The sequence below is a fragment of the Sodalis sp. RH21 genome (assembly GCF_047324175.1).
Lineage (GTDB): Bacteria > Pseudomonadota > Gammaproteobacteria > Enterobacterales > Enterobacteriaceae > Acerihabitans.
Genome location: NZ_CP178732.1, coordinates 5,920,164 through 5,968,090 on the forward strand (window position 1 = coordinate 5,920,164; position 47,927 = coordinate 5,968,090).

The 47,927-nt window shown below is 55.8% G+C and carries 42 protein-coding genes and 1 riboswitch (1 of these 43 only partly in view); of the genes, 22 read left to right on the forward strand and 20 right to left on the reverse strand.

Annotated features, from left to right (window positions below; all coding sequences use genetic code 11):
- The 7 genes from ACL2XP_RS27365 to rbsR all read left to right on the forward strand — a co-directional run.
- Positions 1-249, forward strand: the end of a protein-coding gene (locus ACL2XP_RS27365; protein WP_413736557.1) for a sulfate ABC transporter substrate-binding protein. It extends 741 nt beyond the left edge of the window; only the last 249 of its 990 coding nucleotides appear in the window; the start codon falls outside the window, past its left edge; its stop codon occupies positions 247-249.
- 182 nt (positions 250-431) lie between these two features.
- Positions 432-851, forward strand: a complete 420-nt coding sequence (gene rbsD / locus ACL2XP_RS27370; protein ID WP_413736558.1) for a D-ribose pyranase — start codon at positions 432-434, stop codon at positions 849-851.
- Positions 852-858: 7 nt separating this feature from the next.
- Positions 859-2,370 (forward strand): ribose ABC transporter ATP-binding protein RbsA, encoded by a 1,512-nt coding sequence (rbsA, locus tag ACL2XP_RS27375; protein WP_413736559.1) that lies wholly within the window; start codon positions 859-861, stop codon positions 2,368-2,370.
- Entirely contained in the window at positions 2,370-3,338 is a 969-nt protein-coding gene (gene rbsC, locus ACL2XP_RS27380; RefSeq protein WP_413736560.1) for a ribose ABC transporter permease, read from the forward strand. Before rbsA ends, rbsC begins: the two co-directional genes overlap by 1 nt.
- A gap of 25 nt (positions 3,339-3,363) precedes the next feature.
- The gene (gene rbsB, locus ACL2XP_RS27385; protein ID WP_413736561.1) at positions 3,364-4,251 is read left to right on the forward strand and encodes a ribose ABC transporter substrate-binding protein RbsB; all 888 of its coding nucleotides are present in this window, start codon (positions 3,364-3,366) and stop codon (positions 4,249-4,251) included.
- Positions 4,252-4,334: 83 nt separating this feature from the next.
- Entirely contained in the window at positions 4,335-5,255 is a 921-nt protein-coding gene (gene rbsK / locus ACL2XP_RS27390; RefSeq protein WP_413736562.1) for a ribokinase, read from the forward strand.
- Between the two features lie 9 nt (positions 5,256-5,264).
- Positions 5,265-6,269, forward strand: a complete 1,005-nt coding sequence (gene rbsR / locus ACL2XP_RS27395; RefSeq protein WP_413736563.1) for a ribose operon transcriptional repressor RbsR — start codon at positions 5,265-5,267, stop codon at positions 6,267-6,269.
- Positions 6,270-6,383: 114 nt separating this feature from the next.
- On the opposite strand, the gene tpiA is transcribed toward rbsR, so the two are convergent.
- The 6 genes from tpiA to ACL2XP_RS27425 all read right to left on the reverse strand — a co-directional run bounded on the left by tpiA (position 6,384) and on the right by ACL2XP_RS27425 (position 12,364).
- Positions 6,384-7,151, reverse strand: coding sequence for a triose-phosphate isomerase (gene tpiA / locus ACL2XP_RS27400; RefSeq protein WP_413736564.1), 768 nt, complete (start codon positions 7,149-7,151; stop codon positions 6,384-6,386).
- Positions 7,152-7,276: 125 nt separating this feature from the next.
- Entirely contained in the window at positions 7,277-7,855 is a 579-nt protein-coding gene (locus ACL2XP_RS27405; RefSeq protein WP_413739310.1) for a DUF1454 family protein, read from the reverse strand.
- A 61-nt stretch (positions 7,856-7,916) separates the two neighbouring features.
- Positions 7,917-8,663, reverse strand: a complete 747-nt coding sequence (gene fpr / locus ACL2XP_RS27410) for a ferredoxin--NADP(+) reductase (RefSeq protein ID WP_413736565.1) — start codon at positions 8,661-8,663, stop codon at positions 7,917-7,919.
- A 164-nt stretch (positions 8,664-8,827) separates the two neighbouring features.
- Complete coding sequence (gene glpX / locus ACL2XP_RS27415) at positions 8,828-9,838, reverse strand: class II fructose-bisphosphatase (protein WP_413736566.1); 1,011 nt, start codon at positions 9,836-9,838, stop codon at positions 8,828-8,830.
- Positions 9,839-9,961: 123 nt separating this feature from the next.
- A complete protein-coding gene (gene glpK, locus ACL2XP_RS27420) occupies positions 9,962-11,476 on the reverse strand; it encodes a glycerol kinase GlpK (protein WP_413736567.1) in 1,515 nt (504 codons plus the stop codon).
- A 39-nt stretch (positions 11,477-11,515) separates the two neighbouring features.
- On the reverse strand, positions 11,516-12,364 hold the full coding sequence (locus ACL2XP_RS27425) for an MIP/aquaporin family protein (RefSeq protein WP_413736568.1): 849 nt from the start codon (positions 12,362-12,364) through the stop codon (positions 11,516-11,518).
- Between the two features lie 506 nt (positions 12,365-12,870).
- Here ACL2XP_RS27425 and zapB point away from each other — a divergent pair.
- A complete protein-coding gene (gene zapB, locus ACL2XP_RS27430; protein ID WP_413736569.1) occupies positions 12,871-13,110 on the forward strand; it encodes a cell division protein ZapB in 240 nt (79 codons plus the stop codon).
- Positions 13,111-13,172: 62 nt separating this feature from the next.
- Here the strand turns inward: zapB and rraA are convergent, their stop codons facing one another.
- From rraA to priA, 7 genes are all read right to left on the reverse strand, one after another.
- A complete protein-coding gene (rraA, locus tag ACL2XP_RS27435) occupies positions 13,173-13,658 on the reverse strand; it encodes a ribonuclease E activity regulator RraA (protein WP_413736570.1) in 486 nt (161 codons plus the stop codon).
- A 111-nt stretch (positions 13,659-13,769) separates the two neighbouring features.
- Positions 13,770-14,687, reverse strand: coding sequence for a 1,4-dihydroxy-2-naphthoate polyprenyltransferase (locus ACL2XP_RS27440; protein ID WP_413736571.1), 918 nt, complete (start codon positions 14,685-14,687; stop codon positions 13,770-13,772).
- Positions 14,688-14,781: 94 nt separating this feature from the next.
- Positions 14,782-16,113 (reverse strand): HslU--HslV peptidase ATPase subunit, encoded by a 1,332-nt coding sequence (hslU, locus tag ACL2XP_RS27445; RefSeq protein ID WP_413736572.1) that lies wholly within the window; start codon positions 16,111-16,113, stop codon positions 14,782-14,784.
- A 12-nt stretch (positions 16,114-16,125) separates the two neighbouring features.
- On the reverse strand, positions 16,126-16,656 hold the full coding sequence (gene hslV / locus ACL2XP_RS27450) for an ATP-dependent protease subunit HslV (RefSeq protein WP_413736573.1): 531 nt from the start codon (positions 16,654-16,656) through the stop codon (positions 16,126-16,128).
- 87 nt (positions 16,657-16,743) lie between these two features.
- Complete coding sequence (gene ftsN / locus ACL2XP_RS27455; protein WP_413736574.1) at positions 16,744-17,772, reverse strand: cell division protein FtsN; 1,029 nt, start codon at positions 17,770-17,772, stop codon at positions 16,744-16,746.
- An 89-nt stretch (positions 17,773-17,861) separates the two neighbouring features.
- Positions 17,862-18,896, reverse strand: a complete 1,035-nt coding sequence (gene cytR, locus ACL2XP_RS27460; RefSeq protein WP_413736575.1) for a DNA-binding transcriptional regulator CytR — start codon at positions 18,894-18,896, stop codon at positions 17,862-17,864.
- 271 nt (positions 18,897-19,167) lie between these two features.
- Positions 19,168-21,363: a primosomal protein N' gene (priA, locus tag ACL2XP_RS27465; protein ID WP_413736576.1), complete on the reverse strand. Its 2,196-nt coding sequence runs from the start codon at positions 21,361-21,363 to the stop codon at positions 19,168-19,170.
- A gap of 202 nt (positions 21,364-21,565) precedes the next feature.
- Between priA and rpmE the strand changes: the two genes are divergently transcribed.
- Together rpmE and ACL2XP_RS27475 are read left to right on the forward strand one after the other, a co-directional pair.
- Complete coding sequence (gene rpmE, locus ACL2XP_RS27470) at positions 21,566-21,781, forward strand: 50S ribosomal protein L31 (protein ID WP_413736577.1); 216 nt, start codon at positions 21,566-21,568, stop codon at positions 21,779-21,781.
- Positions 21,782-22,422: 641 nt separating this feature from the next.
- Positions 22,423-22,821 (forward strand): hypothetical protein, encoded by a 399-nt coding sequence (locus tag ACL2XP_RS27475; RefSeq protein WP_413736578.1) that lies wholly within the window; start codon positions 22,423-22,425, stop codon positions 22,819-22,821.
- 33 nt (positions 22,822-22,854) lie between these two features.
- Here the strand turns inward: ACL2XP_RS27475 and ACL2XP_RS27480 are convergent, their stop codons facing one another.
- Together ACL2XP_RS27480 and metJ are read right to left on the reverse strand one after the other, a co-directional pair.
- Positions 22,855-24,336, reverse strand: coding sequence for an ankyrin repeat domain-containing protein (locus ACL2XP_RS27480; RefSeq protein ID WP_413736579.1), 1,482 nt, complete (start codon positions 24,334-24,336; stop codon positions 22,855-22,857).
- A 413-nt stretch (positions 24,337-24,749) separates the two neighbouring features.
- A complete protein-coding gene (metJ, locus tag ACL2XP_RS27485; RefSeq protein WP_413736580.1) occupies positions 24,750-25,067 on the reverse strand; it encodes a met regulon transcriptional regulator MetJ in 318 nt (105 codons plus the stop codon).
- A gap of 324 nt (positions 25,068-25,391) precedes the next feature.
- Here metJ and metB point away from each other — a divergent pair, with 324 nt between their 5' ends.
- The 4 genes from metB to metF all read left to right on the forward strand — a co-directional run bounded on the left by metB (position 25,392) and on the right by metF (position 31,505).
- Positions 25,392-26,552 carry a cystathionine gamma-synthase gene (metB, locus tag ACL2XP_RS27490; RefSeq protein ID WP_413739311.1) on the forward strand — a complete coding sequence of 387 codons (1,161 nt, stop codon included), beginning with the start codon at positions 25,392-25,394 and terminating at the stop codon, positions 26,550-26,552.
- Positions 26,553-26,554: 2 nt separating this feature from the next.
- Positions 26,555-28,990, forward strand: coding sequence for a bifunctional aspartate kinase/homoserine dehydrogenase II (locus ACL2XP_RS27495; protein ID WP_413736581.1), 2,436 nt, complete (start codon positions 26,555-26,557; stop codon positions 28,988-28,990).
- A 156-nt stretch (positions 28,991-29,146) separates the two neighbouring features.
- On the forward strand, positions 29,147-30,367 hold the full coding sequence (locus tag ACL2XP_RS27500) for an ankyrin repeat domain-containing protein (protein ID WP_413736582.1): 1,221 nt from the start codon (positions 29,147-29,149) through the stop codon (positions 30,365-30,367).
- A gap of 214 nt (positions 30,368-30,581) precedes the next feature.
- Positions 30,582-31,505: a methylenetetrahydrofolate reductase gene (gene metF / locus ACL2XP_RS27505; RefSeq protein ID WP_413736583.1), complete on the forward strand. Its 924-nt coding sequence runs from the start codon at positions 30,582-30,584 to the stop codon at positions 31,503-31,505.
- Between the two features lie 74 nt (positions 31,506-31,579).
- Here metF and ppc read toward each other — a convergent pair whose 3' ends face one another.
- Together ppc and argE are read right to left on the reverse strand one after the other, a co-directional pair.
- The gene (gene ppc / locus ACL2XP_RS27510) at positions 31,580-34,219 is read right to left on the reverse strand and encodes a phosphoenolpyruvate carboxylase (protein ID WP_413736584.1); all 2,640 of its coding nucleotides are present in this window, start codon (positions 34,217-34,219) and stop codon (positions 31,580-31,582) included.
- 262 nt (positions 34,220-34,481) lie between these two features.
- On the reverse strand, positions 34,482-35,633 hold the full coding sequence (argE, locus tag ACL2XP_RS27515) for an acetylornithine deacetylase (RefSeq protein ID WP_413736585.1): 1,152 nt from the start codon (positions 35,631-35,633) through the stop codon (positions 34,482-34,484).
- A gap of 256 nt (positions 35,634-35,889) precedes the next feature.
- Here argE and argC point away from each other — a divergent pair, with 256 nt between their 5' ends.
- From argC to argH, 3 genes are all read left to right on the forward strand, one after another.
- Positions 35,890-36,894, forward strand: a complete 1,005-nt coding sequence (argC, locus tag ACL2XP_RS27520) for an N-acetyl-gamma-glutamyl-phosphate reductase (protein WP_413736586.1) — start codon at positions 35,890-35,892, stop codon at positions 36,892-36,894.
- A 25-nt stretch (positions 36,895-36,919) separates the two neighbouring features.
- Positions 36,920-37,696 (forward strand): acetylglutamate kinase, encoded by a 777-nt coding sequence (gene argB / locus ACL2XP_RS27525; protein ID WP_413739312.1) that lies wholly within the window; start codon positions 36,920-36,922, stop codon positions 37,694-37,696.
- 71 nt (positions 37,697-37,767) lie between these two features.
- Entirely contained in the window at positions 37,768-39,141 is a 1,374-nt protein-coding gene (gene argH, locus ACL2XP_RS27530) for an argininosuccinate lyase (RefSeq protein WP_413736587.1), read from the forward strand.
- A gap of 61 nt (positions 39,142-39,202) precedes the next feature.
- Here argH and ACL2XP_RS27535 read toward each other — a convergent pair whose 3' ends face one another.
- Complete coding sequence (locus ACL2XP_RS27535) at positions 39,203-39,940, reverse strand: glutathione peroxidase (protein WP_413736588.1); 738 nt, start codon at positions 39,938-39,940, stop codon at positions 39,203-39,205.
- Between the two features lie 149 nt (positions 39,941-40,089).
- Between ACL2XP_RS27535 and oxyR the strand changes: the two genes are divergently transcribed.
- Complete coding sequence (gene oxyR, locus ACL2XP_RS27540) at positions 40,090-41,007, forward strand: DNA-binding transcriptional regulator OxyR (RefSeq protein ID WP_413736589.1); 918 nt, start codon at positions 40,090-40,092, stop codon at positions 41,005-41,007.
- Here oxyR and sthA read toward each other — a convergent pair.
- Positions 40,990-42,390, reverse strand: a complete 1,401-nt coding sequence (sthA, locus tag ACL2XP_RS27545; protein WP_413736590.1) for a Si-specific NAD(P)(+) transhydrogenase — start codon at positions 42,388-42,390, stop codon at positions 40,990-40,992. The two genes, oxyR and sthA, sit on opposite strands and share 18 nt — an antisense overlap.
- 204 nt (positions 42,391-42,594) lie before the next feature.
- Between sthA and fabR the strand changes: the two genes are divergently transcribed.
- Both fabR and ACL2XP_RS27555 read left to right on the forward strand, forming a co-directional pair.
- Positions 42,595-43,239 carry an HTH-type transcriptional repressor FabR gene (fabR, locus tag ACL2XP_RS27550; RefSeq protein ID WP_413736591.1) on the forward strand — a complete coding sequence of 215 codons (645 nt, stop codon included), beginning with the start codon at positions 42,595-42,597 and terminating at the stop codon, positions 43,237-43,239.
- A 4-nt stretch (positions 43,240-43,243) separates the two neighbouring features.
- Positions 43,244-43,615: a YijD family membrane protein gene (locus ACL2XP_RS27555; RefSeq protein WP_413736592.1), complete on the forward strand. Its 372-nt coding sequence runs from the start codon at positions 43,244-43,246 to the stop codon at positions 43,613-43,615.
- Positions 43,616-43,660: 45 nt separating this feature from the next.
- On the opposite strand, the gene trmA is transcribed toward ACL2XP_RS27555, so the two are convergent.
- Positions 43,661-44,782, reverse strand: a complete 1,122-nt coding sequence (trmA, locus tag ACL2XP_RS27560; protein WP_413736593.1) for a tRNA (uridine(54)-C5)-methyltransferase TrmA — start codon at positions 44,780-44,782, stop codon at positions 43,661-43,663.
- Between the two features lie 141 nt (positions 44,783-44,923).
- Positions 44,924-45,114, forward strand: a riboswitch (cobalamin riboswitch).
- 69 nt (positions 45,115-45,183) lie between these two features.
- Here trmA and btuB point away from each other — a divergent pair.
- A complete protein-coding gene (gene btuB / locus ACL2XP_RS27565; protein ID WP_413736594.1) occupies positions 45,184-47,064 on the forward strand; it encodes a TonB-dependent vitamin B12 receptor BtuB in 1,881 nt (626 codons plus the stop codon).
- Positions 47,009-47,899, forward strand: a complete 891-nt coding sequence (gene murI, locus ACL2XP_RS27570; protein WP_413736595.1) for a glutamate racemase — start codon at positions 47,009-47,011, stop codon at positions 47,897-47,899. The genes btuB and murI overlap by 56 nt, the downstream gene beginning before the upstream one ends.
- Positions 47,900-47,927: the final 28 nt, after the last annotated feature.

The window sequence follows — 47,927 nt, forward strand, 5'->3', positions numbered from 1 at the left end:
ATCGTCGACAAACGGGGCACGCGCGATGTTGCCACGGAATACCTGAAGTACCTCTATTCAACGGAAGGGCAGCGCATCGCCGCGAAAAATTATTATCGTCCCCGCGACGCCGCAGTGGCCAAAGAGTTTGCCAAGGAATTCCCGCAGTTGAAATTGTTTACCCTGGCCGAAACGTTCGGCGATTGGCAGCAGGCGCAGAAAGTACATTTCTCCAACGGCGGCAGCTTCGATCAAATTAACCAGCGTTAATTACGGATAAGCGCCGTACTTCATACCGTCGGTGGGTTCCTTAAACAGGGACCCGCCGGTTTTTTTATCTTGCCAGCGAAACGTTTCGATGGCGATCACATTTTTGACTGAATGATCTTGTTTAGCGATCTCTTTTTGATTATTTTCTTCCTCAGCGAAACGTTTCGCTGGGAGAAATGAACATGAAAAAAGGGTTACTACTGAACGCCGACGTCTCCGCGCTCATTTCCCGTTTAGGCCATACCGATGAAGTGGCCATTGCCGACGCTGGCCTGCCCGTTCCCGCCGCCACCCTCAGAATAGATCTGGCGTTGACCCACGGCGTGCCGGCATTTATGCAGGTGGTCGAGGTGGTGACCAGCGAAATGCAGGTGGAAAAGGCCATCCTGGCCCAAGAGATCAAGACCCATAACCCGCAGTTGCATCAGGAACTGCTGGCGCTGCTGTCCCAGCTTGAACAGCGGCAGGGGAATACCATCACCACGGAATATATCAGCCACCAGGCGTTCAAAACGCGCACCGGCCAAAGCCGTGCGGTTATCCGCAGCGGTGAGTGCTCGCCCTTTGCCAACGTTATCCTATGCTCCGGCGTCACTTTCTGAGGTTCTTATGCAACCGTTACTGCAACTGACAGGGATCGATAAATCGTTTCCGGGAGTGAAAGCGCTCTCCGGCGCGGCGCTGGCGGTGTATCCCGGCCGGGTAATGGCCCTGGTGGGGGAAAACGGCGCCGGTAAATCCACCATGATGAAGGTACTGACCGGTATCTACAGCAAAGATGCCGGTACCCTCGCTTTCCAGGGGCACGAAGTGACGTTCAGCGGGCCGAAGGCCTCGCAGGAGGCCGGCATCGGGATTATCCATCAGGAGCTGAACCTGATTCCCCAATTGACCATTGCTGAAAATATTTTCCTTGGCCGGGAGTTTCTTAACCGTTTCGGCGGTATTGACTGGCCGCGGATGTATAGCGAAGCGGACCGGCTGCTGGCACGGCTGAATTTACATTACAGCAGCCACCGGCTGGTGGGGGATTTGTCGATTGGCGATCAGCAAATGGTGGAGATCGCCAAGGTGATCAGCTTCAAGTCCCAGGTCATTATCATGGATGAGCCGACGGATGCCCTGACCGATACGGAAACGGCATCGCTGTTTAGCGTTATCAATGAACTGAAACAGCAGGGCTGCGGCATCGTTTATATTTCCCATCGGCTAAAAGAGATTTTTGAAATCTGCGACGATGTGACGGTTATGCGCGACGGCCAGTTTATCGCCGAGCGTCCGGTAAGCGAATTAGAAGAAGACACGCTGATTGAAATGATGGTGGGCCGCCGTCTGGAAGAACAATATCCGCGTATCCATATGGACCCGGGGGCGGAATGCCTGGTGGTGAGCCATCTCTCCGGCCCAGGCGTGTTTGATGTCAGTTTTACCCTGCGCCATAGCGAAATCCTCGGCGTGGCCGGGTTAATGGGCGCCGGTCGCACCGAGCTGATGAAAACCCTGTATGGCGCGGCCAAACGCACCGGCGGCGCCGTCATGCTCGACGGCCGGGCCGTCGTCGCCAGGACGCCGCAGGATGGGCTGGCCAACGGCATCGTATACATCTCCGAAGATCGTAAACGCGATGGCCTGGTGCTGGGCATGTCGGTGAAAGAAAACATGACGCTGACCGCCCTGCGCTATTTCAGCCATCAGGCCGGTTGGCTGAAGCATGCCGATGAACAGCAGGCGGTAGGCGATTTTATCCGTTTATTTAATATCAAAACGCCGTCCATGGAACAGCCTATCGGCCTGCTCTCTGGCGGTAACCAGCAAAAAGTCGCCATCGCCCGCGGGTTGATGACCCGGCCCAAAGTGCTGATCCTCGATGAGCCGACCCGCGGCGTCGATGTCGGCGCCAAAAAAGAAATTTATCAATTAATCAATCAGTTCAAGCAAGAGGGGCTGAGCATCATTCTGATCTCCTCCGAAATGCCCGAGGTGCTGGGCATGAGCGATCGCGTTATGGTGATGCATGAGGGGCGCTTAAGCGGCACCTTCCCCATCGAGCAGGCCACCCAGGAAGTGCTGATGGCCGCGGCCGTCGGTAAGCAATATCGACTACAGCAGGAGAATCAGTGATGAATTCCCGGACTATCCCCGTTAAGCGCGGTATCAGTAAAGCGTGGCTATTAGAGCAAAAATCATTGATTGCATTGCTGGTGTTGATCGCCGTGGTGTCTTCGATGAGTTCCAATTTCTTCAGCCTGAACAATCTGTTCAATATCCTGCAGCAGACATCGGTGAACGCCATTATGGCGGTGGGTATGACGCTGGTCATCCTGACCTCCGGCATCGACCTTTCCGTGGGTTCGCTGCTGGCATTGACCGGCGCGGTCGCCGCGTCGGTGGTGGGCCTGGAGATGAACGTCATGGTGGCGGTGGCCGCCTCGCTGGGTTTGGGGGCCGCCATCGGCGCGGTGACGGGCATGATCGTGGCGAAGGGCAGGGTGCAGGCTTTTATCGCCACCCTGGTCATGATGCTGCTGCTGCGCGGCATCACCATGGTGTATACCAACGGCAGCCCGGTCAACACGGGCTTTTCCGATGTAGCGGATGCCTTTGGCTGGTTTGGTATCGGCCGCCCGCTGGGGGTGCCTACGCCGGTATGGATCATGGCCGTGGTGTTTCTCGCCGCCTGGTACATGCTGCATCACACCCGGCTGGGCCGCTATATCTACGCCTTGGGCGGCAATGAGGCCGCGACCCGTCTGTCCGGCATCAGCGTCGATCGGGTCAAAATCATCGTCTATTCCCTATGCGGTCTGCTGGCGGCGCTGGCCGGCGTGATCGAAGTCGCGCGGCTGTCCTCGGCGCAGCCCACGGCCGGCACCGGCTATGAGCTGGATGCCATCGCCGCGGTGGTGCTGGGCGGCACCAGCCTGGCCGGCGGCAAAGGCCGCATCATGGGTACGCTTATCGGTGCGCTGATCCTGGGCTTTTTGAATAACGGCCTGAATTTATTAAGCGTCTCTTCCTACTACCAGATGATTGTTAAAGCCGTGGTTATTTTATTGGCGGTGCTGGTAGATAACAAAAGCAGTAAATAACCTCTCCCCCGCAGGAATGATAAAGATGAAAATGAAAAAATTAGCATTTGTAATGTCCGCCCTGGCGTTAAGCGCCGCCCTCAGCGCCAACGCGCTGGCGAAAGACAGCATCGCGCTGGTGGTTTCCACCCTGAACAATCCGTTCTTTGTTGCCATGAAAGACGGTGCGCAGAAAGAAGCGGATAAGCTGGGATATCAGCTGGTGGTGCTGGATTCGCAAAATAACCCCGCCAAGGAACTGGCGAACGTGCAGGATCTGACGGTGCGCGGCGTTAAGCTGCTGCTGATCAATCCCAGCGATTCCGATGCGGTGGGCAATGCGGTGATCCTGGCCAATCAGGCGAAGATCCCGGTAATTACCCTGGATCGTAAAGCCAATAAAGGCACCGTGGTCAGCCATATCGCCTCGGACAACCGGGTCGGCGGCAAAATGGCCGGTGATTTTATCGGTCAAAAACTCGGTCAAAATACCAAAGTCATCCAACTTGAAGGGATTGCCGGCACGTCCGTGGCGCGCGAGCGCGGCGAAGGCTTTAAACAATCGGCCGAACAGTATAAATTTGCTATGTTAGCCAGCCAACCCGCTGATTTCGACCGTACCAAGGGGCTGAACGTCATGCAGAACCTGCTGACGGCGCACCCGACGGTGCAGGCGGTATTCGCCCAGAACGACGAAATGGCCCTGGGCGCCATGCGCGCCCTGCAAACGGTGAATAAAACCGACGTGCTGGTGGTGGGTTTTGACGGCACCGCCGACGGTATAAAAGCGGTGCAAAGCGGCAAACTTGCCGCCACCGTGGCCCAGCAGCCCGACCAAATTGGCAGTATCGGGGTAGATACCGCCGATAAAGTCCTGAAGGGCGAGAAGGTGGACGCGGTGATCCCGGTTGCCCTGAAGCTGGTCACCAAGTAACGCCGATAGTGGCTCAGGCATAGCCCTGCGTTGCCTCCGCCGCGCATGCTGCGGGGGTAACGCCTTTAATCAGGATAATGGCGATGGCAACAAACAAACTGGTGGTTCTGGGCAGCATTAATGCCGATCATATTCTTAATCTTGAACAATTCCCCCGTCCCGGCGAAACGCTGATTGGCAAGAATTACCGGATTGCGTTTGGCGGTAAAGGCGCCAACCAGGCGGTAGCGGCGGGACGCAGCGGCGCGGATATCTCCTTTATCGCCTGCGTGGGCGAAGATGATATGGGCGAGCGAATCCGCCGGCAATTACAGGCGGATAACATCGATATCCAATCCGTGCAGCCCGCCGCGGGCGCCACGACCGGCGTGGCGCTGATTTTCGTTAATGGCGACGGCGAGAATGTGATTGGCATCGACCCGGGGGCCAATGCCGCGGTAACGCCGGATTATTTGTCCCGCTACCGGCAGTCCGTGATCGACGCCTCCGCCCTGCTGATGCAATTGGAATCGCCCCTGGACACCGTGATCGCCGCCGCCAAACTGGCCCGGGCGCATCGGACCCAGGTGATTTTAAATCCCGCGCCGGCCCGCCAACTGCCGGATGAATTATTGGCGCTGGTGGATATTATTACCCCGAATGAAACCGAAGCGGAGCGCCTGACCGGGGTGGCTATCAGCGATGACGCCGCCGCCGCCCGGGCCGCGCTGATATTGCATGACAAAGGTATTTCGACGGTCATTATCACTCTTGGCGGCAGGGGGGTATGGCTTAGCTCCGGGGGCGACGGCAAATTGGTGCCCGGTTTCAAGGTCAAGGCGGTGGATACCATTGCTGCCGGAGATACGTTTAACGGCGCCCTGCTGACCGCATTGCTTGAAGGCCGGGATATGGACCATGCCGTCCAATTCGCCCATGCCGCCGCCGCCATCGCGGTTACCCGCCCAGGCGCGCAGCCATCGATTCCGTGGCGTGACGAGATTGACGCTTTTTTAAAGGGTTAGGAGCATTTTTTGGCCACCATGAAAGATGTCGCCCGCCTGGCGGGTGTTTCCACATCGACCGTTTCCCACGTGATTAACAACAACCGGTTTGTCAGCGACGCGGTACGCGATAAAGTGCTGGCGGTGGTGGAACAGCTCAATTATGCGCCCTCCGCGCTGGCCCGCAGTTTGAAAATAAACCAAACGCGCACGCTGGGCATGTTAATTACCTCCAGCAATAACCCGTTTTATGCGGAAGTGGTGCACGGCGTGGAGCGCAGCTGCTATGAACGCGGTTATAGCCTGATTCTCTGTAACACGGAAGAGGACGCCGACCGTATGAGCCGCAGCATGGAAACGCTGTTGCAAAAGCGCGTCGACGGCCTGCTTATCATGTGTACCGAAAACAATCAGCCTTCCCGTCTGGCGCTGCGCCGCTATCCGTCATTGCCGATTGTGATGATGGATTGGACGCCGTTCGAAGATGCGCTTGATATCATCCAGGATAATTCTTTATTAGGCGGCTGCCTGGCCACCGAGCACTTGATTTCGCGCGGCTATACCGATATTGCCTGCATCGCCGGGCCGCAGAATAAAACCACCGCGCGCCATCGCCTGGAGGGTTATCGCCTCGCCATGGGCCGGGCCGGCTTGACGATTCCCGCAGGTTATGAAGTATTCAGCGATTTCGAATTTGGCGGCGGCGTGACGGCGATGCAGGCATTACTCGCGTTGCCGCGGCCGCCCCATGCGGTATTCACCGGCAACGACGCGGTGGCGGTCGGGGTTTACCAGGCGCTGTTCCAGGCGGGACTGTCGGTGCCGCAAGATATGGCCGTGATTGGCTATGATGATATCGAATTGGCCAAATACATGACCCCGCCGTTGACCACCATCAACCAACCGAAGGATTCGCTGGGGGAATTGGCGATCGATACGCTGATTTACCGGCTGCAAAATCCCGACACCGAACCCCAGATCCTGGTGTTGACCCCCGAACTGGTGGATCGCGCCTCGGTCGCTACAAAACGCTGAGCGGCCGGCCCGCAGGATATCCGGCAAAATATGGGCAAAAAAAAACCGGAAACCTGTGGTTTCCGGTGGATGGGCGGGCAAAACGGATTTGCCAACCCGGCGATACGGGGTAAATCAGGCGTTTTTCGCTGCGGCGGCCGCTTTTACGATAACCGCAAAGGCGTCCGCTTTCAGGGAGGCGCCGCCAACCAGCGCGCCGTCGATATCCGGCTGGGTGAACAATTCAGCCGCGTTGCCGGCATTGACCGAACCGCCGTACTGGATGATCACTTGTTCAGCGATGGCGCTATCGTGTTTGGCGATATGGCCGCGGATAAATTTATGCACCGCCTGGGCCTGCGCGGGGGTGGCCGATTTACCGGTACCGATGGCCCAAATAGGTTCATAGGCGACGACGGTATTTTCAAACGCCTTGGCGCCCAGGGTTTTTAATACGGCGTCAAGCTGGCGCGCGCATACCGCTTCGGTTTGACCCGCTTCGTTTTCGGCTTCGCTTTCACCGATACACAATACCGGGATCAGGCCGGCTTCTTTCAGGACGGCGAATTTTTCAGCGATAAACTCGTCGCTTTCTTTGTGGTAGGTACGGCGCTCGGAGTGACCGATAATAATATATTTCGCACCGATATCCTTGAGCATATCGGCGGAAACTTCGCCGGTAAATGCGCCGGACAGGTTGGTATCCACGTTTTGCGCGCCCAGCGCCAATTGGCTGCCGGCGAGCTGGCGCTTAGCCTGCTCCAGATAGACCACCGGCGGCGCGATAGCCACGCCGCAGCCCACTACGCCGCTCAGTTCTTTGCGCAGCGCGGCAATCAATTCGTTAACCAAATGCTTGCTGCCATTCAGCTTCCAGTTACCCATCACTAACGGATGTCGCATCTTATATTCTCCAATCAGGAAACGCGAAATTAAAAAATTGATTGTCTTTGAGACAATATACCTGTCCCACAGTATAGAGAGAAAGGACCGCGGTGGCTTTGTTTTTTGTCATTAAACGGGACAGGTCAAGGCTCGGCCAGCGCCAGCTTTATCGGCTCGACGGCAAAAGTGAGACCTTTATCACCATTATCCGCCACCACATAGCGTAGCGCTCCCCAGGACTGCTGAAAAAACCGCGACCCCCGTCCTTTAACCAACAGATCGCTAACCCGCGCGCTGCTCTGCTCGACGGTAAGGGTCGGCTCGAATTCGCGTACCAGGGCGGCCATATAACCGATGGCGATGGCGCGGGCCGCTTTTTCAGCGCCGCCTTCCACCGGCAGGTAAGTCAATTGCAGGGTCTTGATTTTGCCGCTGCCTTTTTCCAGCGCGGTGGATGCATACAGGGTGCCGCTGATTTTGCTGGCGGCGCGGGTAAGGTTAATGCCATCGTTGCTGTTGCCGATGGCCCGGAACTCGCCGATCGGCAGCAGGGGATTATTGGCATTATATTTTTCGCGGAACTTCACTATCGTCAGATCAAAGGTGGGCGCGCCGGCCAGTAAGTAAGGGGCGGGCGGCGGCATGTCCTCCTGCGCCCGGGCGGCGTTCACCGTGGCGAAGACGCCCAGCCAGAACACCAGTATCGGGATGGCGAAGCGGATTCGTGTTTTCACAGCCTATGGCTTCCCGTTGTATAGGGCCCGGTGACGTTTTTGATAAGGCTTACCAATAATGTTCGCTGGTTATATGGCCCGGCTTGCGCTTCAAATGCTTACGCATTTCGCGGGTTTCTTTTAATACTTGCTGGGTATCGCGCACCATTTGCGGATTGCCGCACAGCATGACATGGCTGGTTTGAGCACTGAGCGGCAAACCGACCGCCGCTTCCAGCGAACCGTCGGCAATCAGGGCCGGGACGCGGCCGGTCAGCGAGCCGGGCACCTCTTCGCGGCTGACCACGGTCTGCACATGCAGCTTGCCGTTGTAGCGCTGCTGCAATTCCAGCATCAGCGGCAGGTAGCTGAGATCCCTGGCGAAACGCGCGGCGTGCACCAGCACGATATCCTGGAAGCGATCCAGGCCGTCGCCCTGTTGCAGTATCGACAAAAAGGGTCCCAGGGCCGTCCCCGTCGCCAGCATCCATAATGTGTCGCACTCGGGGATCTCGTCGAGGACAAAAAAGCCGGCGGCCTCTTTGGTTACCATCAGTTCGTCGCCCGGTTGCAGCACGTGCAGCGGCGGGCTGAGCTTGCCGTCAGGCACGGTGACCAGATAAAATTCCAGATTGTCGCTGCTCGGGGCATTGACGTAGGAGTAAGCGCGCTGAACGCGTTCGCCGTTGATTTCCAGCCCCAGTTTGGCAAACTGCCCGGCGGTAAATTGATCCACCGGCGCATTGACGATCAGACTGAAAAGACTCTCCGTCCAGTGTTCCACATGTATGATTTTCCCGGTCACCCATTCAGCCATAGCGATCTTTTCCCCTTGGTCCCGATTCTCCACTCTGTCACAGCGGCTCATATTGAAAGCGCCATTATCGGCTAATTTGACCAGCGCTGCCAGTGCGGCAGCGGTAAATGTTAACCAATGGTTGCATGGTTTTATCAACCCCTGCGCCATTCGTATCGCCGCGGTTACAGAATAAACGGATGCAAGGCCGGATCTTTGCGATCGAGATAATGAGTGGACGTTATGCGGCGAATGGTGCGGCTGTTGCCGCGGATCAATAGCGTTTCGGTGGTGGCCAGATTGCCCGTGCGGGCGATACCGCTGAGCAGATCGCCCTTGGTGATGCCGGTGGCGGAAAATATCACATTGTCATTGCGGGCCATATCATTGAGCCGCAGCACGGTATTGGCGCTGATGCCCATGGCGGCGCAGCGGGCCAGTTCATCGGCGCCGATGCGGCGATTATCTTCAGTATCGCCTTTGACCTGATGCCGGGGCAACAGCCGGCCCTGCATATCGCCGTCCATCGCGCGGATGGCCGCCGCGGAGATCACCCCTTCCGGCGCGCCGCCGATGCCGTACATGACATCTACTTCGCTGTCGGGCATGCAGGTCAAAATCGAGGCGGCCACATCGCCGTCGGGAACGGTAAATACCCGCACGCCGAGCCGCTGCAAGTCGGCAATGCAGCTTTCATGGCGGGGCTTGGCCAGAATGGCCACGGTTAACCGCTCCAGGGGCTTATCGAGCTGGCGGGCAATATTACGCAGGTTTTGGTCCAGGGGCAGGTCGAGATCGATGGCGCCTTTGGCATCGGGGCCTACCACCAGTTTTTCCATGTACATATCCGGCGCGTGCAAAAATGCGCCTTTTTCACCCACCGCCAATACCGCCAGGGCATTGGCCTGGCCCATGGCCGTCATGCGGGTGCCTTCAATGGGATCGACCGCGATATCCACCGCGTCACCGCTGCCGGTACCGACCGCTTCGCCGATATAGAGCATCGGCGCTTCGTCGATTTCACCTTCGCCAATGACTATCCGCCCGTCAATTTGTACTTGGTTAAGCACGATGCGCATGGCCTGCACGGCGGCGTTATCGGCCGCGTTTTTATCGCCGCGTCCAAGCCAGCTATAGCCCGCCAGCGCGGCGGCTTCGGTAACCCGGGAGAACTCAATGGCTAATTCACGTTTCATGGTCAAACCTTGCGTTTCAACTGTGAGGGAAGTTTGTCGCAAAGTTTATCACACCCGGCGGGGATTCCGGACGGTCTGGACCGTCCGGAAAGCGCCGGGCTTTAAAACATGACCGGCCGGGGATTATTCGCCGGAGCGTTCTTCCCAAGAACGGGCGCGCTCAACCGCTTTTTGCCAGCCGCTGTAACGCACGTTACGTTCAATGGTTTCGATGCTGGGTTTGAACTCGCGATCGATTACCGCTTTGCTCCTGACCTCATCCAGGTCGCTCCAGAAGCCTACGGCCAGCCCGGCCAGATAGGCCGCGCCCAGGGCGGTCACTTCCCTCACTTCGGGCCGTTCAACCTTGGTACCGAGAATATCGGACTGGAACTGCATCAGGAAGTTATTGGCCACCGCGCCGCCGTCCACCCGCAGCGACTGTAGCCGGGCGCCTGAATCCGCCTGCATGGCGTCCAGCAGATCGCGGGTCTGGAAGGCTATGGACTCCAGGGTTGCGCGGATAATGTGGTTGGCGTTAACGCCGCGGGTCAAACCGAAAATCGCGCCGCGCGCATAGGGGTCCCAATAGGGGGCGCCCAGGCCGGTAAACGCCGGCACCACATAGACGCCGTTGGTATCGCTCACTTTGCCGGCGAAATATTCCGAGTCGGCGGCATCGCTGATCAGTTTCATTTCGTCACGCAGCCATTGAATGGCGGCGCCGGCAACGAATACCGCGCCTTCCAGGGCATAATTGACCTCGCCGCGCGGGCCGCAGGCAATGGTGGTCAGCAGGCCGTGTTTCGATAGCACCGCCTCGGTACCGGTATTCATCAACAGAAAGCAGCCGGTGCCGTAGGTGTTCTTGGCCATGCCCGGCTGTACGCATAGTTGTCCATACAAAGCGGCCTGCTGGTCGCCGGCGATACCGGCGATAGGGATACGGGTCCCGCCTTTACCGCCGATATTGGTTTGGCCGTACACCTCGGAAGAGGGGCGTACCGTAGGCAGCATGGACCGCGGGATATCCAGGATTTCCAGCAGCTTATCATCCCATTCCAGTTTATGGATGTTGAACATCATGGTGCGGGACGCATTGGTATAATCGGTGACATGCACCCGTCCCTGCGTCATACGCCAGATAAGCCAGGTATCGATGGTGCCGAACAGCAGTTCGCCGCGTTTGGCGCGATCCCTGGCGCCTTCCACGTTATCCAGTATCCATTTGACCTTGGTGCCGGAAAAATAGGGGTCGATCACCAGCCCGGTGGTATGGCGTACATACTCTTCCAGGCCGTCCTTCTTCAGTTTTTCACACATATCCGACGTACGGCGGCACTGCCAGACGATGGCATTATAAATCGGCTTGCCGGTCTCTTTATCCCATACCACCGCCGTTTCGCGCTGATTGGTGATGCCGATGCCGGCGATCTGGTCTGAACGGATATCGGCTTTGGCCAGGACTTCCACCAGCGTCGAGCTTTGCGATGCCCAAATTTCCATCGGATCGTGCTCTACCCAGCCCGGTTTGGGATAAATCTGGGTGAATTCGCGCTGTGAAACGCTGACGATATTGGCATCGTGATCCATGACGATGGCGCGTGAACTGGTGGTGCCTTGGTCCAGAGCTACAATGTATTTTTTTTCTGATGACATAATAGGTTCCTGCAAAAGTTATAATTCACATGGTGAGCATTAAGCTTTGCGCTCGGAATTGGCTGTATGCGTTTCTTCCATTCCGTCTTCGATGACATCCGAGGGAAGATAGGGGCTAATCAGCGCGCGATACGCGTACGCGCCCAGGCAGCCGCCTATGATCGGAGCAATCAACGGCACCAGGAAGTAGGGGATATCTCGTCCGCCGGTGAATGCCACCTTGCCCCAACCGGCAAAATAAGCAAATACCTTCGGCCCCAAGTCGCGGGCGGGGTTAAGGGCAAAACCGGTCAACGGCCCCATTGACGCGCCAATCACCGCGATCAGTATGCCGATCAGCAACGGCGCCAGCGGGCCGCGGGGAATACCGTTGCCGTCATCGGTCAGGGCCAGGATCAGGCACAGCAGAATGGCGGTGATCACCATTTCCACAAAGAAGGCCTGGACGACCGTGATATGGGCATTGGGATAGGTTGAGAATATTCCGGCCAGTTGGAGGCTTTCAACGCTGCCGCGCACCATATGGTTAGCCTGTTCAAAATCGAAAAACAGGTTGTAATACAGGGCGTACACCAGGGCGGCGGCGCAAAAGGCCCCCAGCATCTGCGAGATAATATAAGGCAACACCTTGCGGCGTTCGAAATTAGCGAACAGCCATAGGGCGATGGACACGGCGGGGCTGAGATGGGCGCCTGATACGGCAGCAGTCAGGTAAACCGCCATGGCGACGCCCAAACCCCAAATAATACTGATTTCCCACTGGCCGAAGCTTGCGCCGGCCAGCTTGAGCGCGGCGACGCAGCCGCAGCCGAAGAAAATCAGCAGACCGGTTCCAAGAAACTCGGCAATACATTGGCCTTTTAACGTTGGTATTCTTTGTTGGCTCATAATCTTTTCCTGGTAGCGAAAAGGTGAGGTAACCACCTATCGAACGTCTGGTCACCGAATCAACTCTAACCTAAAAAATAATGTAGGCATGTTGTAAATTTATCGTTAACGAGCAGAAACGAGAAATATCGAAATCAAAATGTGTGCAGTACGTCATAAAAATGAGCGAATACGCTTATTTTAGAGCAAGAAAAACCCTCAGTCTGTGCTCTGGCTATCATGCCTTTTAACAAAAAATGTTAATCCGCGGGAGGCGGAAAGGGGCGAAAAGAAAACTTTACTCTGCCGGCGGGCTTCATAGCGTACAATACTCATCTCAATCGGCTATTTGGACGATTGCGGCTGGACACCTGGGCTAGGGCTACTTAAAATCCCCTCTTCAGGCTGGTACCCGAGACATTTTGCTTCGCGCCCGCCGGGTGCGGACGATTTGACGTTTTAACAGGTTACACCCAGGGGTGTAGCGCAAATTCACGATTACACCTTGTAGGCTTAAGGGGGCTGAAATGGCTTTTGAAGTATTTGAAAAATTAGAGGCGAAGGTACAGCAAGCGATTGATACCATCACGCTTTTGCAAATGGAAATCGAAGAACTGAAAGACAAGAACAACGGCCTGGCTCAGGAATTACAGCAGGCATCCAGTAACCGCGAATCGCTGGTTAACGAAAATGAACAGTTGAAACAGGAACAGGGCGTGTGGCAAGAGCGTTTACGCGCATTGCTCAGCAAGATGGAAGAAGTGTAGTAGCCGCATGACGCTAACAAAAAAGGGCGATGCCAGATCGCCCTTTTGGCATCGGTGACGGATTACTCTATGTCGAGCGGGTCTTCCGACAGGATGATGCCGGTATTATCGGCGTACAGATGGTCGCCGGAGAAGAACGTTACCCCGCCGAAGTTGACCCGGATATCGCTTTCGCCAATACCTTCGCTCGCGGCGCCTGCCGGCGTGGCGGCCATGGCCTGAATGCCCAGATCCAACTCTTCGAGATCGTCCACCTGGCGCACGGCGCCGTAGACCACGATCCCTTCCCACTCATTTTGCACCGCCAAATTGCCCAGCTCGGCATTAATCAGCGCCCGCCTGACCGAACCGCCGCCGTCCACTACCAGGACGCGGCCAAGCCCGTTCTCTTCGAGCACGTCATAAAGCAAACCATTATCCTCGAAGCATTTCACGGTAATGATCTGCCCGCCAAACGATGTCCTCCCGCCAAAATTGCTGAAGAGAGGTTCAACAACATTCACGTCTTCATGATAAATGTCGCACAGTTCTGAGGTATCGTATTTCATAGGATTTACGTCGGTTTGCCGCTGGAGCCCAAAGTATATCGCGTTCTCGCGCCAGTTGCCAAAACCATCAATTGTTAACTTGATGGACGTCAGAAAAACGCACGCGGCGTATCAACTACACAGCAGGCCGACGGCAAACAGGATATTAATCAGGAGCGCGCATTTTACGGTTTTTTCCAGCATCGGCCGGATACCCAGCGGGTTGGTTTCGTGCAATACGAAACGCGCCTGCATATACAGCGCCGGCACCGCCAGCACGAATAACCAGCCGACCAGGTTGCGCAGTTCAAGCAGGGTGAAAATCGCCAGGCACATTACCGCGCCCGAAAGTAATGCCGCATGATAATAACGCGCCCATTGCGGCCCAAGCCTGACGGCCAGGGTATTTTTACCGTTCTGGCGATCGGTTTCGATATCACGCAGATTATTGATATTGAGCACCGCCGCCGCCAATAATCCGCAGGCGGTGGCCGGCAGCATCACCATGGCGTGGAAGGTGCCGGTTTGCAGGTAGTAACTGCCGCCGACGCTGAGCCAGCCAAAGAATACCAATACCGACAGATCCCCGAGTCCCATATAGCCATAAGGACGGGTGCCCATGGTGTAGGTGATGGCGGCAATAATGGACAGCACGCCCAATACCAGGAAACCCAGGATATCGGCGGGTTTTTCACAGGCAACGGCAATCAGCGCCGCGCCGGACAGCAGCGCCAGCCCCATGGCCAGTATCAGCGCGAACTTCATCTGCTCGCGGGAAATAACGCCCAGCTGCATGCCGCGCATCGGCCCGATGCGGCCGCGTTCGTCGCTGCCCTTGACGGAATCGCCATAGTCATTGGCCAGGTTGGACAGGATCTGCAACAGGGCGGCGGTTAACAGTGCCAGCAGCGCGACGCCGGGTTTGAAGTGTCCTTGCCAACCGGCTATCGCCGAACCGGTGACAATGGAAGCCAGCGCAAGCGGCAAGGTGCGCAGGCGCAGACTGACCATCCAGGCTTTGGCCGGACTGATGGTGACGGTTTCACTCATAATTAACGAATCTTTTGTTTAATACCCGGTTTAGGCAAAAAAATGAGAGGCCGGAGCCTCCCATTTCGGATGTCGTTTATCCACCTGTTAATGATTACAGGATAAATCGGCTCAAATCTTCATCGGATACTAACTCATCCAGATGGCTACGAACATAATCTGCATCAATTGAAATAGTTTTACCATCCCATTCGCTGGCATCATAGGAAATATCTTCCATCAAACGCTCCAGCACCGTATGCAGCCGGCGGGCGCCGATATTCTCGGTACGTTCGTTCACCTGCCAGGCGGCCTCGGCGATGCGGCGGATACCGTCGGCGGTGAATTCGATGCTTACCCCTTCGGTGGCCATCAGCGCTTTATACTGAATGGTCAGGGAAGCGCTGGGCTCGGTAAGGATACGCTCGAAGTCATCGGTGGTCAGGGCTTCCAGCTCCACGCGAATCGGCAACCGTCCCTGTAATTCCGGAATCAAATCGGAAGGTTTGGATACCTGGAACGCGCCCGAAGCGATAAACAAAATATGATCGGTCTTCACCATGCCGTGTTTAGTGGACACGGTACAACCTTCAACCAGCGGCAGCAGATCGCGTTGCACCCCTTCGCGGGATACGTCCGGGCCGGACGTCTCGCCGCGCTTACAGATTTTGTCGATCTCATCGATAAACACGATGCCGTGCTGCTCAACGGCTTCGATGGCCTGTTCTTTCAGCTCTTCCGGATTCACCAGCTTGGCGGCTTCTTCCTCGACCAGCAGCTTTAAGGCTTCTTTAATCTTGATTTTACGCGGCTTCTGCTTTTGTCCGGCCAGATTTTTGAACATCGATTGCAACTGGTTGGTCATTTCTTCCATGCCGGGAGGCGCCATGATCTCTACGCCCATCGGTGCGGCGGCCAAATTGATCTCGATTTCTTTGTCGTCCAACTGGCCTTCACGCAGCTTTTTGCGGAAGTTCTGGCGCGCGGCGGACGGCTCGGCGGCTTCCTCAGGCTGGCCCCAGTTGTTTTTCGCCGGTGGGATCAGCACGTCCAGCACGCGCTCTTCGGCCAATTCTTCGGCGCGCTGGCGGTTTTTATCCATGGATTGCAGACGCACCATTTTTACCGCCGCATCGGTCAGATCGCGGATAATGGAGTCTACTTCCTTGCCCACATAACCCACTTCGGTAAATTTGGTGGCTTCGACTTTGATAAACGGCGCATTGGCCAGTTTTGCCAGGCGGCGGGCGATTTCCGTTTTACCCACGCCGGTCGGCCCAATCATAAGGATATTTTTGGGCGTTACTTCGTGGCGCAGCGCCTCGTCGAGCTGCATGCGGCGCCAGCGGTTACGTAGCGCGATGGCGACGGCGCGCTTGGCGTTGTGCTGGCCAATAATATAGCCGTCGAGTTCGCTGACGATTTCGCGTGGAGTCATTTCAGACATATTAAGGGATCCTTACGCTTTGGGCGTTAATTCTTCGATAGTATGGAACTGGTTGGTATAAATGCAGATATCTCCCGCGATTCCCAACGCTTTCTCGACAATCTCCCGCGCACCCAGTTCGGTATTTTCAAGCAGTGCCCGCGCCGCGGCCTGGGCGTAAGGGCCGCCGGAACCGATAGCAATCAGATCGTTTTCCGGCTGGATAACATCGCCGTTGCCGGTAATAATGAGCGAGGCGGTCTCGTCCGCCACGGCCAGTAAGGCTTCCAGCCTGCGCAGCATCCGGTCGGTTCGCCAATCCTTGGCTAATTCAACGGCGGCTTTGGTCAAATGCCCTTGATGCATCTCTAACTTACGTTCAAATAATTCAAACAGCGTAAAAGCATCGGCGGTGCCGCCGGCAAATCCCGCAATAACCTTATCCTGATACAGGCGGCGGACTTTGCGCACATTGCCCTTCATCACGGTATTACCCAGAGTGGCTTGGCCATCGCCGCCAATTACCACATGGCCATTGCGGCGTACGCTTACGATTGTTGTCACGAGCAACCCTCCGGAAAGATAGAATAAAGCGCCCCATAACAAGTATGGGGCATATTGAATTTATAAATGGGGCGGGATTAGGGTTTTTCAACCCCCGGTGGCGATAGGGATACAATTTGATACCCCCGAACCTTTTAAACTCTGTAGTGATTTATCGGCGCCGGCGCGGGTGGGGTAGGGTCCCAGCATGACGCGATTCCAGCCGCCGCTGGTGGTTATACGGCTTTCTATGCCGCCAAAAGCCAATTGGGCGCGAATGGATTCCGCTTGATCCATGGCTTTAAACGATCCGCACTGTATTAACCAACGTTGCGCTTTTTCCTTCGGTTCTTTATCCGCTTTTGGCTCGGTTTTGGGTTCCGCGCGTACTTCCGCCTTCGGCTGCGGGGAAGGTTGCACGGCGGTGACCGGGGCCTGGTGCGCAGGCTGTGGCGCGGCCGGAGCCTGGCGCGGCGCCGGCTGTACCGCTGGTGCTTGCCGAGGCTGCTGCGGCGCCGAAAACACCTGGCGCGGCGGTTGTTGGGCCGCTGGCGCCTGACGGGGTTGCTGAGCCTCTACCGGCGCGGAGAACACCTGACGCGGCTGCGCCTGGGTTGCCGCGGCCGCGGGCGCCTGATGCTGCTGCGGCGCGTTTTGCGGTAATGGCTGGTTCTGCTGGCGCGCATGGTTCGCCGCGGAGGTTTTCACCTGATCGTTATAAGGCACTTCATTGAGATGGGTCGGCTGCTGACGCATATCCGCCTGCATCTGCTCCAGGAGTTGGCGCTGTTCGTCGGTTAACTGGGCCGGGGTCTGCACTTCGCCGCCGGCGGTGGGCTCAGTAGGCGTTTGCACCCCGATCTGACGATTCTCCAGCTCTTTGATATAGCGCCAGCGTTCTTCCGGTTTGGGCGGCAGGCCGTTGCTGGTGTGATTGCCATGGCTTGGCAGAATAACCGCTTCTTCAGCTTTATTGTGGGCAATAAAATAGAGACCGCCGATAAACGTAATCAATACGGCCGCCGCCAATGCGATCATGGTCTTAGATATGCCGGAAGAGGTGCGTTTTTTTCGACTGTTGGTTTTTTTGCGCCGAGTGTTTGTCTTTCCACGGCCTACATAGTCTCTTTGTGCCACTATCGTTTCGCTAAGTTTGAGAAAGTAACCAGCCCGTCATGTTACTGAAGGCAATAATATTTGACTAGCGCCTGTAATCCTAAAGCGCGTTAGGTTTTTATGCGGGGCATGGCGGTACTGCCCCGGACGATCAGTTTACTGTCCAACAGCAACGAGGCGTTCCCTACCGCCTGTTGCCTGACTTGCTGCAATAGTAACAGCAGCGCTTCACGTCCGAGTTGATAACTTGGCTGCGCCACGGTAGTCAACGGTGGGTCGCAAAAGGTCGCGAACGCAATATCATCAAAGCCGACCAAAGACAAATCCGCCGGCACGCTCAAGCCGTTCTTCTTCGCCTGGGATAACGCGCCAAACGCTATGATATCGTTGTGACAAAAGATAGCAGTTGGCGGATAGGTTCGCGAAATTAATGCATTAAGCCCCGCGGCACCCGTCTGAAAGTTCACCTCGCCCCGAAATACCATATGGCCGTCGGAGGGGATTCCATGGCGACTCAGCGCCTGAATATACCCCTGAAGGCGATATTGGCAAAGCGTCAGATGCTCTGGACCGCTAATACAGCCAATGCGCCGGTGGCCAAGGCTGAACAGGTAATCCACCGCTTCATAGGCCGCGGTGAGGTTGTCGATATGTACCGTCGGTAACTGGAGTTCGGGCACAAATTCATTAACCATCACTATCGGCGGCAAATTTTGCTGTTCCGCTTTATCTATCCCGAATGGGGGCTCGGCCCCGAGCAGCAACATACCATCGATCTGCCTGGCGATGATCAAATCACTAAAGCTTTTTTTATGGGGGCGCTGGTGGGCGCAGTCGACCATCAATATCCAATAGCCCTGCTCATCAGCGGTTTCTTCTATTCCCCGCAGCATTTCGGCAAAAAAAGGATCGCAAATATCCGGCACCACCACAAGCAGGTTGCGGGTTTCATTACGTTTTAGCAGGCGGCCCATGGGTTGCGGGGAGTAGCCGACGGCGTCGACGGCAAGCTGGACTTTTTTTTGCGTCAGGGCCGAAACCTTTTCCGGCGTCATCAGCGCACGGGAAACGGTGGCGGTCGAAACCCCGGCTTTGTCCGCCACGTCTTTCATGGTCGCCATACCGGCAGCTTTTTTTGGTTCCACATCATTCTCCTGGTGTCGGGGCAAGACTGACAAAATCGCGCGTTTTCCCTTTTCCGTGGCGCAGGCCACCGATGCGACGCTGTTGCCGGCGGGCATATTTCGCGGCCGGCATCTCAGTTATAGGGGATAAACGTTATATGAATCCGCCATCACCGAACCTGTTCTTTTTATCAGATTGTGAAACACTTTCGCGTTATAAAAGGCCGATCCGGACAAAGTTTGAATAATATTCGAACGTCTCCCGCAAACAGCAGGCAATGCGCACCATGATTTAGATATCCGTGGGATCGACATCCAGCGACCATTTCACTTTGCGCGCCTGGGTCAACGTACCCACCAGCGGCAGGCTGGCCGCGACCAGGCGCTGTAATTGCCCGCGGGATGGATGCTGCAATAATAATTGCCAGCGGAATCGTCCGCTGCGTTTGGGTTGCAGCGCCGGGATTGGCCCCATCAACCACGTCGTGTCGTCGCGCAGCGGGCTGGCGTCAAGTAACTGGCGTAAACGCTCCAGAAATTGCATGGCCTGCTGGTTGTCATGATCCTCGGCGCGAAACAGAATATGGCTGGTGAACGGCGGCAACGAGACGGCCAGCCGTTCGGCGAGGGCCTGCTGCGCAAAAGCCATGTACCCCTCATGCAGCAAAATTTGCAATAGGGGATGATCCGGATGATGGGTTTGCAAAAATACTTCGCCCTGTTTGCCGGCGCGGCCCGCCCGACCGGAGACCTGCGTATACAGCTGCGCGAATCGTTCCGCGGAGCGGAAATCGGCGGAAAACAGCGCTCCGTCCACATCAAGCAGCGAGACCAGCGTCACGTCGGGGAAATGATGCCCTTTCGCCAGCATCTGCGTGCCGATTAAAATCCGGGCGCCGCCTTTATGCACTTGGGCCAGGTGATGCTCCAGCGCGCCTTTTCTTGCGGTGGTATCGCGATCGATGCGGGTGATGGGCGTGGCGGGAAATAGCGCCGTCAGCGTCTCTTCAAGTTGTTCCGTCCCCTGGCCTACGGGCACCAGTTGGGTCGAGCCGCATTGGGGACACTGATGGGGTATCGGCCTTTGGCTGTCGCAGTGGTGGCAGCGCATCTGCCGCTGCTGCTGGTGGATGGTGTAATAATGATCGCAGCGCGGGCACTCGGCAATCCAGCCGCATTCATGGCACAGCAGGGCGGGCGCGAATCCGCGCCGGTTAAGGAACAGCATGACCTGATTGCCGGCATCGAGATGAGTGCGCATCTTGTGCAGCAGGGGCTGGGACATGCCGTTGGTCAGCGCCAGGCCCTTAAGATCCTGCAACTGCTGTGTCGGGGGGCGGGCGTTGCCGGCGCGTTTGCCAAGCGTCAGGTTGCGATATTTTTTTTGCTGCACGTTATAGAGGCTTTCCAGCGCGGGCGTCGCCGACCCCAGAATTATCGGGATATTTTCTTCACGCGCGCGAAATACCGCCAGATCGCGGGCATGGTAGCGCCAGCCCTCGTGCTGCTTATACGAACTGTCATGCTCTTCGTCGATAACGATAACGCCCAGCCGGGCAAAGGGGGTAAACAATGCCGAGCGGGTGCCGATAACAATGGCGGTTTCACCGCTGCGCGCTTTGAGCCAGACCGCCATCCGTTCGCTATCGTTAAGTGCGGAATGCAGCACCTCCACCGGCGCGTGGAAGCGTTCGCGAAAGCGGGCGATAGTCTGCGGGGTCAGGCCGATTTCGGGCACCAGAATGAGTGCCTGCTTCCCTTTGGCCAGAATATTTTCCAGAACCGTCAAATAAACTTCCGTTTTACCTGAACCCGTTACCCCGGCCAGTAGCCAGACGGCGAACTGCTCATCTTCGCTGCGGATTGCGCCTACGGCGGTGGCCTGTTCAGTGTTTAACCGTAACCTTTCACCCTCGACCCGGTAACTTTCCCGCCAGTCAATGCCGACCGGCCGGCTGGCGCGTAAATCACATAGCCCTTTGGCGCGCAGGGCCTGTAAAGCGCTTTCGGCCAGGTCTTGTTCCGCGACCTGGTGGCGATAAACCGGGCCCTGCTGCAAGGCGGCCAATGCCTGTTGCTGCTTGGGCGCGCGTTTAAGGGTATCAAGCAGCGTGGCGCGCCCTTGTTCGGTGGCAAACCATGACCATAACGGGGCCATTTCGGCGGCCTTGCCCTGGCGGATTAATACCGGCAGCGCATGAAACAGCACTTCACCGACCGGGTAATGGTAATACCCGATAGCCCAGTTCAAAATACGCCACAGGCTATCCGGAAACAGCGAGCGTTCGTCGATAACGTCTTTTACCGTCTTGAGTTTATCCGGCGACAATTCGCTTTGGGCGCTGATGCCGGTGACGATGCCGATGGCATGGCGTTGACCGAACGGAACGCGTACGCGCCCGCCGACGGCGGGGCGCATGTGCTCGGGCAACAGGTAGTCGAACGTGCGTGCCAATGGCACCGGTAACGCAACGTGAACAACAGGCATCGGGGCATCCAGAGTGAAAAAATTGCGCTGATAGTGTACACTGTGTGGTTCTCAATGCACGGATGTGTTTGCAAATGTCGGCGGCATTCTGTATGATTCGCCGCCTTTGATGTCATCCGGCATTAGAGAAACTCAACTCCATTCGCGTGGTGTCCGGCGGAAGAAGACTGGATAGCGACGCGGCCTTACGCAGAGGTTTTCCATGAAAAAAGATATCCATCCGAAATACGTAGAAATTACTGCAACCTGTTCTTGCGGTAACATCATCAAGACCCATTCTACTCTGGGCCACGACCTGACCCTGGACGTTTGCGGCGCATGTCACCCGTTCTATACCGGTAAACAGCGTGTTGCTGACACCGGCGGACGTGTTGATCGCTTCAACAAGCGTTTCAGCATTCCGGGTGCCAAAAAATAATTGTCATGCCGAAGAAACAACGGGCGCCGTGAGTGCCTGTTGTTATTTAAAGCTATTTGAAGCTATTTGATAAAGCCCTGGCCAAAAACCGGGGTTTTGTTTTTTATCAAGCATCTTTCCCCAGTAGAAATAGCAACGGCAACGCCAATATTGGTATTATTCCTTAATCATCGTTTGATAAAATCAACATACCCTCTAAACAACGTCCCCATACAATGATAAAGCCAGCGACAGCAACAGCGGACAGCTTAAGGCCGGGCGCGGCTATTCATCCCCGGCTATTGGTGCAGCGCATAACCTGCTTAGAAATTAATTCTTAAATAATTATATCCAATACATTAAAAAAGGCTTTTATTTTTCCCATGGATATAATAATTAACGCTGACAGTACCGGGCGTTTTTTATTAAAAAGTAGTTTCCCATAATGATCTATTTCTTTATATTAACGGTTGAGCCGGCGGCGTTCTCTATTTTTATTTAAGTGTCACTATGAATGATAACTGCATGAATATATTCAGGCTCAATTAGGTATCAAGCTGTGCCTTACGCGCCCATAACGCGGCGCCGGGGTTCGCCATAGGGGGATACGCGGATCGGACATACAGGCTTTTCAGCTTTATTCGCAATAACAGGATATTTTAATGACCCGGCAAATTCAAATCCACTACCCGATCGGGCGTGGCGCCATGCGGCATGACGGCAGCCCCACCCACTCCACCGCGCCCCGGTCCGCCTATGCAGCGGCGCATACCCGGCCAAAAAGGTATCGGGTCGAGGAAAAAAATGGACTTGCCGCTTATGCCGATAAAACGCTGAAAAAACGCGTCGGCGTTTTGCCCTACGATGCCCGCATTAGCTGGTCAGCCAATAAAAACCAATTTTCCATCACCCGCCGGGGACGGCTCTATGGCTGCGTGACATTAATGGACGACATCAAGGGGTCGGACGCCATGGTTAGGGGGCGCAGCGTCTGGGTGCTGGCCGACAGGAATAATCTGAAACAGGAAGACGCTAAGTTGGAACAGCCGCCGGCAGGTTGACCGCGCCCGTTGATTTGGACCAGCCATAAACCGCTATGCCGAACCGCAATGCCCGGCTGACTCGTCGTGAGCGGTCCCGTTTTGACTGCCACGCAGCCCGCATGTCCGCTGAATCATCCTGATGGTTTGCTTATGGCCGCTAAGCCTTGCGTAATATAACGCCGTGCGATGGTAATTATCCGTAGCGTCAATATCCATGGCCGGCATACCCAGCAACTGCTCAACCGTCCCGGTAAACCCATTTATCGCCGCGCAATGCAGTGCGGTCCAGCCATCTGCCTCACGGGCGTTAATATCGATTCCCGGCATGGCCAGAAGCTGGCCTACCAACCGATCATGCCCCTTGATGGCGGCAAAATGCAGCGCAATCCAGCCTTCTTGCTGGGCGGCATTGACATTTATGCCGGGCAACTGCAGCAGTCGCAGCGCAATTGCCCAATGTTCACCGGTAATAGCGCAAAGCAGCGGGGTCCAACCCTCGCCATCAGCGATATTACAGGCGAGATCCGGCCGGTCCAACAAATAATTGGCCATGCCGATGTGACCCTCTTTTATGGCATAAATCAAGGGGGTCCGGTGATGGGGACCCACCGCGTTAACGTTAATCCCGGGTATTTGCAGCAGCAGGTTTGCCGCTTTCGCCCCCCGGCTCAGGGCGGCTAAATGCAAGGCCGTTTGTCCGGTGGCATCAACGATATTGACATCGATGCCGGTCGCGACGAGTAACCGCCTGATCATGGGCATAAATTCGTCTGAAACCGCATAGTGCAGGGGCGGGCTCCCCCATCTATCCAGCGCGTTAACATCGATGCCCGGTGTCCCCAGCAATTTTTCCAACGCCGGTGTGCGACCGGAACAAACGGCATAGTGCAAGGGGGAGGAGCCATCGCGATCGCGGGCATTCAGATCAAGCCCCTGCGCCGTGAGTATTATTTCGAGCATATCCATTTGGCCGTTCAAGGCGGCGTAGTGCAAGGCCGTCATGCCGGCGTGGTCGGGCGCGTTGGGGTCAATGACCGGGATCTCCAGCAATCGCCTTAGTATCGCCTTATGGCCCCCCTGGATTGCGCAATGCATAACGTTCGACCCGTTGGCATTTTGCGCGGCGACATCAAGCGCGGATTCGCTGAGAAGGCGGCTCAATATCTGCGCCTGGCCATGAATAACGGCATAATGCAGCGCGCAAAAACCATAGCGATCGGCGGCATTGATATTGACGCCGGGCAGCTTAAGCAGTTTGTCGACTACGGCCACATGTTTATATCTGACGGCTACAATTAACAGCGTCCGACCACTTTTGGGATCGATAAGCTGGTTCAGTTCCCCAAGGCGATCGCGGCAAAAATGGAAAATCTGCCGATTACCCAAGCGGATTTGCCGAAAAATTTGTTGCCGGACCTGTGCGCCATCGCGTCGTTTAAACACATAACGCGCTTGCTGCCCGGCGACAGCGCCCAATGATTCAACCGCCATCAGCTCGGCTAAATCCAGATGAGCGAAAATGTTGGCGAACATTTCCGCCGGCAGGGATAATAAACCCCTAGGCGAGGGCGACGCCGGGCCGCGCCCATCCGGGGGGCGACGGCCTTTGGCGGCGTTCGCGGTTACCATGGCCGGGGATAATGGGCAATTACTCGCCGATTTCAGGCGTTGATGCGCATGAAATAATGGAGGCGCGGGCAGATATGAGTGTCCGGGTTTGCACAGTGAAGTCATGAAGCCATGGAGAGAGGGGGAGAATAGTGGGTTCATCGCAAAAGCCTGCCAGGGGTAATGGCTGTTCATGATAGCCGCAGGGAAACGGCGATGACCATACTTTCCCCTCAAAAACGCCGTTTAAATAGTGTTTAACGGCATAACCGCTGCCAATGGCAGCAGCGCGGGCCGTGATAACTTCCCGTTCGCGCCACTTCCATTTTCGTCGGTTTTTAGTATTCCCAGGTTTCCGGATCGATGCCCATTTCGCGCATCATCTCCTTGGCCACTTCAGGAATTTCATCGCTGCGTTCTTTACGCAGATCGTTATCATCAGGTAGCGGCTGACCGGTAAAAGCATGCAAGAACGCTTCGCAAAGCAGCTCGCTGTTAGTGGCATGGCGCAAATTATTGACCTGCCGCCGGGTTCGTTCGTCGGTAAGGATCTTCAGAACCTTCAGCGGAATGGATACCGTAATTTTTTTTACCTGCTCACTTTTTTTACCATGTTCAGCATAAGGGCTGACATATTCGCCTTTCCATTCCGCCATGGGATACCTTAATGTTCTCATTAAATGAATATAATATGCTAAAAACGAGCTGATTATGCCGTAACTGCATCTTTCCCACTACTTAATGCCCGCGTATTTTGCGATTTATAAACTTTTCGTATCGCTCCGCTCTCGACCCGGCCGTTCGGTAGGGGTAAAAGTGGATTAGATTTTAACACCTAAAACCCTCATAATTTTAGCTGTTATTAATGCATTGCTCAATCTATACGCAAAGAAGTTTAGATGTCCAGATGTATTGACGTCTATCTCTGGGCGGTTTACTCTTTCACCTCCACTCTTCAGCAACAGTCAGGATGCGAGTACATGACGCGCAAGCAGGCCACCATTGCAGTTCGCAGCGGGTTGAATAATGATGAACAGTTCGGCTGCGTCGTTCCCCCGATTACGCTTTCCAGCACCTATAATTTTACCGATTTTAATCAGCCACGGGCCCATGATTATTCCCGGCGCGGTAATCCGACCCGCGATGTTGTGCAGCGCGCGCTGGCGGAATTGGAAGGCGGCGCGGGGGCGGTCATGACCAGCAGCGGCATGTCGGCGATTCATTTGGTCTGCACCGTCTTTTTGCAACCCGGCGATCTGCTGGTGGCCCCCCATGATTGTTACGGCGGCAGCTATCGCCTATTCGATAGCTTGAGTAAACGCGGCGCGTACCGGGTCAAGTTCGTTGACCAGGGCGATGACGCGGCGTTACGGGCGGCGCTGGACGAAAATCCCAAACTGGTACTGATTGAAACGCCCAGCAATCCGCTACTGCGGGTGGTGGATATCGCCGCGATTTGCCAGGCGGCCCATCAAAAAGGCGCTATTTGCGTGGTGGATAATACGTTTATGAGCCCGGCGTTACAGCAGCCGCTGCTATTGGGCGCCGATTTGGTGGTGCATTCCTGTACCAAATATCTCAATGGCCATTCAGATGTGGTCGCCGGCACGGTAATTGCCAAAGATGACGCCCTGGCCACGGAGCTCGCGTGGTGGGCCAATAATATCGGCGTAACCGGCTCGGCGTTCGATAGCTATCTGTTATTACGCGGCATTCGCACGCTTGCGCCGCGTATCCGGCAGCAGCAAAGCAATGCCGGGGACATTGTGACGTATTTACAGCAACAACCCCTGGTGAAAAAGCTGTATTATCCTGGCCTGCCGGAAAACCCCGGCCATGACATTGCCTGCCGCCAGCAAAAGGGGTTCGGCGCCATGCTGAGCTTCGAACTAAACGGGGATGAATCCGTGCTGCGCCGTTTTCTCGCCAGCCTGGAGCTGTTTACCCTGGCCGAATCCCTGGGCGGTGTAGAAAGCCTGATATCTCACGCCGCCACCATGACCCATGCGGGCATGGCGCCTGAAGCGCGCGCCGCCGCGGGCATCTCCGAGACGTTATTACGGCTATCGGTGGGTATCGAGGACAGTGAAGATTTAATTGCCGATCTGGAACAGGCTTTCCAGGCGGCGGTGAAGAGGTAAGTATGAGTTCTCTTGGAGCAACGGTACGCTTGACCGGCAGGCAACTGCATAAATTTGGCGGCAGCAGCTTGGCCGATGTGAAGTGCTACCAACGGGTAGCCGGCATCATGGCCGAATATAGCCATCCCGGCGATCTCATGGTGGTTTCCGCTGCGGGCACCACAACCAACCAGCTTATCAGCTGGCTGAAGCTTAGTCAGACCGATCGTCTTTCCGCGCATCAGGTCCAGCAGACTTTACGCCGTTATCAGCATCAATTGTTCTGCGGCTTGTTATCGCCCGAATTGGCGGAGCAAATGATGGCGGAGTTTGTGGCGGATCTGGAACGGCTGGCGGTGCTGCTGGACGGTCAAATCACCGATGCCGTATATGCCGAAGTGGTGGGCCATGGCGAAATCTGGTCGGCGCGGTTAATGGCGGCGGTGCTCAACCGGCAGGATATCGACGCGATCTGGCTGGATGCCCGCGATTTCCTGCGGGCGGAACACGCAGCCCAACCCCAGGTAGATGAAGGCCGCTCCTGGCCGTTATTACAGCAACTATTAACCCAATATCCCAATAAGCGCCTGGTGGTTACCGGTTTTATTTGCCGTAACCAGGCGGGGGAAACCGTATTGCTGGGGCGTAACGGCAGCGATTATTCCGCTACCCAAATCGGCGCATTGGCCGGCGTGGCGCGCGTGACCATATGGAGTGACGTGGCCGGGGTCTACAGCGCCGATCCGCGTAAAGTGAAAGATGCCTGTTTGTTGCCCCTGCTGCGGCTGGATGAAGCCAGCGAGCTGGCGCGCCTGGCCGCGCCGGTATTGCATACCCGCACGTTGCAACCGGTGTCCGGCAGCAACATTGATTTATTGTTGCGCTGCAGCTATCAGCCCGAGCAGGGTTCGACCCGGATTGAAAGGGTGCTGGCGTCGGGAACCGGGGCGAAAATCGTCACCAGCCACGATGACGTCTGCCTGATCGAACTTACCGTGGCGGCGCAGCATGATTTCAACCTCGCGCAAAAAGAACTCGAACTGGCGTTAAAGCGCGCGCAGATCAAACCCTTGGCCGTGGGCGCCCATCGGGATCGGCGGCTGCTGCAACTGTGCTATACCTCCGAGGTGGTCAACAGTGTCTTCCAGATCCTGCAACAGGCGGATCTGCCGGGGCAATTGCACTTGCGTGAGGGCTTGGTGCTGGTCGCGATGGTCGGCGCGGGCGTGGCGAAAAATCCGCTGCACTGCCACCGTTTTTACCAGCAATTGAAGTATCAGCCGGTCGAATTTTTCTGGCAAGCGGAAGACGGCATCAGCCTGGTGGCGGTGTTGCGGGTCGGCCCCACCGAACATGTGGTGCAGGGATTACACACATCGCTGTTCCGGGCTGAAAAACGTATCGGCCTGATTTTATTTGGCAAGGGCAATATCGGGTCGCGCTGGCTGGAGCTCTTTGCCCGGGAACAAGAGAGCCTCTCGGCGCGCACCGGTTTTGAATTTATTCTGAGCGGCGTGGTTGACAGTCGCCGCAGCCTGCTCAGCTACGAGGGACTAAACGCCAGCCGGGCGCTGGCCTTCTTTGGGGACGAGGCCATCGAGCAGGAGCCGGAAGACCTGTTTTTGTGGATGCGCGCGCATCCCTATGACGATTTAGTGGTACTGGACGTTACCGCCAGCGAGACCCTGGCCGACCAGTATCTGGATTTTGCCAGCTATGGTTTTCATGTGATCAGCGCCAACAAGCTGGCGGGGGCCTCCGGCGGCGACAACTACCGGCAAATCCGCGATGCTTTCGCCAAAACCGGCCGCCATTGGTTATATAACGCCACCGTGGGGGCCGGACTGCCGGTAAACCATACGGTGCGCGATTTGCGCGATAGCGGTGATAGCATTCTGTCCATCAGCGGCATTTTTTCCGGCACGCTGTCATGGCTGTTTTTACAGTTCGACGGCACGGTTCCCTTTACCGAACTGGTGGAGCAGGCCTGGCAGCAGGGACTCACCGAACCCGATCCCCGCGTGGATTTATCGGGGCAGGATGTGATGCGTAAATTAGTGATCCTGGCGCGGGAAGCGGGCTATGAAATCGAACCGAACCAGGTGCGGGTGGAGTCGCTGGTTTCGCCGGACAGCGTGCTGGGATCGGTGGATCAATTCTTCGAAGACGGCGAGGCGCTGAATCAACAAATGGTGCAGCGCCTGGAAGCGGCCAATGAAATGGGGCTGGTGTTGCGCTACGTCGCGCGGTTCGACGCGAACGGTAAAGCGCGGGTCGGCGTCGAGGCCGTCAGGCAGGAGCATCCGCTCGCATCCTTGTTGCCATGCGATAATGTTTTTGCCATCGAAAGCCGTTGGTACCGTGATAATCCGCTGGTGATACGCGGCCCGGGTGCGGGAAGGGACGTTACCGCCGGTGCGATACAATCCGACTTGAACCGACTGGCACAATTGTTGTAATACTCCAGGGTATATCCGCGCTTGCGAATGTACCCTGTATTTGTCCCAACTTAAATATTTTTTTTCTTAAAAGAGTTACTGCCAAACTTATATTTGAAGGTTTATTTTCGGTTGTTTATCCTGTCGATCCCTGTAAATAACTGAACGTAAATCACTATGAATAACATAACCCCTATAGATAAAGTCATCCGGGACAATAATTTAGATTGTTCAGACGGACACTCGTCAAATCCCATTAATAAAAAAATGCGACTGGAAATAAAATCCGCGGCCACCAGTACGGTGACCTTAAATAATCATAGCGAAAGCGGAGGGCGAATGGCGTTGACGGGGAACAGCCGGTTGAACGAGGAGACGACCGGGAATTTTACTCCGATTGCCTCCATTTCCAGCATTATTCCGACCGTGATTCCGACCGTGATTCCGACCGTGGTAGGGCACAAGGACGGTTATTCTGCGCACGGCCCCTCGACCAGCCGATCTTCCCCGGCCATCACACCCCCTAAATCCAGCGTCTCGGGTATGGTAAATGAGAGGCCGCTGCTCTGTAGACCTTTTGACAATCGTTTACACCAGGCGGTAATTTTTTGTCATGATGAAATTGTAGAAGAGCTTATTAATGACCCACAAATAAATGTAAATGCGCGTGATGAAAATGGAAATACGGCATTATATCTGGCGCTATTTTATGGATTTGAAAGCGTAATTTCGCGGCTATTAAAAAGCCCGAATATTGATATCAATGCCACCTACAATAACGATTGCACACCGTTGCAATTAGCCGCCTTGCGCGGCTATGATTATATTTGCGCCCTGCTCCTGGGTAAACAGCAACTTAATGTGAACGCCAAGAATCACTTTGGCGACACGGCATTGATGATTGCGGTGAGCTTCGGGCATGAATCCATTGTGGCTAACCTGTTGAACAGAGCCGATATTGCGGTCAATCCGGTGAATAAAAGGGGGTGGACGCCTTTGAATATTGCCGTAGAAAGGGAGTATGAAGGCATTGTGAAACGGTTGCTTAATCATCCTGGCATCAATGTGAATGATGCCAACGAGTGCGGCTGGACTCCCCTGCATCATGCCACGGCGAATGGCAACCGGCATCTGGTTTCGCTATTGCTTGATAAACCGGGCATCGATGCAAACATGATCGATAAATGGGGTTGGACTGCACTGCATAAATGCGCCTCCATCGGCAGCACCGCGGTGCTCGCCCAGTTGCTGCGCCACCCAGGCCTCAATCTCCATGCCCGGAACGGACATGGATGCACCGCTTTGCAGATTGCGGTGGTGAATGGCAATATGGATATCGCCAATCAACTTATCCATATGCTCCAAAGCCAAAGAAGCCAGGTGGTTGGCTTTATATGATGAAACTTTCTCATTATGCTTGAATAATTGTCCCTATCGAATCCTATGATTATGTTGACTCGGCAACTGATTTCGGTCAAATTCTATTTAGACGTCTAAACGTATAGACGCATATAGCCGACCAGCCGTGGCGACGTGAAGTGAACCGTACTCTACGAACGATATTGAGCGCTCCACGCCCTGCGAACTACACCACGCGTAATGAGGAAAAGGTATGAGTTTTTTTCACGCCAATCAGCGGGAAGCCCTGAATCAAAATCTGGCCGAATTGCAGGGTCATATCAATGTCTCGTTTGAATTTTTCCCGCCGCGTACCAGCGAAATGGAACAAACGTTGTGGCAATCCATCGACCGCCTGAGCGACCTTAAGCCCTCGTTTGTTTCCGTGACCTATGGCGCCAACTCCGGCGAGCGCGATCGCACGCATAGCATTATCAAGGATATTAAAGAACGAACCGGCCTGGATGCCGCCCCGCACCTGACCTGCATCGACGCCACCCCCGAGGAATTGACGCGGATAGCGCAGGATTACTGGCATAGCGGTATTCGCCATATCGTCGCGCTGCGCGGGGATTTACCCCCGGGCGGCGGTAAGCCGGCCATGTATGCCTCGGATCTGGTGACGCTGTTAAAGAAGGTGGGGGATTTTGATATTTCCGTGGCCGCTTATCCCGAAGTGCATCCGGAAGCCAAGAGTGCGCAATCTGATTTGATTAACCTGAAAAAGAAAGTAGATGCGGGGGCCAATCGGGCCATTACGCAATTCTTCTTTGATGTGGAAAGCTATCTGCGTTTTCGCGATCGCTGCGTGGCCACCGGCATCGATACCGAAATCGTGCCCGGTATTCTGCCGGTGTCCAATTTCAAGCAGCTTCAGCGCTTCGCCGCCATGACCAATGTAAAAGTCCCGCACTGGATGACCAGCATGTTCGAAGGGCTGGATAACGATGCCGAAACCCGCAAAATGGTCGGGGCGTCCATTGCCATGGATATGGTGAAAATCCTCAGCCGCGAAGGCGTGAAGGACTTTCATTTCTATACGCTTAACCGTGCCGATTTGACCTATGCCATTTGCCATACCTTGGGCGTGCGCCCCCAGGAGATGGCGCCGCCGATCGCCGTCCAGGCGACCCGCTGAGCCGGTTCACCAGAGTATAAAATATAAAAAAACCGGGCGATAATCTGCCCGGTTTTTTTACTTGAGGATGGGTATCAGCCGGTATTACGCATACCCGCCGCCACGCCGGCGATGGTCACCATCAATGCCTGCTCGACCCGGGGGTCCGGTTGTTCCTGCTGGCGCGAACGATGCAGGAGCTCCGCCTGCAGCACGTTCAGCGGATCGGTATAGACATTGCGCAGCGCGATGGACTCGGCAATCCACGGCAGATCGGCCATCAGATGATCGTCGTTGGCAATGGTCAGCACGACGTTGATATCATCGGCGAGCTGTTTGCGCAGCTGTTTTCCCAGCGGCCATAATTTTTCGTCCACCAGGCGCTGGTCATAATATTCCGCCAACCACAAATCCGATTTAGCGAATACCATTTCGAGCATACCGATGCGGGTGGAGAAGAACGGCCAATCGCGGCACATCGCTTCCAGTTCGTTTTGCTTGCCTTCATCCACCGCTTTTTGCAACGCCGCGCCGGCGCCCAACCAGGCGGGCAGCATCAGGCGGTTTTGGGTCCAGGCGAATATCCAGGGAATGGCGCGCAGGCTCTCCACGCCGCCGGTGGGCCGCCGTTTAGCCGGACGTGACCCCAGGGGTAGTTTACCCAATTCCTGCTCCGGCGTTGCCGAGCGGAAATAAGGCACAAAATCGGGATTTTCTCGCACATAACCGCGATACATATTGCAGGAGGTGGTAGAGAGATCGTCCATGAGCGAGCGCCACGCCTGCTTGGGTTCCGGCGGCGGTAACAAATTGGCTTCCAGGATTGCGCCGGTATACAGCGCCAGGCTGCTGATAGCGACTTCCGGCAAACCAAATTTAAAGCGAATCATCTCGCCCTGCTCGGTCACGCGCAGACCGCCTTTCAGGCTCCCGGGGGGTTGCGACAGCAAGGCCGCATGGGCCGGCGCGCCGCCGCGGCCGATGGAGCCGCCGCGTCCATGGAACAAGGTCAGCGCAATGCCGACTTTTTCACAGGTTTTGATCAAGGCGTCCTGCGCGCGGTACTGCGCCCATGATGCGGCCATCACTCCCGCATCCTTGGCGGAATCCGAATAACCAATCATCACCATCTGCTTGCCCTGGATAATGCCGCGATACCAATCAATGCTCAACAATTGGCTCATGACGTCATCGGCGTTATTCAAATCATCCAGCGTTTCGAACAGCGGCGCCACCGGCAGGGTGAATTGGCAGCCGGCTTCTTTCAGCAGTAAGTGCACCGCCAGAACATCGGAAGGCGTGCGCGCCATGGAAATAACGTAGGCGGCAATGGACCCTTCCGGGGCATCGGCAATCACCCGGCAGGTTTCCAATACTTCGCGCGTCTCGTCGCTGAGCTGATAATAGCGCGGCAGCAGCGGACGCTTGGAATTCAGTTCACGGATCAAAAAGGCCTGTTTATCGGCTTCCGACCAGCTGGCATAATCCCCCAGGCCCAGATAACGGGTCACTTCGCTCAGGGCCTCGGTATGCCGGGTGCTTTCCTGGCGCACATCGATGCGTACCAATTGGATGCCGAAGCATTTAATGCGCCGCAGCGTATCCAATAGCTGGCCGCTGGCGATAATGCTCATGCCGCAGGCTTTTAACGATTGGTAGCATGTGTAAAGAGGCGCCCATAACTGATCGTTATGTTCCAGCAGGTCTTCCGGCGGCAATACCAGTTCACCCCTGAGCTTCGCGGACAGCCAGTTCTGGGTGCCGTTCAACTGGGCGCGCAGGCGCTTCATGACCACCCGGTAGGGTTCCTGTACTTCATCGCCGCCCGCCAGCGCCCGCAGTTCCGGGGTGCATTCCGTCATCGACAGCTCGGAGACCAGCACCTGGATGTCGCGCAAAAACAGATCGGCGGCTTTCCAGCGGCTCAGCAACAATACCCGGCGGGTGATATCGGCGGTGACATTGGGGTTGCCGTCGCGATCGCCCCCCATCCAGGACGTAAAGCGCACCGGCACGTTTTCCACCGGCAGCTTGTAGCCAAATACGGTTTCCAGCTGTTCGTTCAGCTCGCGCAAATATTGCGGCACGCCTTCCCACAGGCTGTTTTCCACATTGGCGAAACCCCATTTGGCTTCATCCACCGGGGAGGGGCGGTTTTTACGGATTTCGTCGGTGTGCCAGTATTGCGCCACCAACTGCCGCAGGCGGCGCATAATTTGCTTGCGCTCGTAGTCCGCCAAATCGCCGTGATCCAATTGTTTCAGGCAGCTATTCACTTCCACCATCATGTGAATCAGGGTGCGGCGGGCAATTTCGGTCGGGTGGGCGGTTAACACCAGTTCAATCGACAGCGACTCCACGGCGGCGCGGATATCTTTATCATCCAACTGTTTATTTTCTTTCAGGCGGGCAAATACCTTGCCAAGTCCTTCCGGGTTATTCGCCGCTTCGCCGTGAGGGGAAATGACGTGGAATTGTTCCGCGGTATTGGTCAGATTCAAAAACTGGCTGAACGCGCGGGCAACCGGCAGCAGCTCGTCGTTGGATAAATTCTGTAACGTGGAAAGCAGTTCCTGGCGATGCGATTCGCTACCCGCACGGGAGGACTTTGACAGCTTGCGGATGGTTTCAACCTTATCCAGGATATTCTCGCCCATCGCATCTTTTATGGTGTCGCCCAGAAGCTTCCCGAGCATACTTACGTTGCTTCGCATTGCCGAATATTGTTCGTTCATAAGGACCCTGATCCAACTCACCTGAAAATTTATTTCACCCGAATGACGTAAATCACCCACCGTTATCTAGCCATGGTTCTTAAGATTCGTCAAATGACATCAATTCACGCTATAAAACCTCATGTTCGCGTCAATTCCTGAAAGTTAATAACATGTATCAATTATAAGAATTACTTATCATGACACGCGCAATTAGACCCCGACGACCGCATTAACCCACCGGCGGCCACCGGATAAAACGCGCGGAATCGATTATTGATTATCATTGCAGGCAAAAATGTTGTACCACCTGTGAAATTAATTCCCGCGTCGGTTTTATAAAGGCCGTATCGATATATTCATCCGGTTGATGGGCCTGTTTAATGGAGCCAGGGCCTAAAACCAGAGTAGGGCAGAGTTGCTGAATGAAAGGGGCTTCGGTGCAGTAATTGACGACATCGGTTTTTACGCCCAAAAGTTTTTCAACCACTTCCACCAGCCGATGGTCCGCCGGACACTCATAGCCCGGGATCGGCGGATGCAGGGTCTCGATGGTTAACCGGCCCGGCCAGCGCTCGCTTACCGGCGCCAGGGCATGGGTCAACAGCCCGTCCAGATCGCTTAACGTTAGGCCGGGCAGCGGACGGATATCCATGTGCAGTTCGCAGCAGCCGCAAATCCGGTTGGCGGAATCGCCGCCGTGGATATGGCCAAAATTCATCGTGGGGTAGGGGATATCAAAAGCCGGATGGTGATAACGTTCTTGTAACGTCGTGCGCAATACCATTAAATGGGAAATCGCTTCATGCATTAGCTCGATGGCATTGACGCCCAGGCCCGGATCGCTGGAATGCCCGGACTGGCCCAGTATGCGCACCGCGTTCGACATATGGCCTTTATGGGCGCGTACCGGCTGCAGGGATGTCGGCTCGCCGATAATGGCGCAATCGGGGCGCAGTTGGCTGGATTGGGCAAAATAACTGGCGCCGGCCATACTGGTTTCTTCATCGGCGGTGGCCAGGATATACAGCGGTTTTTGCAGCTTGCTGCCGTCTATGTCGCGCAGGGTGTCGAGGATAAAGGCGAAAAAACCCTTCATATCGGCGGTACCCAGGCCATAAAGCTTGTTATTCTGTTCGGTCAGGGTAAAAGGATCGCGCGTCCAGCGGCCGTCATCGAAAGGTACGGTATCGGTATGCCCGGCCAGCAGCAAACCGCCCGTGCCGCTGCCGATGCGGGCCAGCATATTGAATTTGTTTCGGGTTCCGGGAACGGGTTGGATATCGACCTGGAAGCCGAGGGTGGTAAACCAACCGGCCAGTAAATTGATTAGCGTCTGATTACTCTGATCCAGCGCGCTGTCCGTGGCGCTGATGGACGGAGTGGCGATCAACTCGCGGTATAACTCAATAAACGGGGGTAATTTTATCTTCACTGTTGACAGCCTTTGGTTTGGATAGTATCAATATTCATGCAATAATAGTGAATAAAAATACACTAACGTTGAGCGTAAAGTAAACGGATTATTACCAGACTACTACGCTTGACCTCGCGGGTGAACAGCGAAACGCCGAAACAGCGCAGTTGCTTTTGCGACGAACGGCTGCCGGATGAATTAATAACATTTTTATTAATGGTTGCTGTGAATCCCTTCTCGTTGATAAAGCTACTCAAGAAGGTGAACAAACGTCATGCTGAATACGCTGATTGTCGGTGCCAGCGGTTATGCCGGAGCTGAACTCGCGGCCTATCTGAATCGTCACCCGCATATGAATATAACCGCGTTAGCGGTTTCAGCGCAAAGTGCGGATGCCGGCAAATTGCTCTCCGATCTGCATCCCCAGTTCAAAGGCATCGTCGATTTGCCGCTACAGCCGCTGACCGATGCCGGCGAGTCGGCCAAAACGGTGGATGTGGTCTTTCTTGCCACCGCCCATGAAGTCAGTCATGACCTGGCGCCGGTATTTCTGGCGGCCGGCTGCGTGGTATTCGACTTATCCGGCGCTTTTCGCGTTAATCAGCCGGACTTCTATCGCAAATATTATGGTTTTGAACACCAGCATGCCGATTGGTTGGCGCAGGCGGTCTACGGTCTGGCGGAATGGCAGGGCGAAGCCTTAAAACGGGCGCAGCTGATTGCCGTGCCGGGCTGCTACCCCACCGCATCTCAGTTGGCGCTCAAACCCCTGGTGGATGGCGGGCTGCTTAACGATGCGCAATGGCCGGTCATTAATGCCGTCAGCGGCGTCAGCGGGGCGGGCCGTAAAGCTTCCCTGGCCAGCAGCGTCTGTGAGGTCAGCCTGCAGCCCTATGGTATTTTCACCCACCGCCACCAGCCTGAAATCGCCGCCCACCTGGGGATACCGGTTATTTTCACGCCTCATCTAGGTAATTTCCCCCGCGGTATACTGGCCACCATCACCTGCCGGCTGAAGGCCGGCGTGACGGCCGGGGATATTGCCGAGTGTTACCACAATGCTTATCACGATAAGCCGCTGGTACGCCTCTACGCCAAAGGAGTGCCGGCATTGAAAGCGGTGGTGGGTCTGCCGTTTTGCGATATTGGCTTCGCCGTGCAGGGGGAGCATTTGGTGGTGGTGGCGACAGAAGATAATTTATTAAAAGGAGCGGCCGCACAGGCAGTGCAGTGCGCTAATATTCGCTTTGGTTTTGCGCAAACGCAGGCGCTGCTGTGAACCGGGGCCAACGAGGTATAAAAAAATAATGAATCCGTTAATTATAAAATTAGGCGGCGTATTGCTTGATAGCGAAGAGGCGCTGGAGCGATTGTTTTCCGCGCTTGACCGCTACCGCGCGCAGCACCAGCGTCAGTTGGTGATTGTCCATGGCGGGGGTTATCTGGTGGATGACCTGATGAAAAAACTGGCGCTGCCGGTGGTTAAGGTCAACGGACTGCGGGTTACGCCCGCGGACCAAATCGATATCATTACCGGCGCGCTGGCCGGCACGGCCAATAAGACCCTGCTTGCCTGGGCGAAAAAACATGCCATCCCGGCCGTCGGCCTCTGCCTGGGCGACGGGGACAGCGTCACTGTCACTCCCCTGGATGAAAAACTCGGCCATGTGGGTAAAGCGGAACCCGGTTCGGCGGCGCTGTTAACCACTTTGCTTGGCGCCGGCTATCTGCCGGTGGTCAGTTCGATTGGCATCACGGCGCAAGGCGAACTGATGAATGTCAATGCCGACCAGGCCGCCACCGCCCTGGCCGCTACGCTGGGCGCCGATTTGATTTTGCTGTCCGATGTCAGCGGCATTCTCGACGGCAAAGGCCAGCGCATTCCCGAAATGACGGCGCATAAAGCTGAGCAGCTGATCGCCCAGGGCATTATTACCGACGGGATGATTGTGAAGGTCAATGCCGCGCTCGATGCGGCCCGTACCTTGGGGCGGCCGGTGGATATCGCCGGCTGGCGCCATGCGGAGCAACTACCGGCTTTATTCAACGGCGAGTCCATCGGCACCCGCATTTTGGCCTGACGCGCCGGTTGCGTCGTATTTCCCGGGCGCGCGTTCGCGCCCGGCATCAAACGTTATCAAGGGAGTACGGTATGGCACTTTGGGGCGGACGTTTCAGCCAGGCGGCGGATCGGCGTTTTCAATTACTTAACGATTCGCTGCGCTTTGATTACCGGCTGGCGGAGCAGGATATTACCGGCTCGGTGGCCTGGTCGAAGGCGTTGGTAACCGTCGGCGTTCTGACGGCGGACGAACAGTTGCGGTTGGAAGAAGCGCTGGGCGTTCTGCTGGAGGAGGTAAGCGCTTCGCCCGACTCCATCCTGGCCAGCGACGCGGAAGATATACATAGCTGGGTGGAGCAGCGCTTAATCGAAAAAGTCGGCGATCTGGGTAAAAAGCTGCATACCGGGCGCAGCCGTAACGATCAGGTCGCCACCGACCTCAAGTTATGGTGCAAAATGCAGGTATCCGCACTGCTGGCGGCCGTCAGGCAGCTCCAGGCGGCGCTGGTTGACACCGCCGAGGCCAACCAGGACGCGGTAATGCCCGGTTATACCCATTTTCAGCGCGCGCAGCCGATAACCTTTGCCCACTGGTGCCTGGCCTATACCGAAATGCTGGCCCGCGATGAAAGCCGCCTGCAAGATACGCTAAAGCGTCTTGATGTCAGCCCATTGGGCTCAGGCGCGCTGGCCGGCACCGCCTACGACATCGATCGCGACCAATTGGCCGGCTGGCTGGGTTTCGCTTCGGCGACCCGCAACAGCCTGGACAGCGTTTCCGATCGCGACCACGTGCTGGAATTGCTGTCCAACGCCGCTATCAGCATGGTCCATCTTTCGCGCTTCGCGGAAGATTTAATCTTCTTTAACACCGGGGAAGCGGCATTTATCGAATTATCCGATCGCGTGACCTCCGGGTCATCCCTGATGCCGCAAAAGAAAAACCCCGACGCGCTGGAACTGATTCGCGGCAAATGCGGCCGGGTGCAGGGCGCCCTGACCGGGATGATGATGACTCTCAAAGGGCTGCCGCTGGCCTATAACAAGGATATGCAGGAAGATAAGGAAGGCCTGTTCGATGCGCTGGATACCTGGCTCGATTGCCTGCATATGGCGGCGCTGGTGCTGGAAGGCCTGCAGGTCAAGCGCGCGCGCTGCCGGGAAGCGGCGCAGCAGGGGTATGCCAATGCCACTGAATTAGCCGATTATCTGGTCGGCAAAGGGGTGCCATTTCGCGAAGCCCATCATATCGTCGGCGAGGCGGTGGTAGAGGCCATCCGCCAGGGTAAAGCGCTGGAGGCCCTGCCGCTGGCGGATTTGCAGGTGTTCAGCGCAGTGATTGCCGACGATGTCTATCCGATCCTGGCCCTGCAATCCTGCCTGGATAAACGCTCGGCCAAAGGCGGGGTGTCGCCGCAGCAGGTGGCTTACGCCATCACCGCGGCCAAAAACCGCCTGGCGTAACCCCAAATGTCAACGGCGGGCATTTATGCCCGCCGCTGATGTATTTATCGACTGCGACCAATCAGGCCGGTTGCAGCAAGAAGGCTTCCAGCTCTTCGCTGCCGCCGATATGGCGTCCGCCGATAAAGACCTGGGGCACGGTGGAACGGCCGGTAACGGCGCGCAGACTGACGGTGGTGGCGTCTTTGCCTAATGAAATTTCTTCATATTGAATGCCGTTGTCCCGCAGCATCTGCTTGGCTTTGGCGCAGAACGGGCAGCCGGGTTTGGTAAACAGCGATACGGATTCCTGAACTTTGCACTCCGGGGCCAGATAACACAGCATGGTATCGGCGTCGGAAACTTCGAACGGGTCGCCAGGCTTGTTCGGCTCAACGAACATTTTTTGCACTACGCCGTCGCGTACCAGCATGGAGTAACGCCATGAGCGCGGTCCAAAACCTAATTCGGCTTTTTCGACCAGCATACCCATGCCTTTGGTAAATTCGCCATTGCCGTCGGGAATAAACGTAATATGTTCCGCATTTTGATCGGCCTGCCAGGCGTTCATGACAAACGTATCGTTAACCGAAACACAAACGATACTATCCACGCCATGCTGATGGAACAAGCCGGCCAGCTCATTGTAACGGGGCAAATGGCTGGAGGAGCAGGTGGGCGTAAATGCTCCCGGCAGGGAGAACAGGATCACCGTTTTATTCTTGAAGATTTCGTCGGAAGTGATGTCGACCCAGCTGTCATTCTGGCGGGTATGAAAAACAACTGATGGAACTTTGTTACCTTCTTGACTGCTAAACATTCGAACCCCTTAATAGACAAGCAAAAAAAATATTACCAACAGCATGGCACACTGCGAGGTGCTTATTATTGATTTTAACTATTGATAGGGATAATCGTTGATTGCTATCCTATCTATCGACGCGAACTATCGCGGCATGGAGGAATTTAATGAATATTCGCGATCTTGAATATCTGGTGGCCTTGGCCGAGCATCGTCATTTTCGACGGGCCGCCGATGCCAGCCATGTAAGCCAGCCGACCCTCAGCGGTCAGATTCGCAAGCTGGAAGATGAACTGGGCGTCATGCTGCTTGAACGCACCAGCCGCAAGGTGTTGTTCACGCAGGCGGGCCTGCTGCTGGTGGATCAGGCGCGCACCGTGCTGCGGGAAGTGAAAATATTGCGTGAGATGGCCAGTCAGCAGGGAGAGTCCATGTCCGGGCCGCTGCATATAGGCCTGATCCCCACCGTCGGCCCCTACTTGCTGCCCCATATTATCCCGACGCTACATGAAACCTACCCCAAGCTGGAAATGTATCTGCACGAGGCGCAAACCAGCCAGCTGCTGCTACAGCTCGACAGCGGCAAGCTGGACTGCGCCATCCTGGCGCTGGTAAAAGAGTCCGAGCCCTTTATCGAAATTCCGCTGTTCGACGAGCCGCTGCAATTGGCGGTATATGCCAGCCATCCCTGGGCGGACCGCGAGCGTGTGCCGATGTCGGATCTGGCGGGCGAAAGGCTGCTGATGCTGGAAGACGGCCATTGCCTGCGCGATCAGGCCATGGGGTTCTGTTTCCAGGCCGGCGCCGATGAAGATACGCATTTCCGCGCCACCAGTCTGGAAACCCTGCGTAACATGGTGGCGGCGGGCAGCGGCATCACCTTGCTGCCGTCGCTGGCGGTGCCCAATGAGCGTAAACGCGATGGCGTTTGCTATATGCAGTGCTACAAGCCGGAGCCAAAGCGCACCATTGCGCTGGTCTATCGCCCAGGTTCCCCGCTGCGCGCGCGTTATGAGCAGCTCGCGGAATCCATTCGCATGCATATGCAGGCCTATATGGGCACCGATTTAAAAGAGGCGGTTTAACCCGTTCAACGCCGCTACGCGATAAGCTTCGGCCATCGTGGGGTAATTGAAGGTGGTATTGACGAAATAATCGATGGTATTGCCCGCACCTTTTTGCTCCATGATAGCCTGGCCGATATGGATGATTTCGGCGGCGCGCTCGCCAAAACAGTGTATGCCCAGGATTTGGCGGGTATCGCGGTGAAACAGCAGCTTCAGGCTGCCGACATTCATCCCGACGATTTGCGCGCGCGCCAGATGTTTAAACTGCGCCCGGCCCACTTCGTACGGCACCTTCAGCATGGTTAATTCTTGCTCGGTTTTCCCTACCGAGCTGATTTCCGGGATGGTGTAAATCCCGGTCGGAATATTTTCAATCAGCTGCACGTTGGCCTGGCCTTTAATAATCACCTGCGCGGCAATACGCCCCTGATCGTAAGCGGCGGACGCCAGGCTGGGATAACCGATGACATCGCCAACCGCATAAATATGCGTCAGGGCGGTCTGGTACATGCTATTGACTTTTATCAGCCCGCGGCCGTCGGCCTCCAGCCCTACGTTTTCCAGCGCCAGCGAATCGGTATTACCGGTGCGGCCGTTGGCATAAAGCAGGCAGTCCGCCCGCATCCGTTTGCCCGAGCGGAAATGGACCTCGACGCCGTCGGCGGTGCCTTCGATTTGCTCGAACTCTTCGTTATGGCGGATAACCACGCCGTTTTCCCAAAAATGGTAGGACAGCGCGTCCGACATCTCCTGATCCAGAAAGGCCAACAGCCGATCGCGGGTATTGATTAAATCCACTTTGACATTCATGCCGCGAAATATCGACGCGTATTCACAGCCGATCACGCCGGCGCCGTAAATGATGACATGCTGGGGATCGTGCTTGAGGTCCAGGATGGAGTCGCTGTCGTAAATCCGCGGGTGGGTGAAGTCCACATCCTGCGGGTGATAAGGCCGGGAACCGCAGGCGATGATGATATGCGCGGCGCTCAGGGTCTCGGAGGTATTGTCGGGGTAATGGATATTGAGCGTATGCGCATCCAGGAAACTGGCGTCGCCGGTAATAATCCGGCACTGGTTGCGTTCGTAAAATCCCTGCCGCATCCGGATCTGCTGCTTAATCACGTCGTCCGCATGATGTAAAATATCGGCAAAGCTGGGACGAGACACTCGCTCATCGCCGTTATACAGCGGATTTTGATTGAATTCGATGATGCGGCTTACCGCCTGGCGGAGCGCTTTTGACGGTATGGTCCCCCAATGGGTACAACCGCCGCCGACGCTATTGTAGCGTTCGATTACCGCAACGCGGGCGCCCTGTTTCGTCAGACCCATTGCCGCCCCTTCACCGCCCGGGCCGGAGCCGATGATCAAAGCATCATAGTCGTAATGTGGTTGCATAGCGGGCTAGCCTATTTTTATACAAAATCACAACGTTAAAGTAACATTGTAGACCGAATAACCCAATCTCCACCGGCCTTTTTATTACCTTTACGTGCCCTTACTTACCCTTGTTACGCTAAAATTCATAGTTTGTATCAACGCGGTTGCAACAAATTTTGTTATAGTGTTTCTTTTATGGGTTATGTGGGGCTGGGCAGAACTATGGGCGTCAGAGCGCAACAAAAAGAGCGAACCCGGCGTTCCCTTGTTGAGGCGGCATTTAGCCAGCTAAGCGCCGAGCGCAGCTTTGCCAGCCTGAGCCTGCGTGAAGTTGCCCGCGAAGCCGGTATTGCCCCCACCTCGTTTTATCGCCATTTTCGCGATGTGGACGAACTGGGGCTCACCATGGTGGACGAAAGCGGCCTGATGCTGCGTCAACTGATGCGCCAGGCCCGCCAGCGTATCGCCAAAGGCGGCAGCGTTATCCGCACGTCGGTTGCCACCTTTATGGAATTTATCGGCAACAATCCCAACGCGTTCCGTTTGTTACTGCGCGAGCGTTCCGGCACCTCCGCCGCATTCCGCGCCGCCGTCGCCCGTGAAATCCAGCATTTTATCGCCGAGCTCGCCGATTATCTTGAACTTGAAAACCATATGCCGCGCAGTTTTACCGAAGCGCAGGCCGAGGCGATGGTCATCATCGTCTTTAACGCCGGTGCGGAAGCGCTGGATGTGGACAACAATCAGCGCCGGCAGCTTGAGGAGCGCTTGGTATTACAGTTGCGGATGATTTCGAAAGGGGCGTTTTATTGGTATCGCCGGGAGCAGGAAAAGGCGACCGCCCTCTCTCTTGACGCAAGCAGGTAGGTAAATGATGACAAAACCCCTTGGTGAAACCGGCACCCTGTTACTGGCTTTGATTGCCGGCCTTTCGATTAATGGTTCCTTTTCGGCCTTATTCAGCTCCATCGTGCCTTTTTCCATTTTCCCGCTGATTTCGCTGGTGCTATCGGTGTACTGCTTGCACCATCATTACCACGACCGCGCCATGCCGCAGGGTTTTCCTTCGCTGGCGGCGGCCAGCTTCCTGCTGGGCCTGCTGATGTACAGCGCCATTATCCGCGTGGAGTACCCGGTCATCGGCTCCAATTTTGTCCCGGCAATCCTGGTGGTGGTCCTGGTGTTCTGGATTGGCCGCAGGCTGAAAACGGTGAGAAAGCTTAACCAGGACGGGGAACTGTAGGTTTCGCCTTTGCCCCCGGCAAGTATGCCCGGGGCGGCGGGAGCGTTAAATCAACGCGGGTTTTCCGCTGATATTTTTCGCGGTCAGCAGCACGCCGCATTCCATATGGCGGGTATAAGGGAATTGATCGAACAGCGCCAGCCGCTCGATATCATGGCTTGCGCCAAGGGTTGCCAAATTGCGGCACAGGGACTCGGGGTTGCAGGAAATATACAAAATACGCGGATAAGCCTGCACCAGCTTCACCGTGGCGTCGTCCAACCCGCTGCGCGGCGGATCGATAAAGATAGTCTCGCAGCGGTAGCTCGCCAGATCGATATCCTTCAGGCGGGTAAACTCCCGCACCCCCTGCATGGCCTGGGTGAATTCTTCCGCCGACATGCGGATAATACGCACGTTATCGATGCGGTTGGCTGCAATATTAAACTGGGCGGCTTCAACCGACGGTTTGGCGATTTCCGTGGCCAGCACCCGCTCGAAATTACGCGCCAGGGCCAGCGAAAAATTGCCGTTGCCGCAATATAATTCCAGTAAATCCCCCTGCGCGCCTTGCGTGGCGGACAGCGCCCACTCCAGCATCTGGATATTCACCGCGGCGTTGGGCTGGGTAAAGCTGTTTTCAATTTGCCGATAAATCAGCTCCCGGCCGGCAACCGGCAAACGCTCATCCACATAATCCCGATCCAGGCAAATCTTGGTCTTGGTGGCGCGGCCGATCAGATTTACCGCAAAACCCTGCTCCCGTAGCGCAGCGCGCAGAGAGCCGGCGTGTTCGCGCCATTCATCGTCCAACGGCCGGTGATAAATCAGCGTAATCACCGCCTCGCCGCTCATCGCCGTAAGATAATCGAGCTGGAATAATTTACGGCGCAGCACTTCGGACGAACGCAGCACGTCCATCATGGCCACCATCAGCCGATTGATCAACTCGCTGCCAGGGGCGAAATGATCGATACGAATCCGCTCCTTGGTTTGTTGATCGAACATGATGTGATAGAGATCCTGCTCCTCATGCCACACCCGGAATTCGGCGCGCATGCGGTAGTGCTGCGCCGGTGAACGAAAAATTTCCACTGCCGGGGCCTGGAACGCCGCCATCATCTCCGTCAGCCGCGCGGCTTTCTCCGCCAGTTGGTTTTCATATAATTCGATTGGCAGCGTGGTCATGATATTTTCTCGTTGATATTCGCTTTTATTATCCAATGGCGGGGAATTGTAGGGAGTAAACCGCTAAAGTCCAGCGCCACAAGCATGTTCGTGTTTATAAAGAGTTTGTTAATTAGCGTTATAGACATTGTTATCTCTTTGATTGTAGGATTATCGCCCGGTCTCATGTGAGTTAAAAGGGAATCCAGTTCAAGCTGGAGCTGACGCGCAGCGGTAAGGGGAGTTCAGGGCGATTGCGTAAGCAGACACTGTCTTTTTGATGGGAAGTCGTCGCCTGGTGCCTACTACGCACATCCCAAGCCCGAAAACCTGCCGGTATTTCGTCGCAATATTCATGTTTATCGCGTGCTATTCAACATGAGACCTGCGGCATCCTGTCCTATTATTTGGATGCTATCATAATGTTTAAAACGAAAAATACCGTGCTGGTGGCGCTGTCCGTCACGGCATTCTCTGGGTGGGCGCAGGATAACGATACCCAAAACAGCCGTTCAGAGGCGATGGTCGTTTCCGCCAACCGTTTCCCCCAACCGGTTTCATCGGTGCTGGCCCCTAACAGCGTTATTACCCGTGATGATATCGACCGCGGCCAAATTAAATCGGTGGCCGAAGCGCTCGGCCGCCTGCCGGGGGTGGATATCGCCCAATATGGCGGCCTGGGACAGCAAAGCTCCCTGTTTATCCGCGGTAGCAACTCCAGCCACGCTTTAGTATTGATTGACGGCGTCAGGATGAATCAGGCCGGCATCTCCGGTTCTTCCGATCTCAGCCAAATCCCCATCTCCCTGGTACAGCGTATTGAATATATCCGCGGCCCGCGTTCGGCGGTGTACGGATCGGATGCCATCGGCGGCGTGGTCAATATCATTACCACCCGCGAACAGCCGGGAACCACGCTAAGCGCCGGCATGGGGTCCCATGGTTACCAGACATATGACGGGTCCACCCAGCAAAAACTCGGGGACGATACCACCGCCACCGTCGCCGGTAACTATACCTACACCCATGGCTTTGATGTGAAAGCGAATATGCCGGATAACTATGGCGATCCCGCGCAGCCGGATCGCGACGGCTTTATGAGCAAGGCGCTGTTCGCCTCGCTGGATCATAACTTTAATGAACAGTTCAGCGGTTTTGCCCGCGCTTATGGTTATGACAACCGCAGCGGTTATGACGGCACTTTTGGCTATAACGATCCGGCTCATTACGATGCGCTGGCCGATACCCGCCAGCTCTATAGCCGCAACTACGACACCGGATTGCGTTTCCAGGAAGGTATTTATGCTTCCCAGCTGATTTTCAGCTACAACCACACGCAGGACTATAATTACGATCCAAAATATGGCCCGTATTCGGCGTCCGCCACCCTCGACGATTCCAAACAGTACAATGTGCAATGGGGCAATACGCTGCAAGTAGCGCATGGCACCGCCAGCGCCGGGGTAGACTGGCAAAAACAAACCACCGAACCCGGCACAGGCTATCTGGCCGACGGCTATGAGCAGCGCAATACCGGGCTGTATGCCACGACACAGCAGCTTTTCGGCCCGGTCACGCTGGAGGGGGCGGTACGGGGCGATGATAATTCACAGTTCGGCTGGCACGGCACCTGGCAAACCAGTGCCGCCTGGGAGTTTATCGAAGGCTACCGGTTGATCGGCTCCTATGGCACGGCCTATAAAGGGCCCAATCTCAGCCAGCTTTATAGCGGGTTTGGCGGCAATAAAGATTTGAACCCCGAAGAGAGCAAGCAGTGGGAAGGCGGGGTGGAAGGCCTGACCGGTCCATTGACCTGGCGTGTCTCGGCCTACCGCAACGACATTGATAATCTGATTGATTATGATATGCCCACCGAAACCTACAAAAATATCGGCAAGGCCCGCATTAAAGGCGTGGAATGGACCGGTTCGGTGTATACCGGCCCGCTGCAGCATCGGTTAACCCTGGAGTATCTCGATCCCCGTGATGCGACCACCAATCAAATCCTGGCGCGGCGCGCCAAGCAGCAGGTTAAATACCAATTGGATTGGCAGGTGGCCGATATCGACTGGTCGATGAATTACCGTTACCTGGGCGAGCGTTACGACACCAACTACAATACGTCGGAACGGGTGCGCATGGGCGGCGTCAGCTTGTGGGATATCGCCGCGTCTTATCCGCTAACCACCCACCTGACGGTTCGTGGTAGAATAGCCAATCTGTTCGACAAAGAGTATGAGACGGCTTATGGCTACCAGACCGCTGGACGAGAATTTTATCTCACAGGAACTTATTCCTTCTGACGGTAGCAAGATTAACCGGCCCACTATCCTGATTTTTGATTCGGGGGTGGGCGGTTTATCCATTTATGATGAAGTCCGGCAATTGCTGCCGGACCCGCACTATATATACGTTTTCGATAATGAAGCCTTCCCCTATGGCGAAAAGCCAGAGGATTTTATCGTCGAGCGCGTCCTTGCCATCGTCGCCGCGGTACAGCGGCAGCATGTGTTGGATATGGTGATTGTGGCCTGCAATACCGCCAGCACCATTTCGCTGCCCTCCCTGCGCGAGCGTTTTAATTGCCCCATCGTCGGCGTGGTGCCGGCGATAAAGCCTGCGGCCAAGCTCACCCGCAACGGTATCGTAGGGCTATTGGCCACCCGTGGCACCGTGCATCGCAGCTATACGCACGATCTGATTGCCAAATTCGCCGCCGATTGCCATATCATTACCTTGGGGTCCGCGGAACTGGTCGTGTTGGCTGAAGCCAAACTGCATGGCGAAACCATAGAGTTATCGTTGCTGCAAAAAATCCTGCGTCCCTGGTTAAGGCTGCCTGAACCGCCCGACACGGTGGTCTTGGGTTGTACCCATTTCCCTTTACTGGCCGATGAGCTTAAAGCGGTGTTGCCGGACGGCACCCGCCTGGTCGATTCCGGGTCAGCCATCGCCAAACGCGCGGCGTGGCTCATCGCCCATGAAATCACCGTTGCGGCGGCGGTTGACGGCGTCCTCAAAGAAAACCAGGCCTATTGCTTAATCGCTTCGCCCCAGGCCATGGAATTGGTGCCGGTTTTGCGTCGCTACGGCTTCGCTTCGCTGGAAAAATTGCCTATGCAGGATGGGATTGGATGATATTTCGGCGGTTAGCGAATATTTTACA

Bases quoted from the DNA above. Each gene is read 5' to 3' on its own strand.
- rbsD (WP_413736558.1), top strand. From the start codon at position 432: ATGAAAAAAGGGTTACTACTGAACGCCGACGTCTCCGCGCTCATTTCC.
- rbsA (WP_413736559.1), top strand. From the start codon at position 859: ATGCAACCGTTACTGCAACTGACAGGGATCGATAAATCGTTTCCGGGA.
- rbsC (WP_413736560.1), top strand. From the start codon at position 2,370: ATGAATTCCCGGACTATCCCCGTTAAGCGCGGTATCAGTAAAGCGTGG.
- rbsB (WP_413736561.1), top strand. From the start codon at position 3,364: ATGAAAATGAAAAAATTAGCATTTGTAATGTCCGCCCTGGCGTTAAGC.
- rbsK (WP_413736562.1), top strand. From the start codon at position 4,335: ATGGCAACAAACAAACTGGTGGTTCTGGGCAGCATTAATGCCGATCAT.
- tpiA (WP_413736564.1), bottom strand. From the start codon at position 7,151: ATGCGACATCCGTTAGTGATGGGTAACTGGAAGCTGAATGGCAGCAAG.
- fpr (WP_413736565.1), bottom strand. From the start codon at position 8,663: ATGGCTGAATGGGTGACCGGGAAAATCATACATGTGGAACACTGGACG.
- glpX (WP_413736566.1), bottom strand. From the start codon at position 9,838: ATGAAACGTGAATTAGCCATTGAGTTCTCCCGGGTTACCGAAGCCGCC.
- glpK (WP_413736567.1), bottom strand. From the start codon at position 11,476: ATGTCATCAGAAAAAAAATACATTGTAGCTCTGGACCAAGGCACCACC.
- ACL2XP_RS27425 (WP_413736568.1), bottom strand. From the start codon at position 12,364: ATGAGCCAACAAAGAATACCAACGTTAAAAGGCCAATGTATTGCCGAG.
- zapB (WP_413736569.1), top strand. From the start codon at position 12,871: ATGGCTTTTGAAGTATTTGAAAAATTAGAGGCGAAGGTACAGCAAGCG.
- rraA (WP_413736570.1), bottom strand. From the start codon at position 13,658: ATGAAATACGATACCTCAGAACTGTGCGACATTTATCATGAAGACGTG.
- ACL2XP_RS27440 (WP_413736571.1), bottom strand. From the start codon at position 14,687: ATGAGTGAAACCGTCACCATCAGTCCGGCCAAAGCCTGGATGGTCAGT.
- hslU (WP_413736572.1), bottom strand. From the start codon at position 16,113: ATGTCTGAAATGACTCCACGCGAAATCGTCAGCGAACTCGACGGCTAT.
- priA (WP_413736576.1), bottom strand. From the start codon at position 21,363: ATGCCTGTTGTTCACGTTGCGTTACCGGTGCCATTGGCACGCACGTTC.
- rpmE (WP_413736577.1), top strand. From the start codon at position 21,566: ATGAAAAAAGATATCCATCCGAAATACGTAGAAATTACTGCAACCTGT.
- ACL2XP_RS27475 (WP_413736578.1), top strand. From the start codon at position 22,423: ATGACCCGGCAAATTCAAATCCACTACCCGATCGGGCGTGGCGCCATG.
- ACL2XP_RS27480 (WP_413736579.1), bottom strand. From the start codon at position 24,336: ATGTTCGCCAACATTTTCGCTCATCTGGATTTAGCCGAGCTGATGGCG.
- metJ (WP_413736580.1), bottom strand. From the start codon at position 25,067: ATGGCGGAATGGAAAGGCGAATATGTCAGCCCTTATGCTGAACATGGT.
- metB (WP_413739311.1), top strand. From the start codon at position 25,392: ATGACGCGCAAGCAGGCCACCATTGCAGTTCGCAGCGGGTTGAATAAT.
- ACL2XP_RS27495 (WP_413736581.1), top strand. From the start codon at position 26,555: ATGAGTTCTCTTGGAGCAACGGTACGCTTGACCGGCAGGCAACTGCAT.
- ACL2XP_RS27500 (WP_413736582.1), top strand. From the start codon at position 29,147: ATGAATAACATAACCCCTATAGATAAAGTCATCCGGGACAATAATTTA.
- metF (WP_413736583.1), top strand. From the start codon at position 30,582: ATGAGTTTTTTTCACGCCAATCAGCGGGAAGCCCTGAATCAAAATCTG.
- ppc (WP_413736584.1), bottom strand. From the start codon at position 34,219: ATGAACGAACAATATTCGGCAATGCGAAGCAACGTAAGTATGCTCGGG.
- argC (WP_413736586.1), top strand. From the start codon at position 35,890: ATGCTGAATACGCTGATTGTCGGTGCCAGCGGTTATGCCGGAGCTGAA.
- argH (WP_413736587.1), top strand. From the start codon at position 37,768: ATGGCACTTTGGGGCGGACGTTTCAGCCAGGCGGCGGATCGGCGTTTT.
- ACL2XP_RS27535 (WP_413736588.1), bottom strand. From the start codon at position 39,940: ATGTTTAGCAGTCAAGAAGGTAACAAAGTTCCATCAGTTGTTTTTCAT.
- oxyR (WP_413736589.1), top strand. From the start codon at position 40,090: ATGAATATTCGCGATCTTGAATATCTGGTGGCCTTGGCCGAGCATCGT.
- sthA (WP_413736590.1), bottom strand. From the start codon at position 42,390: ATGCAACCACATTACGACTATGATGCTTTGATCATCGGCTCCGGCCCG.
- fabR (WP_413736591.1), top strand. From the start codon at position 42,595: ATGGGCGTCAGAGCGCAACAAAAAGAGCGAACCCGGCGTTCCCTTGTT.
- ACL2XP_RS27555 (WP_413736592.1), top strand. From the start codon at position 43,244: ATGATGACAAAACCCCTTGGTGAAACCGGCACCCTGTTACTGGCTTTG.
- trmA (WP_413736593.1), bottom strand. From the start codon at position 44,782: ATGACCACGCTGCCAATCGAATTATATGAAAACCAACTGGCGGAGAAA.
- btuB (WP_413736594.1), top strand. From the start codon at position 45,184: ATGTTTAAAACGAAAAATACCGTGCTGGTGGCGCTGTCCGTCACGGCA.
- murI (WP_413736595.1), top strand. From the start codon at position 47,009: ATGGCTACCAGACCGCTGGACGAGAATTTTATCTCACAGGAACTTATT.